The sequence below is a fragment of the Halopolyspora algeriensis genome, assembly GCF_003337235.1.
Taxonomy (GTDB): Bacteria; Actinomycetota; Actinomycetes; order Mycobacteriales; family Pseudonocardiaceae; genus Haloactinomyces; species Haloactinomyces algeriensis.
Map to the genome: position 1 here is coordinate 1 of NZ_QPJC01000017.1, position 57,216 is coordinate 57,216.

The following is a 57,216-nucleotide window of genomic DNA, read 5'->3' on the forward strand; positions in this document are numbered from 1 at the left end:
CCGCCACACTGGCAATCCCCTCATCGGCGCAGGCCCGCACCACCCGCACCGCAATCTCACCGCGATTCGCCACCAACACCTTGCGCAATCGCGCATGGGCGGTCGAGTCTTGCTCGGGCACCCCGTACCTCCTGTTACGACACCGGGAATCGATGCAAAGTCTAAGTGTTCGTCGCCATATTGTGGCCAGTTGCCGCCCGGTGAAGTGTGACCGTACGCCGCTGTGGCCGATGAGCGCGAAAAGCCTCGCCGCAGGCTTTCCACCTGTGGTGGGTGCGTCAGCTCGTGGTGTGCGATTCCCACAGTGAGAGGACACTCACATCCACCTGCCGGAGCAGTTCGCGGGTCAGGGGCAGGCTGATGCCGAGCACGCTGGACGGGTCGCCGTCCACCCCGTCGACGAACCACCCGCCGAAACCGTCCAGTGTGAAACCGCCCGCCACCTTCAGTGGTTCGCCGGTGGCGATGTAGGCATCGAGCTCTGCGTCGGTCGGTTCGGCGAATCGCACGGTGGTCGACAGGTGATCGCGGGTACGGGCTTCGACCCTCCCGTCGCGCAGTCGCACGACCGCGTGGCCGGTGAGCAGTTCGCCCGTACCGCCCGCCATCCGTTTCCAGCGCTGCGTCGCCACCTCGGCGGTAGCGGGCTTGCCCGCGACCTCCGGCCCGTGTTCCCCCGCGGTCGACAGCATCGAGTCGCAGCCGACGATCACCGCATCCGGTACCTCGTCCGCGACGGCCGGGACCACGGCTTCGGCCTTGCTCTCGGCGAGAGCGGTCACGATTTCGCTCGGGGTGGGATCGGTCAGTGCCGCTGCCACGGCGTCCTCGTCGATGCCGGAAACTCGTACGAGCGGTTCGATTCCGGCGGAGCGCAGGACGGACAGGCGGGCCGGTGAGGCGGAAGCGAGAACGAAACGCACCCTCGTGACTGTAGTCGTTGCCCCGGGCGGGCAAGAGCACGTACCTGCCGGATCCGGATGGTGAACGGCTCGGCCGTCATACTGGATCGGTGCGACTCTTCGTTCGGCCGGTGGAGGGCACCGCGAGTGCGGAACACGTGTTGCGGCGCCTCGGGGATCGTGCGCGTCGCCGCGGGCTGCCGCCTCCTGCCGCGTTGACCGGAGACTGGTTCGGCGGCAGTGCTGTGCTGGCTCCCTCGGTGCGGGTCGCCGGCGTCGATGCGGCGAAGGCGTTCGCGACTCTCGACGATCAACCGCAGATGTCCGCCCGGCAGGCATCCGCCCCGGCGGGTGCCGTCGGCGGTGGCTGGATCGGCTACCTGGGATACGGGTTGACCGATCCGGGGCGCTTTCCCACGGGGAGCAGCCTGCCGCAGGCCGCCTGGGGCTGGGTCGATCGCGTGCTGCGTCGTGATCCGGACGGACAGTGGTGGTTCGAGGCGATCGGTACCGCGGAACCGTCCCGGGAGCTGCTGGACGAGCTCGGCGCATTGGTGTCTGCCGCCCCGTCCCCGCAGGAGCCGGCGTGGTCGGCCGGGCCGGTAGCGGGACCGGAATCCGGGCAGCATCGCAAGGCTGTGCGCGGCTGTATCGACGAGATCGCAGCCGGTGAGATCTTCCAGGCCAACATCTGCAGCCGGTTCTCCCTGCCGTTCGACGGGGACCCTCTGGAGCTGTTCGCGGTGGGCAGTGCGCGGTTCGGTCCCGCGCGGGCCGCCTACGTGGCGAACGAGCGGGGTGCGGTGGCCTCGCTGTCGCCCGAGCTGTTCCTGTCCCGGCACGGCCACGTGGTTCGCAGCAGCCCGATCAAGGGAACGACGCCCCGGCGCGGCCCCGAGGATGACGACAACGCGCAACTCCTGCGGGAATCCACCAAGGACGTGGCGGAGAACGTCATGATCGTCGACATGGCCCGCAATGATCTGGGCCGGATCGCCGAGACCGGCCGTGTCACCACGCCCCGCCTGCTGGAAGTGCAACCGCACCCGGGGGTGTGGCACCTGGTGTCCGAGGTGCGGGCCGAAGTCGCCGAACGCGTGCCGAACTCGGTGCTGCTGGACGCCACGTTCCCACCGGCCTCGGTGACGGGAGCCCCGAAGGTACGCGCCTTGGAGGTCATCGCCGGTCTCGAATCCGAGCCGCGCGAGGTCTACTGCGGCGCTGTCGGAATGGCGTCACCGGTGGCCGGTGTCGAACTCAACGTGGCCATCCGGACGCTGGAGTACACCCGGGGAACCGTGCGTTTCGGCGTCGGAGGGGGGATCACCGCGGATTCCGACCCGGAGCGGGAATGGCAGGAGTGCCTGACCAAGGCCGCCCCGCTGTTGTCGCTGCTCGACGCGCGGTGAACGCATCGCCGGTGACCGGCGGCGCATTCGCCGCGGCCGTTTCTCATCCCGGCAGCGTGGAGGCGCGCCAAGCGTTGGGGCCGGGGTGCAGCGGGCGCCTGCCGCCGGGATGACGCAGGGCCGCGGAGCGGTCGGCCCACATGGACAGGCGCTGCGGCCGTGGTGTGGTGGCCGCGGCGGCGTTGGCTGCGGCGGCACCGGTCAGTGCGGCGGTGAGCGCGGCGATCTCGGCCTCGTCGGGATCGCCGCGCACGATGCGCAGCACCGGCCGTTGCGGCTCGTCGTGGGGGGTGTTCTCGTCACTCATGGATGCCTTCTCGCACTCACGATTCTGCCGCGGGGATTTGCTACAGCGGGATGTTGCCGTGCTTCTTGGCGGGCAGGCTGTCCCGTTTGTTGCGCAGCATGCGCAAGCTGCGGGCCAGGTGGCCGCGGGTGTGCGACGGGGGGATGACCGAGTCGACATAGCCGCGTTCGGCGGCGACGTAGGGATTGGCCAGGGTGTCCTCGTACTCCTGCTGCAGCTCGGCCCGCAGGGCCTCGACGTCCTCGCCCTTCTCGGCGGCCTCGGTCAGTTGCTTCCGGTAGAGGATGTTGGCCGCACCCTGGGCGCCCATCACCGCGATCTGCGCGGTGGGCCAGGCCAGGTTGATGTCGGCGCCGAGGTGCTTGGATCCCATCACGTCGTAGGCCCCGCCGTAGGCCTTGCGGGTGATGACCGTGGCCAACGGCACGGTGGCCTCGGCGTAGGCGTACAGCAGTTTGGCCCCGCGGCGGATGATGCCGTTCCACTCCTGGTCGGTGCCGGGCAGGAAACCGGGCACGTCGACGAAGGTCACCACCGGGATGTTGAACGCATCGCAGGTGCGCACGAATCGAGCGGCTTTCTCGCTGGCGTCGATGTCGAGCGTGCCTGCCAGCTGGGTGGGCTGGTTGGCCACGATACCGACACTGTGTCCCTCGATGCGGCCGTAGCCGACCACGATGTTGCCCGCGAACCGGGCCGAGACCTCGCAGAACTCGCCGTCGTCGAGGACGCGGGTGAGCACCTCGTGCATGTCGTACGGCTGGTTCGGCGAGTCCGGGATCAGCGTGTCCAGCTCGGCGTCGGCGTCGGTGACCGACTCGGCGACCGTGCCCTCCTCGGAGGCGGCCTCGAAAACGGGCGGCTCCGAGAGGTTGTTCGGCGGCAGGAACGACAGCAGTTCCTGCACGTAGGAGATCGCATCGTCCTCGTCGGTGGCCAGGTAGTGCGCATTGCCCGAGGTGGCGTTGTGCGTGGTGGCCCCGCCCAGCTCCTCGAAGGTGACGTCCTCGCCGGTGACGGTCTTGATCACGTCGGGGCCGGTGATGAACATGTGCGAGGTCTCGTCGACCATGACGGTGAAGTCCGTGATCGCCGGGGAGTAGACCGCCCCGCCCGCGCACGGGCCCATGATCAGCGAAATCTGCGGGATCACTCCCGAGGCGTGGGTGTTGCGCTTGAAGATCTCGGCGTACAACCCGAGAGCGGCCACACCCTCCTGGATGCGCGCACCTCCGGAGTCGTTGATGCCGATCAGCGGGCACCCCGTCTTCAGAGCCAGGTCCATCACCTTGACGATCTTCTCGCCGAAGACCTCGCCCAGGCTTCCCCCGAACACGGTGAAGTCCTGCGAGAACACGCACACCTGGCGGCCGTCGATCGTGCCGTATCCGGTCACCACACCGTCGCCGTACGGGCGGGAATCCTCCATCCCGAAGTTCGTCGACCGGTGCCGGGCGTGCTCGTCGAGTTCGATGAACGAGCCGGGATCCAGCAACATGTCGATCCGCTCGCGGGCGGTTTTCTTGCCCTTGGCATGCTGCTTTTCCACTGCTCGCTCGGAACCGGCGTGCACGGCCTCGTGGTTGCGCCGGTACAGGTCGGCGAGCTTGCCTGCGGTGGTGTGAATGTCCGGTTCACCGGCGGGCGGCTCACCGATCGGTTCGGTCGCACTGCTCATGCCCGGCAGCCTAGCCAGCGTGGCCGCCATGCACGAAGAGGCGTGCGGTGACACACGTCACTCGCTCGAATGTCTCGTCGGGAGCCAGTCGCTCGGGCCGGGGTCGCCGACCTCACCCACGATGGGTCCAGGTCCGGTGCGGTCCGGCCCACCGAAGCTCGTAGCCTTGGAGCGTGACGACGACGCCGACACCGCTCAACGCCGACAAGCTCCGTGCCCGACTGGTCGACAACGGTCCCTACAGCGCGGTGGATGTCGTGCCCGTGACCGGTTCGACCAACACGGACCTGGTCGCGGAGGCCGCCGGGGGCGCCGCGGACCGGACGGTGCTGATCGCGGAGGAACAGCAGGCGGGCCGGGGGCGGATGCAGCGCTCGTGGGTGTCGCCGCCCTGCTACGGCCTGCACATGAGCATCCTGCTGCGTCCGGTGGTGGCTCGCTCGGCGCTGTCGTGGCTGCCGTTGGTCGCCGGTGTGGCCCTCGCCGAGACGGTCGGCGAGATGACCGATGTCGCCACCGGCCTGAAGTGGCCGAACGACCTCCTGCTCGGCGAGGACCGGCGTAAGGCCGCGGGCATCCTCGCCGAGGGTGTTTCGACCCTCGACGGCATGGCGATCGTGCTCGGTATCGGCGTCAACGTGCACCACGACGTGAAGGACCTGCCCACCGGGGCGGGTGGCCTTCCGGCGACGTCGCTGGCCGCCGAAGGTGCCCACCTCGACCGCGAGGAATTCGCGGCGCGCACGCTGGAGTCACTGGCCGAGGCCGAGCAGTTGTGGCGGGAACACGCGGGCGCCGCCGAGGGCGGTGGGCTGCTCGACCGCTACCGGAGACTGTGCGACACGCTCGAGCGGCAGGTACGGGTGGAGTTCGGAAGCGGTGAACCGCTGTCCGGTACGGCCGCCGATGTCGACACGAGCGGCCGCCTGGTGGTCCGGGCGGCCACGGGTGTCCGGACACCGGTGTCGGCCGGTGATGTGGTGCACCTGCGTCCGACCGCGGAGTGATCCCATCACCGCATCGGTGGTGGGGATTGCTCGGTGGACACGGCGGTGGGGAGGGTACGGCCGGTAACGTGATCGGGTACCCGCTCCGCACCGGCTTCAGGAGGGATCCGGTGGCCTACCCTGATGACCTGCTCGGTGCGGACGAGCACGTGGTCGTGCACCGGCATCCGCACTGGAAGATGCTCGTCGTGCCGGTACTGGTGTTCCTCGGCGTGGTCGGCGGTGGGACCTACTTGGCCGCGTTGGCCATGGGAACGTCCTGGCAGGTTCCCGTCTGGATCACACTGGGGGTCATCGGTGGAAGCGTGATCCTCGGGCTGACTCTGGCCCCACTGCTGCGGTGGAACACCACGCATTTCGTCGTCACCAGCCATCGTCTGATGGTGCGGGAGGGGGTGTTCACCCGCTCCGGAATCGACATCCCGATGTCGCGGATCAACAGCGTGCGCTTTCGACACGGTCTCGTGGACCGCGTACTCGGCAGCGGCACGCTGATCGTCGAGTCCGCTTCGGACGAGCCGCTGGAGTTCGACGACATCCCCGGTGTGGAGCGTGTGCACGCGCTGCTGTACCGCGAGGTCAACGAGGGATCCGAGGAGGATCGACACCGCCGGGATCCGAGACCCCGGTGGGAAGAAGGAGATTGATTACCGAATGGATGCGCGGGAACTGGGTCTTCCGGGTGAGGTGCCCTCGCCCGAGACCGAGGACATGCCGGATGAGGTCACGATCTGGGAGGTGGGTCCCAGGGACGGCTTGCAGAACGAGAGCGAGGTCGTGCCGCCGGCCGTCAAGCTCGAATTCCTGAACCGGCTGGCCGATGCGGGGCTGCCGGTGGTGGAGACCACAAGTTTCGTCCATCCCAAGTGGGTGCCGCAGCTCGCCGACGCCGCGGAGGTTCTCGACGGGCTGAGCCGGGTCGACGGGGTGCGCTACCCCGTGCTGGTGCCGAACGAGCGGGGACTGGACCGCGCACTGGCCTCCGGAGTGCACGACGTCGCGATCTTCGCCTCCGCCACGGAGACGTTCACCCGTCGCAACCTCAACCGCGGTCTGGACGAGCAGTTCGCCATGTTCGATCCCGTCGTGCGGCGTGCGGTGACGGAAGGTCTGAACGTGCGGGGGTACGTGTCGATGGTCTTCGGTGATCCCTGGGAGGGGCCGGTCGCCGTTGACCAGGTCGTCTCGGTGGGCAAGCGGCTCCTCGACATGGGCTGCGGTCAACTTTCCCTCGGCGACACCATCGGCGTGGCCACCCCCGGCCATGTCGAGACGGTGATCCGGGCCTTCGTGGCAGCGGGCGTGCCGCTGCATCGGTTGGCGGTGCATTTCCACGACACCTACGGCCAGGCGCTGAGCAACACCTGTGCCGCACTCCGTCTCGGCGTTTCCACGGTGGATGCCTCGGCGGGCGGTCTGGGCGGGTGTCCGTACGCCGGTTCGGCCACCGGCAACCTCGCCACCGAGGATCTGGTCTGGATGCTGGACGGGCTCGGTATCCGGCACGGGGTCGATCTGCGGGCCCTCGTCGACACCAGCGTGTGGATGGCCGGGCAGCTCGGAAGACCCAGCCCGTCGGCTGTCGTCAAGGCGCTGGCCCGATGACCCCCTCCAGCGGGCGTTCCTTGTACGAGAGCACCCTGCGCGGTGCGGCGTCCCTGCACGGGGTGGCGCTGCACAGGGTGCAGGAGCGGCCGGTGCTGGTGTGGCGTGGTGGCCGGTCCTGGCTGGCGGCGTCGTCGGCGCCCCACGGTGGTGGCATCGGGCAGCGGCGATGGGTTCTCAATGCCACGGTCGGCTCCGGCTACGACCGGAGCGACCCGGCCGAGCACGTGACGGAGATGGCCGGTGAACTCGGCCTGACCGGGAACGGTGTCGGGATGCTCACCGCCGTCGACGTCCGTCACGAGGTGACCTCGATCGACAGCGGTGTGCAGGCGACCGTCACGACCGGTGTCGGGTTCCCGATCTGGGCTGCCGAGGCACCCGTGTCCGCCGACGAGCACACTTCCCAGCCGGGCACGATCAACGCGCTGTGCTGGTCACCGGTGCGTTTGAGCGAAGCGGCCCTGATCAACGCCGTGGCCACCGTGGCCGAGGCGAAGGCGCAGGCGCTGGTGCAGGCGGGTGTCGAAGGTACGGGTACCTGTACCGATGCGACGGTGGTGCTGTGCCCGCTCGATGGTGATGCCGAATCCTACGGTGGCCCCCGTTCCCGTGTCGGCTCGGCACTCGCCCGGACCGCGCACGCGGCGATCACGGCGGGCTTGCGGGTCGACAACCCCCGATACCGGGACTGCGACTGAGGAGGTGCGGTCGTGCCCAAGCGGGACGGGAACCTTCCCTCCGCACAAACCCGGGTGGCTCGGACCGCTGGTGGCGAGCACACGGGGCCGGTTTCGAGTGCGGCGGTTGCGCAGGCCGGAGGATGGTCACCGCCCGGTGCGGGTACCGGCGTGGCCGGCGCGACACCGGGGTCCACCCCACCGCCGGAAGGCGCGGATGTTTCGGGTACGCCCGGTGAGGATGCGGGGTCGGTGACCACCCCGCAAGCCGTGCACCGGGCCCCGGCAGCGCCGTGGGCGTCCGGTGGGGCCGGGGCGCAGGGATTCGCCGCCGGCTCGGTACCGGGATCGACGCAGCAGCCACCGGGGCAGCCGCCCCCGGCTCGGCCCGTCCCGACCGGTGGCCTCCCCTCCGCACCGCCTCCCCGGCCCCCAGGGTCGGTGTATGGCCCACCACCCGCCTCTGCCCGGCCGCCGCAGTCACCGCCTGCGGCGTTCCGTCCCGGTGCACCACCTGCGGCGCCGCCTCGACCGGCACCGGGCGGGCAGCCCGGCACGGCCCGGCGCCCCGGGCGGAAAGGTGAGCGCGATCCCGCCGTCGTCGCTTTCGTGCTGCACCAGTTCCCCCTCGGTTACATGCCGGTCGCGGCGAGCAGGCCGAGCAGGCAGTGGTCCCCTCCCGAGGCCGGCGGCGACCGGGGGGTCCGGGACCATCCCCGGGCGGAGTTGATCGCCGATACCGGTGCCCTCGCACGGGCGCGTGCCGGCGTGGGCGGGGCAGATGCTGCCCGGAGGAACTCGCCTGCAGCGGGGAACCGGCAGGTTCCGGAGGACCTCGTCACCGGCTACGACCCGCTCGGAGAGCTCGGCGAGATCGAATGGGAGCGTACGTACGTCGCCCGAGCCGGCTCGCCCGGCACGGACCGCGAGTACGTGTGGCCTGCCTCGGCGGGCTTGCCGGAAGGGGGTGTGGAGCCCGCAGAGGCGATCGTCCTGGAACCCGGCACCGTCGTGGACCGTCTCGGTGGCGAGGCGGGCCGGATCCTGGCTGCCGCGGGGACCGCTTTCGCCCGCCGGTGCCTGCCTCCCGAGTATCGGAAGCGTGCGTACGGCCGCTATCGCGTGCTGCGGTCGCTACCCGTCTGGCGGACGAGCACGGCGGCGTGGTTCGCTCAGCCCGGTGGCGGAAGCCGGTATCGGGTGACCCACCCGGTTGTCGAGTTGATGGCGATGGGCTACCTCGCCGAGTTGCCGGGTGACGGGGATGCGTGCGGAGACGGCCGTCCGGAAACCTCGACGGTGCGTATCGATGTCGGGCGGGGCGGAGCCGTGGAGCCGGAGCGCGAGCCGAGGGACGTTCCGGTGCATGCGAAGCAGGAGGTGCCGTGAACGTCGATTCCGTGGTCGGATGGCTCGAGACGATGGGGGTGCCTGCGAGCGTGGTTTCGGTGGGCACCGAGTCCGACGATGCCTGGTGCCTGCTGCGTGAGGACACCGATGGCGGGCCCGTGTGGGAGGTGTTCTGGCGCGAACAGGGCAACCGCTACGACTGGGCACGTTTCTCCAGCGAGCAGGTGGCCTGCTTCTACCTGTTCGGCAGGCTCACCTGGACGCAGGCGCTGCGCGGAGTCGTCGGGCCCGTCGATCTCTCGAGCACCCCGCCGAACGGGACACCCGTGCAGTGGTGAGCGACGTCCGGCGGGGACCGCCTGTCACGGCTGCTGTGCGGAAACATCGAGCAACCGCAGCGCGGTGGAGTGCAGATGCCCGTTCGACGACAGGGCGTTGCCGCCGTCGTACCGGGCCCTGCCCGCCAGGTCGGTGAAGGTCCCTCCGGCCTCCTCGACGAGGACCTGCACGGCTGCGACGTCCCACGGGTTGACGACCGGTTCGGCCGCCAGGTCGATCGTGCCCTCGGCCACCAGGCAGTGGTGCCAGAAGTCGCCGAACGCGCGGTTCTCCCAGCACGCGTCGACCAGCCGCAGGTAGGCCTCCCGCGAGTGCTGCCGCACCCACTCGCCGAGGTTCGTCGTCGACACGTAGGCATCCGCGAGATCGCGGACTCCCGACACCGCGATCCGGCCGGGCTCGCCTGCGGCGTGCGCGCTCCAGGCGCCCGAACCGGCGGCGGCCCACCAGCGACGTTGTAGTGCGGGGGCGCTGATCACACCCACTGCGGGTCGGCCGTCCTCGACGAGTGCGATCAGGCTCGCCCACGCCGGTAGGCCACGCAGGAAGTTCTTCGTCCCGTCGATCGGGTCGAGCACCCAGGCACGTCCTTCACCCACGGTGCCCCCGCGTTCCTCACCGGCCACGACGTCGGCCGGGCGTTGCTCGGTGAGGACCTCGCGCACCGCGTCCTCGACGGCGATGTCGGCGTCGGTGACCGGTGTCCGGTCGGGTTTGCGGTGCACGCCCAGGTCTCGAGCACGGAATCGGGCGGAGGTGATCGCATCGGCGCGGTCGGCGAGCCGGAGGGCGAGTTCGAGGTCGTCAGTGGTCGTCACGCCCAGCACTGTAGAGCGACCGCAAGGGAAGCTCGGGCGGCCCCGTGGGCTCTTGCCGACCGGATCGCCGTGCCGGGGCGGGCCGGTCTCTTGGCCGTGTGGCTTTTCGAGCGGACGCGGCGAAGAGCCGGTGTGTGAGCGAGAGCCGGGTGCTGCGGCATCTACGCTGGGATGCGTGAGCGTAGTACTGCTGGCCGAGGACGATCCAGCCATTGCGGTGCCCCTGTCCAGGGCGCTGCAGCGAGAGGGCTACTCGGTGCAGGTACTCGAGGACGGCCCCGCGACGCTGCAGGAAGCCGCGTCGGGCGAAGTGGACCTGCTGGTGCTGGATCTCGGGCTTCCCGGCATGGACGGACTGGAGGTGTGCCGCAGGCTGCGTACGCAGGGCAGGGGTGTCCCGGTGCTCATGCTCACCGCTCGCACCGACGAGGTCGACTTCGTGGTCGGGCTCGACGCCGGTGCCGACGACTACGTCGCCAAGCCGTTCCGGCTGGCCGAACTGCTGGCCCGGATCCGTGCGCTGCTGCGGCGGGGCTCGCCGGAGAACCTGGAAGCCGGCGGGGTGCGGCTGGAGCTCACCGCGCGCCGGGTGCTGGTCGACGAGAACGAGGTGCAGTTGGCCAACAAGGAATTCGAACTCCTGCGGGTGCTGATGCAGCATGCCGGGCAGGTCGTGACTCGGGAGGAGATCCTCTCCAAGGTCTGGCCCGAACCGGCCCGGAAGGGCAGCAAGACACTGGACATGCACATCTCCTGGCTGCGGCGGAAGCTCGGTGACGGCAACGGCCGGACCGATGAGCAGCGCATCGCCACGGTGCGCGGCGTCGGCTTCCGCTTCAACGCCGACTGACGGCGGCTCGCCGACCATGCGCAAACGAGTGTTGCAGGCGACTCTGCTCGCGGTCGCGGTGACGACGCTGGTGCTGGGCCTGCCCCTCGGGTTCAGCGCGTTGAGACTCGTGGCGGACATCACCCGCAGTGATCTGTCGACCCGGGCTCAGCAGATCGCCACCCGGCTGGACGAGCAGGTCGCGGAGGGAAGACCGATCAACCTGGCCGATGTCCGGCTCGTGGTGCCGGAGGACGCGCGGTTGACGGTGCACATACGCGGCAGGAGGCATGTCTACGGCCCCGCTCCGGGGACCGATCCCATTGTGGAGACCGTGTCCATGGTGCAGAGCGGTAGCGTCCGGCTCGCCGCTCCGAGCGGCCCGATGCGAACCCTGCAGTTGCAGGTGGCCGGTGTGGTGCTGCTGCTGGCCGTGCTGTCCACGGGGACGGGGACGTTCGTGGCGATCCTGACGGCGCGCAGACTCGCCGCCCCGCTGCGACATGTCGCGGACCGCGCGAGCAGGCTCGGTGCGGGTGATTTCCGGGCGGATCCGATCCGGCACGGGGTACCCGAGCTCGACCGTGTCGCCGACGCCCTCGACGCATCGGGGGCCGCGCTGTCGCACCTCGTCCAGCGGGAGCGGGAACTCGTCGGGGACGTCTCACACCAGCTCCGCAGCCGCCTCACGGCGCTTCAGCTGCGGCTGGAGGCGCTCGCGGATACCGAGGACGCGGTGACCGCCGAGGAGGCTTCTGCGGCTCTCGAGCAGGCCGAGCGGCTGTCCGGGGTACTGGATGACCTGCTCGCCGCCGCCACAGCGGCACGGGCCAAGGACGCCGAACCGCTCGATGTGTCCGCCGAACTCGGTGCTGTCGCCGAGGAGTGGCGGGAACTGCTGCGGGCCGAGGGGCGCACGTTGCGGTTGCGTGTCGAGGGGGGACTGCTGGCGCGGGCCACACCGGCTCGCCTGCGTGAGGCCATCGGAGTGCTGCTGGACAACGCCCTGCGCCACGGAGAGGGAATGGTCACGCTGGCGGCCCGGCATGGCAGCGGCACGGTTCTCGTGGAGGTCGGTGACAACGGGCCGGGAGTTCCGGAGCAGCTTGTCCCGCACGTCTTCGACCGGGGTTTCTCGGTGGGAGGCTCGACCGGGGTGGGCCTGGCTCTGGCGCGGGCGCTCGTCGAGGCGGATGGTGGCCGCCTGGAGCTGCGTTCGGCACGACCTGCGATGTTCGAGCTTTTCCTGCCCGTGGCGCGCGCGGACGACATTCTCGGTGTGCCGTGGGAGGCCGACTCCACACCCCGCTGAGCGGCCGGTTCGCCCGGCGTCCGGATGCCTCAACCGGCCGGGGTTCTCTCGGTACGGACCGTCCGGGAATCGCCTCGCTGCTGCCGGGCATCGTCGGGAAAGACCCACCGCCGAAACGCCCACCAGCGGAATGCCATGCCGAGTAGGAGGCCGATGATCTGCCCGGAGGTGAAGTCCGCGATCTCCTGCACCAGTCTGCCGGTGTAGGGCGTCTGCAGGTGCAGCACGTAGCGTGAGATCCACAGCGGAGCCGCGTACAGCCCCACGGCGATGCCGCTGACGAGGAAGTACAGCGAGGCCTCGTGGTGGCGCTCCCGCCCGCCGCGTGTCCGGAAGGCCCATTCGCGGTTGAGTATGTAGGACACGATGGTGGCCACGAGCACGGCGAACACCTTGGCGGTGACCGGCTTGGGAACGAGAACGGTCCATTTCAGGGCGTAGAAGATGGCCGTGTCGATGAAGAAGGTGATCGCGCCGACGGCCCCGAACTTGAGCAACTCGCGGTACCTGATCGCCACGTCGTGGTAAGTCTGAGGGATACGCGTGAGCACCGAATCGACGACGGACACACTCCCGATTCTACGGACCGGGCCCGGTGCCCTGTGGTGACCGCGGTCCGTCGGAGGCCTTCTCGTGGCACGGCCATCGCGAAAGCGCACCGTGTACCGGTTAGGCTGTAGGTCTCGTGGACCATCTCACCGGAACCCCAGTCGTCGGCATGATCGGTGGTGGCCAGCTCGCGAGGATGACGCACCAGGCGGGGATCCCGCTCGGGCAGTCCCTCAAGGTGCTGGCCGTATCGAAGGACGACCCCGCAGCGCTCGTGTCCCCGAACGTCGAGATCGGCCACCACAGCGACCTGGCCGCTCTGCGTACGTTCGCCGAGGGCTGTGACGCCGTCACGTTCGATCACGAGCACGTGCCCCCCGAGAACCTGCAGGCGCTGAGTGCGGCCGGGGTGGCCGTCCACCCCGGGCCGGACGCTCTGCTGCATGCCCAGGACAAGCTGGTGATGCGGCGCAAGCTCGCCGACCTGGGCCTGCCGGTACCGCCGTTCACACAGGTCACCGAGGTCGCCGACGTGCTCGAGTTCGGTGCCGAGTACGGCTGGCCGTGCGTGCTCAAGACCGCGCGGGGCGGCTATGACGGCAAGGGTGTGTGGGTGCTGAACACGCCGGAGAGCGCGCAGCGCACGGTCCCCGAGCTGCTCGAAGCGGGCATGCCGTTGATGGTCGAGCAGCGGGTGGCGTTGCGCCGCGAGCTCGCCGCGCTGGTGGCCCGGTCGCCGTTCGGGCAGGGTGCGGCCTGGCCGCTGGTCGAGACCGTGCAGTCGCAGGGCATTTGTGTCGAGGTGCTGGCGCCGGCTCCGGAGGCCTCCGAAGCCGTCACCCAGCAGGCCCAGGACCTCGCGTTGAAGATCGCCGAGGAAATCGGCGTGGTGGGCGTGCTCGCGGTCGAGCTGTTCGAGACCGAACGGGGACTGGTCGTCAACGAGTTGGCCATGCGGCCGCACAATTCCGGGCACTGGACGATCGAGGGGGCCCGGACGTCGCAGTTCGAGCAGCACCTGCGCGCGGTGCTGGACTACCCGTTGGGCAGTACTGGTTTGACTGCTCCTGCCGTGGTCATGGGCAATGTGCTCGGTGCTCCGACCGAGCCCCGGATGGGGATGGATGAGCGGGTGCACCACCTGTTCGCGCGGTTTCCGCACGCCAAGGTCCACCTGTACGGCAAGGCCGAGCGACCCGGGCGCAAGCTCGGCCATGTGACGGTGCTGGGCGAGGAGATGGCCGAGGTCCGGCAGCAGGCGCGGCTGGCGGCGCACTGGCTGGGGCACGCCGAATGGCCCGACGGCTACTCGATCCACTGAGGCCGATGCGGCCTCGGTGAAAAGTTGTTGACGAAAACGATTCCGTTCCGCCGCGGCTCTCTTTGCCGGGCGGAGGGACCGTGCTTTTTCGTGAACGGCAATCACCATATTTCGGTGCTACTCTCCCGGCCATGGCCGATGCTGGTGATCCCGACCCCGAGGAACTGCCGGAACCGGCACGGTCGAGAGTGTCCCCCGAGGCGATCGAGGGATTCAGGGAGCGGTTGACACGAGGCGACGATATCGTCGACCCCGCCACCTGGGCGGGTTCCGTGCCGGAGGCGACAGGAATCTCCCCGCGAGTACGCATCGGCCGTGACAAGTGGTTCAACCTGCTCTGGCTGCTGCCCATCGGTTTCGTTCTCCTGATCACCGCGGTCGCCGTCGCCAAGGGGTTGCGCGACATTCCTGCGGTGCACTCGTTCATGGAGCGGTATCCCGGAACCATCGATGTGCCCGATGCCGAGGAGAGAGCCGGCTTTCCCGCCTGGGTGGGGTGGCAGCACTTCTTCAACCTCTTCATGATGACTTTCATCATCCGATCCGGCGTGCAGATCATGACCGACCATCCTCGGCTCTACTGGACCCGGCACAGCACTCCGGGCAGGGATTGGTTCCGTTTCCAGAAGCCGGTTCCCGAAGATCCGCTGTGGACCGCCAAGCAGGACTCCGTCAGCCTGCCGGGGCAGATCGGGCTACCAGGGATTCGTCACTCCATCGGTCTGGCTCGGTGGTGGCATCTGGGCATCAACACCTTGTGGTTGCTCAACGGCCTGATCTTCTTCGTTCTGATATTCGCCACCGGCCGCTGGCAGCGTCTGGTTCCCACGAGTTGGGAGGTCTTTCCCAACGCCGTGTCGGTGTTGATCCAGTACTTTTCACTGGAGTGGCCGACCGAGAACAGTTGGGCGGCCTACAACAGCCTGCAATTGCTCGCTTATTTCCTCACGGTCTTCGTTGCCGCACCGCTGGCGCTCGTCACCGGTTTGGGCATGTCACCGGCACTGTCCACGCGGTTCAAACGCATCAGCAGCGTGCTCAACATCCAGGTCGCCCGCTCGTTGCACTTTCTCGTCATGACCTGGTTCCTGCTGTTCATCGTGATTCATGTGACCCTGGTTGTCACCACGGAGCTTCTCCGGAACCTCAATCACATGTACGCCGCTCGCAACGATGCATCATGGGTCGGTTTCTGGGTTTTTGCCGCCTCGATGGTCGTCGTCATCGTCGGATGGGTCGCGGCCACCCCGCTGACCTTCCGTCGTCCTCGACTCGTGCAGCGCGTCGGATACGCGTTGATCGGCCCCGCACAGCGATTGTTCGAGCACATCGATTCCAAGCCGGGCCAGTACACCGAAGAGGACATATCTCCCTATTTCTGGCACAACGGGAAGTATCCCGAGTCGGACGAGTACAAGGCCTTGTTCAACAACAACTTCGCGGACTACCGGCTGCGGATCAGTGGTTTGGTGGACAACCCCGTCGATCTCGACATGGGACAACTGCGTGCCCTGCCGCACCACGAGCAGATCACCCAGCACTTCTGCATCCAGGGATGGTCCGGCATCGCCAAATGGGGTGGGGTCTCGATGCGGACCATCATGGATGTGGTCAAACCGCGTCCGGAGGCGAAGTGGGTTGTCTTCTACTCTTTTGCGGAGGGGCCGGACCGGGGGATCTACTACGATGCGCATCCGATTGAACAGATGAGCTATCACCTGACGATGCTGGCCTATGACATGAACGATGCGGCGCTCTCGTTCGGGCACGGCGCACCGTTGCGGCTGCGCAACGAGGTCCAACTCGGCTTCAAACTGGTCAAGTGGATACAGGCGATCGAGTTCGTCGAGGACTTCTCCGAGGTCGGTGGCGGCTACGGTGGATACAACGAGGACCACGAGTTCTTCGGGTACCGTCAATCGATCTGATGCTCCGGCCGTGGCTCGCGAGGGGCACGTACGGCAATGGGAACGGGAAACGCCCGGTCGGTTCCGTTTTCAGGCCCCGTGCTGCTCGCCGCGCAGCGCGGTGAGCGCTTCGGCGCCTCGCTGGAGCAGGTTGGTCAGCCCGGCTTCGGTGGCGACCAGCTCGACGCCGGAGCCCCACCCGCCGAGCTCGAACTCGATCACATCGTGGCACACCGTGTAGTGGATGGGACAGTCGTCGACCTTCACCCACGTGCCCATGCTGACCTCGCCCATGCCTCTGCTCCTTTGCTGTGTTGACCGATCATCGGCACGGGTGCGTTGGTGCTTGTGTACGATCTTGCTCCGATGATCAGTGATGGTGATCACTATGCTTGAATTCAAGCATAGTGAGTTCAAGTGATCAAGGCGCTCGCGACGCTCGTTCGGGTGACTGCGCGAGAATGCGTCCATCGGTTCGAGGAGGCTCATCGGTGATCACGTCGTCGTCCCCGGCCGTCGTGCGGTATTACCTCGCGCTGCGGTTGACTCAGTTGCGTACCGACTGCGGGCTGACCAAACAGCAGGCCGCGCAGAAGATCGGACGCACCGGGCAGACCGTGGCCAACCTCGAAAAGGGTTTCAACGCGCCGACCCAGAGCGATCTCGAGAAGCTGCTGGAGGTCTACGGCGCGGCCGAGCAGTTCCCGGAGCTGCGGGAGTTGCTGCCCGTGGCGAGGAAGCGTGTCCCGAAGCGCTCCGCGCCGATTCCGGAGGATTACGACCTGCGCCTGAACCTCGAAGTGGATATGGCCAGGCTCGACATTCTTGGTGCCTCGCTGATCCCCGGGCTCCTGCAGACGCCCGACTACGCGGCAGCGGTCTTCCGGGCCAATCCGAACTGCTCGGACGAGGAGATCCAGCAGCTTGTGGACGCTCGCATGGAACGCAAGAGCATCTACACGAGAGCGGAGCGGCCGGTCGAGCTGCATGTGGTTCTCGACGAGAGCGTGCTGTATCGCTCTCGCGGGGGTGATGAGGTGATGCGGGGGCAACTCGACTCCCTGTTGGCGGTGGCCCGCACGCCATCCGTCGATCTCCAGGTGCTCCCGCTGGACGCAGGTTCCTACCTCGGAGAAGGAAGCTCGTGGACGATCATGACGTTTCCCGAGCCGCTGCGAGGGCATCCCGGCCTCGTCCACCTCGACCTGTTGGGGGAAGCTCGTTACGTCGACGATCGGGAGATGGTGGAGCTGTACCGGCGGGCGTGGCGCCACGTGCTCGGCGCGGCGGCATCACCGGAGCGTTCGCTGCAGAGGATTCGCGAGGCAAGGAGCAAGTACGGTGATCAGGGCTAAGCAGTTCTCCGGGTGGCGCAAATCAAGCCGCAGTGACCCGGAACGGGACTGCGTGGAGGTCGGTTCGGCCCCCGGCTGGGTCGGGGTGCGGGACAGCAAGTTGGGGGAGGCTTCTCCGGTGCTGGCGTTCACCTCGGCGCAGTGGCGGGCGTTTGTGGCCGGTGGTATGGCACGTCACTGACCGCGCACCCGGGTGCTGTCGGTGCTCGGTGGTTTCCTTCTCGACCGTGAGGTCGAAAGGAGACGGCGGTGGCCGAATCGGCGTTGGAGCGGCTGGCCGCGCGGTTGCGTGGCGTGCTGGTGTCGGTGGAGATTGCTCGGGCGGCCGTGCACAGCGCGGCGGAGTCGGCCGGTGAATCCCGCGACGGTCTTGTTGCGGCGACCTACGGCACGGAGGACGCCGAGCTGGTCGAGGGAATCGGCGGTGCGGCCCAGGTGGTGCTCGATTTGGAGTACGAGATCGATCGGGCCGATGCGGCCCGATCGCTGATCGAGCGGTACCTCGCTTCGTTGGGAGTGGACGGGTCGTCGCCAGGAGTCGAGGACGGTACCGGCGACGGGAGTGTTCCGGCCGCCGGGCGGCCGGAGTTCGGCAGTCCGGAGTGGGTGGCCGAGGTGGGCAGACGCATCGCTCCCGAGGAGGGCACTCACGTCACCACCGGAATCGGCTTCGACGACCACGGCACCGAAGTCGGGCGGATTCGCAGTACTGAGGATCATCTTGCGGAGCAAACGTACACGTTCCTCGCTGATTCAGTGCAGTTCCCCAAGCCACTGGGCTGGCGGGTCGGAGACAAGTTGGCGACTGTCGCTCACACCGAGACCAAGTTCGCGATGTGGATGCGGCAGCACGGCATCAGGAATCTGACAGTGGTCATCAACCACAGAAAGGTGTGCGGCCGGCCTCACGGTTGCCAGGTCGCTGTGCGCACGATCTTGCCGCGTGGCTCCACAATGACAGTGATCTCCAGCATGTCCGGGATACGATGGGAGCTGAAGGGAGTGGCCACACCATGATCCTGAATGCGGTACTCGACGACGGCTTCGAGTATGCCGAAACCCCCGAACAGGCGGATGCGTTGGTCAGGCGAGTCGTGAGTGAGCTGCGGTCCGGAAATCCATGGGTCAACATGGACGCGGGAGACGAGGTCACGTTCGTCCTCGGCGACCGGAAATACACAGATGAGGACCTGTTCGGCAATTGGGATCCGTATGGCGAGCTCCAGGTGACCGCCAATACGCGGACGGGGTTCGGTGCGGTGCGGTGGAATTATCGGTTCATGTCGTGCAGTGCCGAGCCGCCGTGGGATCCTCAGGTCATCGGGGATCCGGGGTTCCCGCGTTGGTATCACCCGCGCTACGTGATCCCGCTGGCTCGGGTGGAGGAATCCGTCCGGGAGTTCTCCCGCACGGGGGGACAGCGCCCGGGTTGTATCGAGTGGGCCGAGGACGGTGGCGACCACGATCGGCTGTATCTGGATGCGGTGCAGTACCGGGCGATGTTCCGGCACGCGGCCTGAGCGCCGCCGGAATGCGTGTCCTTTAGGCTTTCCGGGTGAGTCGGCAAGCGAGTCCCGGGAGGCAGACGGTGGCGGAAGGCGGCACGAACCCGCTGGTCGGTGTGGTCATGGGCAGCGACTCGGACTGGCCGGTGATGCAGGCCGCGGGCGAGGCGCTGTCGGAGTTCGGCGTGCCGTTCGAGGCCGGGGTGTACTCGGCGCACCGCACGCCGCAGCGGATGCTCGACTACGCGCGCGAGGCCGCCGACCGGGGAATCCGGGTCGTCATCGCCGGAGCCGGCGGGGCCGCACACCTGCCGGGCATGGTCGCCTCGGCCACGGTGCTGCCGGTGATCGGTGTGCCCGTCCCGCTGAAGCACCTCGACGGCATGGATTCTCTGCTGTCGATCGTGCAGATGCCCGCCGGTGTGCCGGTCGCCACCGTGTCGGTCGGCGGAGCCCGCAACGCGGGCCTGCTCGCGGTACGGATGCTGGCCGCCGACTCCGGGGAACTGGGTGCCCGCCTGCGCGCGGACATGGCCGGGTTCCAGGACGACCTCGCCGGTCTCGTGCAGGACAAGCACTCCGCGCTGCAGGACAGGATCACCGAGCATTCGCTGCAGGATTGAGGAGCAACGCCGAGTCGTGTTCGTGACGAGTGTCGAGCATCGGCGCGACGCTTACCGCACCCGACCGCTCTCGCCGCCTCAGCCGAGCTGATTGACCAGGACGGCCTCGTCGGCGACCCCGATCGGGCCGTGCCGGTCGAACAGCCGCGCCCGAGCCGTGCCGACGCCCGTGGATTCGGTGTCGCGCTCCATCTCCATGCCCAGCCACTCGCCGTCGAGCTCGCGATGCAGGTAGAGCGTGATGTCGGTGTTGATCCACGGGCCGACGCGCGAGCCCACGGGGCTGGCCGCGCTGATGCAGTCCACCAGGACCGCGGTGTGCACCAGCGGGCTCGGCGGCTCGTCCGGAAGCAGCGGCAGCGGCATCCGCATCCACGCCCTGCTGGGACCCCGGCTGCTCTGATCGGCGATCCAGCGGACCTCCACGACGTCGTGCACACCCCAGCGCAGTCCCAGACCGGCGGGCACCAGCGAGCCGTCCGGCACGCCGTCCGGGCCCGCGAAGGGCGGCGGCTGGACCGGTGCGGTCTCCCCGGTCTCGGAACGGTGCACGGCCTGCGCGACCGCGTGGGCCACCTCGGTGCCGTCCAGGGTGAGGCAGGCCTCGATCACCTGAAGGCGCTTGCCCGAGCGCAGGACCCGATGCGAGACCTCCAGCCCCCGGCGGGGAACCGGCCGCATCAGGTCGACGGTCAGCCGGGCGACCAGCCTGTCCGGGTCGTCGATCGCTTGCTCGATCGCGCGGGCGAGCAATCCGGCGACGGGACCACCGCCGGTCAGCTCTCCCCAGGGGTTACCGGCGGCCTCGGTCGGGACGAACAGGTCACCGTCGGGCAGGAAGAGACTCTGGTACTCCGACACACACCGATGCTACTCGACAGTAATTTCGAGCCGGACATGACTGCTCCCCGGCCGATCGCCGCCTGCCGGGTGATTCAGCCGCCGGTACCCAGCTCCACGGTGGTGCGCTCGTCGGAGCGGCGCTTGTCCAGCGTGCCGGCATCGGGATTGGTGATCTGCACCAGGGATCCCTCGGCCGCCAGCACGGCCAGGAGCCCGTCGATGACTCCCTCCGGCAGATCCCACTCCAGAGTGGACAGGACTCGGGCGTTCTTGTCGATGCCGAGTTCCGCGGCGCGCTGCCGCGCAGCAGCGACCACCTCGTCCACAGCGGATAATTTCAGTGCCGGTGTGCTGCCGGGAATCGGAGCCAGTGGCGTGAAGTCGTCGCCGTGCACCCGGACCTCGGAGGCGTAGTCCACGACACCGTCGGGCAGGTTCGTCGCCGAGGCCCCGAGAGGGTCCAGGCCGACCGCGGCCACCGTGCGTGCGCCTTCACCCGTACCGGGTGCCGAGGCCGGGACGAAGGCGGCTTCGGCCCCCGCGGAATCCTCGGTCACGTGCGCACCGCACCACCAGGCACCGAGCAGGATCCCCGCGGTCTGCCAGTGCGCGGGCAGGGACACCGCCACCGGCGTGCCCGGTTCGACGTCGAGTTCGTCGACCAGCCAGTTCGCCGTTTTCGCGGCCCAGTTGGCCACGGTGGCACGGGAAAGTTCGATGCGGGCTCCGGTGGCCTCGTCGTAGTGCGTGATCAGCGGCTTTGGCGATCCGGTGGTCAACAGCGGCGTGAGCAGTGCTCGGGTGACGCTCATGTCGGCAGGCTAACGCGGACTCCCGCGGCTCCGCGCCGCAGGAGTCCGCAATGCCCCGGATCCACGATCCTGCCCGACTCGCCCGTGTCCGGTGTCACTCCACGCAGGGAACTCCTTCTGCCGTGATCGGCTGCTTGTTCTGATCCTGCTCCGGCTGCTGTGCGGGCCGGGGATGGCTCTGCCGCGCACCGTCCAGCCGCACGGTTCGGTCACCGGCGAACCGCTGCCGCGCGCCGGGGCCGCTGTACTCACCGCTCAGGTAGACGGCCACACTGCCCGACTCCACGCTCTGGCTTTCCTCGGTGGGAAGTCCCCCGAGTGCGCGGGCGGCCAGCTTGGCGGCCTCCTGGCCGCCCGGTGGGTACCGCACGACCGACTGCGACATCTCCGAGTCGGCGTTGGCGCTGACGCCCTTGTCGAATCCCGCGCTGGTGAGGTCGTCGAGCACCCGGCCGGCGAGCCCGCCGATGTCGGAGGCGTTGTAGACGTTGACCGTGGTCCGGGAGCGGACCTTCTCCGCGGCGGCTGCGGCTCGCTGCCTGGCCTTGCGTTCGGCGGGCGGAAGCAGCAGGTTGTCGACGAAGCGCTGGACTTCCTGCCGATCGATCGTGATCGTGCCGGACTGCCCGGTGCGCTCCAGCGGGATGGTCTGGAACCGGATGTTGCCCGCGGCGATGCCCTGCATCTGCCGGGCGAAGCTGACGACATCCCAGTTCTTGTCCAGCACGATGGAGTCCTTGAGCGCCTCCATGAGATCGGACAGCTTCGCCGGATTGCCGAGGACCCCTTTGGACAGCATCTTCTTGGCCAGAGCGGACATGAACACCTGCTGGCGCACGATCCGATCGAGGTCACCGCGGGGAAGCCCGTGGCGCTGGCGTACGAAGGCCAGCGCATCCGCTCCCTGGATGGTCTGGGGTCCCGCCGGGAACACGGCGCCGGAGTACTCGCTGTCGTCGACCGGATCCTTCAGGCAGACCTTGACGCCACCGATGGCCTTGGTGAGCTTGTAGAAGCCGAGCAGGTTGACCTCGGCGTAGTGGTCGATGCTGACCCCGGCAATCTGTTCGATCGTGGTGATGAGGAAGTTCTGCGCGCGCGCGGTGGCCCGCTTCTCGACGGTTTTCGGATCGAGTCCCTGCTGGGTCAGCCTTTCCCTGGCTTCCGTCTTCGCCCGGGCGAAGGCGGAATTGAGTTTGTGCCTGCCGTAGTTCTCCGGCATCTCCACGCGGGCGTCGCGGGGGAAGGACACGGCACTGGCGCGTTCACCGCCGTTGGGAATCCGCACCAGAATCATCGTGTCGGTGAGGTCACCGCCCCCGTCGTCGCTGGCGCGGAGTTTGCTCAGGACCTCGTCGGGGAGCGGGTCGCCCTGGGCGTCGGTGCGGCTGTCGTTGCCGATGAGCAGGATGTCCGTCGCGCCGTCCGGTGCGCTCATGGTGTTGTTGATGGCGACGCTGCCTTGCAGGTCGGAGCTGAGGTCACGCAGGGTTCCCCAGGCGTATCCGGTCGTCACCAGGATGGTGACCGAGACCAGTGCCGCGATCAGCTTGGTGGCGCGGAATTTCCTCCGGGGCGGGCGCTTGCCGCTCGGTCGGCCCCGGTTGCGTTCTCGGGACCCGCCCGGCCGGGGTTGCCGGGCGACATTCGGCCGGGTGGCGTCCGGATCTCCGCTGTGTCCCTGCGGCGAGGCGCCCGGCTCGGGTCCGGGGCGGCCTTGTCGGGAGCCGTGTGCTGCTCGGGAGTCCGGTTCGTTCGGGAGAGGACCCGGCTGTCCGCCCTTGTGCCCGGGCGGAGGCGGTGAACCGGCCTGACGCGCCCCCGGAGGTCGATCGCCGGGCGGAACGGGCCTGCCGGGCTGTCCGGGTGGGCCACCTGGCCGCTGTGGCCGGTTGTCCACGCTGAATCCTCCTTGGGCCGCCTGTGTGGTTGCTGCACCGCCCCGCGGGGCGGGTACGTCCGTACCCCCCGTGCAGAGTAACGACGGTCACCACGGCATGTCGGCGGTGCCACCGTTCCGGCCCACCACCCGGGCCGAAAGCGCTACTCATACGGGTGACGTTCGGCGCATGCAGTGGGTTGCGTAGTCTCGGGGTGCCTGTGCGCGGCGGCGTGTCAGACTGCGGCTGCCCCTGCTGCCGAGGCGGTCATTGTCGAAGGGACGGCACGATGCGGGTTCTGGTCACCGGAGGAGCCGGTTTCATCGGCTCGCACTACGTCCGGCAGCTGCTGGACGGGGCATATCCGGCGTTCGCCGGAGCCGAGGTGACGGTGCTCGACAAACTCACCTACGCCGCCTCCGAGGAGAGCCTGCGGCCGGTTGCCGACCGGCCCGGCCTGCGCTTCGTCCGCGGGGACATCCGTGATCCCGCCCTGGTCGCCGAGGTGATGGACGGGGCCGACATCGTGGTGCATTTCGCGGCCGAATCCCACGTCGATCGCTCCATCGCGGGTGCCTCGGACTTCGTGCTCACCAACGTCGTCGGGACGAACACCTTGCTGAACGCGGCGGTGGCGGCCGGAGTGAGCAAGTTCGTGCACGTGTCCACCGACGAGGTCTACGGCTCCATCGAGGACGGATCCTGGCCGGAGGAGCACCCGCTCGACCCGAACTCGCCGTACTCGGCATCGAAGGCCGGTTCGGATCTGCTGGCCCGCGCCTACCACCGCACGCACGGTCTGCCCGTGTGCGTGACGCGGTGCTCGAACAATTACGGGCCGTACCAGCACCCGGAGAAGATGATCCCGCTGTTCGTCACCAATCTGCTGGACGGCAGGCAGGTTCCGCTGTACGGCGACGGCGGCAACGTCCGCGACTGGTTGCACGTCACCGACCACTGCCGCGGGATTCAACTGGTGGCCGAGTCGGGCAGCCCGGGTGAGGTGTACAACATCGGCGGTGGCACCGAACTGACCAACCGGGAACTGACCGGGAAACTGCTCGAGGCCGTCGGGGCCGACTGGTCGATGGTGTGCCCGGTCCCCGACCGCAAGGGGCACGACCGCCGCTACTCGGTGGACCACGGCAAGATCGCTTCGGAACTGGGGTACGCCCCCGGCGTCGACTTCGGTGAGGGCTTGGCCGAAACCGTGCGGTGGTATCGGGACAACCGGCAGTGGTGGGAACCGCTGAAGGCCTCGACAACCCCGACCCCGCCGGGGCAGGCCTCGACCGCTCGGACCGCGGGAGCTTCGTGATGCCGCGCCTGGCTGTACTGGTGCCCGGCGGCCGAGGACAGCTCGGCCGGGAATTGGCCCGGATCGTCGACGCGGACCGCAACGGCCTGGTGCACGCGCCGGGCTCCACCGAGCTGGACGTGGCCGACCCCGGTGCCGTGACCGACGCGGTCGACTCCTTCGCGGAGGCCGCCCGGGATGCGCGGCTGCAGCCCGTGGTGATCAATGCGGCCGCCTACACGGCAGTGGATGCCGCCGAGTCCGACCGCGACCGTGCCGCCGAGGTCAACACCCGGGGCGCGGCCCACCTCGCCGAGGCGTGCGCCGTCTCCGATGCGCCGCTGGTGCACGTGTCCACCGACTACGTATTCGCCGGTGATGCCCGCGAACCGTACGAACCGGACCATCCCACGGGGCCGTACACGGTGTACGGGCGGACGAAGCTTGACGGTGAGCACGCCGTCCTGGACTCCCGGGCGCGGGCCTGGGTGGTCCGCACCTCGTGGGTGTACGGGGCACAGGGCGGCAATTTCGTGAAGACGATGGCGCGCCTGGAATCCGAACGCGAGACGGTGTCCGTTGTGGATGACCAGATCGGATCGCCGACCTGGGCGGGCGACCTCGCACGCGGCCTGGTCGAACTCGCCGACCGTGCTGCCCGCGAGCAAGGCCCCGGGCGTCGGATACTGCACTGCACCAATTCCGGCCGGACGAGCTGGTTCGAGTTCGCCCGCGCGGTTTTCACCGAGCTCGGTGCCGACCCGGATCGCGTGCACTCCTGCTCCACCGCGGAATTCCCCCGCCCGGCCCCGCGCCCGGCGTTCTCCGTGCTGTCCGAGCGCGCCTGGATCGAGGAGGGCTGCACACCGATGCGGCCGTGGCGGGAAGCGCTTGCGGAGGCCTTCGTCCGGGACGGCGGCGCGCTGCGCGCACGCTGACCATTCCGAGGTGCACGGGCGCGGTTTTTCGGTTTCGCTCTTGGCGCGCCGGGCGGTGTGGTGGGATGTACGCCGTGGCCGAGATCGAGAGCGAGGACGAGCCCCACGGGACCGGGCGTTGTGCCCGTGATGCCGTGCTGCCGGCGGTGGTGGCCGTCGTTGGGCGGTTCCGGAGACGGAACCGACGCTGACTCGCGCGCCGAAAGGTCGGCAGAAGGAACAGGAGGAACGCTCGTGACAACGCCCTCAGCCGATCCGGACGCGATGCTGGCCGGATTCCGGCAGCAGATCGAAGCGAAGATGCAGCAGGCCCAACGGATTCAGGACGCCGCCACCGACGTTCAGGTGTCCTTATCGGACCGGGACGGTTCGGTCACGGTGACGGTGGTACCGCCGGCGACATGGAGCGGATGGTCAAAGCCGACACCGAACCGTGGCACGGACCCGCCATCGACGTGTACAAACTCGTGGCCGCGGGGGAGGCGAAGCTCATCGAGGGAGCTTCGGCCGCGGCGAGCGCGGTGGGCGCGGTGGGCGCGGCGGTCTCGGGCGCGGGCATCGCGGTGCAGGTTGTGCGCACGACCGTGCGTGATCTGATCGCCGAGGCGATGTCCGACCTCGTCCAGTGGCTCACCCGCTCGGCGATCGCGGCCGGGGTGACCCTGGGGCTGGCGACACCCCTGCTGGTGGCGGATGTGATCCGGATCGTGGCGAAGTGGTCCAACCGGGTGGCCGAGTGGCTGGAAAAGATCGTGCGGTCCATTCAGAACCTCGCCGAGATCGTCAAGAAGATCAAGCCCGCGCTGGACAAGGTCACCAGCACCATGGAACCGGTGCAGAACGCCGGGAAGAAGGTGCAGCGTGGCATCGGACGTACGGGACTCGACGACTTGTCCACAGGCCAACAGGTCGTTCGTAATACGGCCGCCCTCGGCAGCACCTACGACGAGCAGGCCTATTGGAAGCACACCACTGGCCAGGAGCACTAGAACACGTTGCTCTTGTGGTGTTCCTCGGGGGCATCGTCCTTCGAGAAAGTGAAGAGGGGCCATGCGCATCGTTCGAGATATTTTCCTGGTCGTTGTGGGCATCGTGTTGTTTCTGTCCAACATATTCCTTGTCTTTCCTTTCTTCGGGATGAGCACGCTCGGTTCCGAGGTCACGGCGCGCGGTGTCGCCGTCGCGAAGCAGTGTCGCTTCTCGGGGCCGGTCACGGAAACCAGGTCGCCGGAACGGGAATTCATGACCGGCTGGTGGTGGATCTGTGATGCGCGGGTGCGCTGGGACGACGGCCGAGTGGAGATGCGGGAGATCGTGTACTCGCAGCTCACCGATGCCGATATCGGTCGCGAAGTCGAGGTGGTCGCGCGGGAGGAGATCGCCTCGCGTGCCGGTGCGACTCGTTCCGTGGTCTATCGGGCCGATTTCGAGCCGAAGCCGGTCTGGGCCGGTGTGGCGATGGTGGTCGTGAGCGTGGTGGGCCTCTTCGTCGGTTTTCCGGGTGCATATCGGCTGGTGCGCCGGATACAGGGGAAAAGTCCGGAATTGCCGAAAACGTAGTGTTCGCTGCGGTCCTACGGTCGGCCACGCGTCGCCCGCGCCGTATGGCACGGCAGAATGACACCGTGACCGACTCGCGCAGCTACGGCGACGAACTCGCCGTCGTCACCGTGACCTATTCGCCCGGGCGCACCCTGGAGCGGTTCCTGGACACGTTGCCCAAGGCCACCGACCGGCGGGTCCGGGTCGTCCTCGCCGACAACGGGTCCACCGACGGCGCACCCGAACGCGCGGCCGAACGGCCGGATGTCGACCTCGTGCCGATGGGCGCCAACCTCGGCTACGGCGCGGCGGCCAACCGGGGGATGGCCGAACTGGGCGAGGAGTACGGGTGGGTCGTCGTGGTCAACCCGGATGTGGAATGGGGCGCGGGCTGTCTGGACGAGCTGCTGGCCGCCGCCGCGCGCTGGCCCCGCGGAGGTTCCTTCGGGCCGCTCATCAGGGAACCGGACGGCAGCATCTACCCCTCGGCCCGGCTGCGGCCCTCGCTCGGCCGTGGCGCGGGACATGCGCTGCTGTGCAAGGTCTGGCCGTCCAACCCGTTCAGCCGCGCCTACCGGCAGTCGGAAGCGGCTCTCGCCGAGCGCACCGCAGGATGGTTGTCCGGTTCGTGCCTGTTGGTGCGGCGCGAGGCCATGGATTCCGTCACCGGGTTCGATCCCCGGTATTTCATGTACTTCGAGGATGTGGACCTGGGGGATCGTCTGGCTCGTGCGGGGTGGCTCAACGTCTACGTTCCCTCCGCCGAGATCGTGCACATCGGCGGGCATTCGACGTCCCGGGTCTCGGCCCGGATGCTGGCCGAGCATCACCGCAGCGCCTACCGATACCTCGCCGACCGGTACCGGGGCATGGTGTGGACGCCGCTGCGCCTGGTGCTGCGCGCGGCACTGGAGATGCGTGCGCGCATCGCCGTGCGCCTGAGCCATCGCGAGCGGTGAATCCGGCAGTGGGTGGATCTCACCTCGGCGAAGCCGGGTACTGCCGTGCTGTCGGTGAATCCGAGGGGGCGGGTTCCCGGGAGGTGCCTTGAGACCCGTACGGGTTCGGTGGCGCGTTCTCGTACCCGGGCGACTGCGGGGACTGTGCCTGCGGCGACTCGGTCCAACCGTGCTGAAGCTGCCCGTACCGGGGCGAGTCGTACCGGAGCTCCCCGGATGGGGGCCTGCCGTACCGGGGGAGTTGCCCGTGCTGGGGAGGCGGGTCGTGCGGATGCCCGTGTTCCGACCGCTCGGACATCCCCCGGCCGTGCCGAGCATCGATGTGGGGAGCGCCGTGCTGAACCCGGTCGTGGTCCTCGGAGGGCCATTCGGTGCCCGGCGGCTCGGCACTCGGGGAACCGGTCTGCGGGGACGGTTCCTGCGGCGAGGAGTGAGGCAGGACCACCGTGGAGTCCGGATCGCGGTCGGCCTCGTCGATGAGCTCACGCGGAATGCGTACCGTACTCGACGCATCCATCGGCGAGGTCGCGCTGTCCGGTGTGACGACGAACGCACCACGCGCCCTCGCATGGGCGAGTGTGTCGTCGGCTCGGTTGCGCGGGTCCATGAGATGCCCTCTCAATACTTCGCCGGTCGGCGTGTGTGGCCGCAGCGCGGCATCGGCCTTTCCGGCATGGTCGCCGGGTTCGTGGGCGGCTCCGTACCGGGGCCATCATGGCAGGGGGCCCGGTCCACGATGACGCTGCTCCTGCCAGAGTATTCCTCATGGGTTCACTCGTCAGGGGCTTCGACCGGGGAAGGAGGAGAGACGGAACATGTCGGCTGGTCCGACCGGTCCGGATGAGTCCGCCGCTCTGCACGGGGTAGAGGCCGTGGTGCTCGTGGGGGGACTGGGTACGCGGCTGCGCCCGCTCACGCTCTCGGCGCCGAAGCCGATGTTGCCCACGGCGGGCGTCCCCTTCCTCACCCACCTGCTCTCGCGTATCCGCGCGGCGGGGATCACCCATGTCGTGCTGGGAACCTCCTACCGGTCCGAGGTGTTCGCCGAGCACTTCGGTGACGGCTCGGCACTGGGACTGGAACTGGAGTACGTCGTCGAACAGGAGCCGCTGGACACCGCGGGTGCCATCCGCAACGTGGCCGGCAGGTTGCGCGAACAGGACATCGTGGTGTGCAACGGCGACATCCTCTCCGGCGTGGATCTGCCCGGCCTGGTGCGCACCCACCGGGACCACTCCGCCGACGCGACGCTGCACCTGGTCAAGGTCGACGACCCGCGCCGATTCGGCTGCGTGCCCACCGACTCCGACGGCCGTGTGACGGCGTTCCTGGAGAAGACCGACGATCCGCCGGTCGACCAGATCAACGCGGGCTGCTACGTCTTCCGGCGCCCGGTGATCGAGGCGATCCCCGCGGACCGTCCCGTGTCGGTGGAGCGTGAGACGTTCCCCGGCCTGCTGGACTCCGGCGCCCGGCTGCAGGGACACGTCGACGCCGCGTACTGGCTGGATCTGGGAACACCGGCGGCTTTCGTGCGTGGCTCGGCGGACCTGGTCCGCGGTGTGGTGCCCTCGGAAGCGTTGCCCGCAGGCGGGAGCGAGGCGCTCGTGCTCGACGGGGCGCACGTGGCGCAGGGCGCCGCGGTCACCGCAGGCAGCACCGTGGGGCCGGGCTGCGCGGTCGAGCAGGGTGCCGAGGTCACGGGATCGGTGCTGTTCGCCCACGCCCACGTGGAAGCCGGTGCCGTGGTGGAGCGCAGCGTGATCGGTGCCGGTGCCCGCGTCGGTGCGGGAGCCGTGGTGCGCGGCGGCGTCATCGGTGACGGAGCGGTGGTCGGCGGTGGCTGCGAGCTCCTCGACGGTGCCCGGGTGTGGCCCGGTGTGGAGTTGCCCGCAGGGGGTGTCCGGTTTTCCCATGATTGCTGATCCGCGGCGATGAACGAGCCCGCTGTCCGGACCTGGCGGCCGGAATCCGCTCTCGCCCTGGCCGCCGTGCTGGATCCGCTGCGCCGCGGCACGGGCGATCCGGCGCTGCGGGGCGATGCCTCGGGTGCTTTCTGGCGGGCGGCCACGACGGTGGACGGCCCGGTGACGGTGCGATTGACCGGGCAGGATTCCGGGGTGCGCGCTGCCGCGTGGGGACCCGGCGCTGCTGCCGCGCTGGCGAGCGTGCCCGGCCTGCTCGGGGCCTGTGACGACGACACCGGTTTCGTCGCGAGGCACGATGTCGTCGCGCGGGCACAGCGCGGCGCACGCGGGCTTCGGCTGTGTTCGACGGGCCGGGTGTGGGACGTGCTGATGGCGGCCGTGCTGGAGCAGAAGGTCACCACCCGTGAGGCATGGCGCTCCTGGCGCGAGCTGTGCACACGGTTCGGCACTCCGGCGCCCGGGCCGGCACCCGAGGGGATGCACGTGCCGCCGGATCCTCGGCAGGTCCGTGCCATCCGGGACTGGGAGTGGCACCGCGCCGGGGTCGACGGTGCCCGTCGTCGCACGTTGATCGCCTCCGCGCAGCTTGCCCGGCGGCTGGAGCGCGCCGTCGAACTCGGCGGTACCGAGGGGCGGCGCCTGCTGCAGCACGTGCCGGGAGTCGGGCCGTGGACGGCGGCGGAGGTCGCGCAGCGGGCGTGGGGTGATCCCGACGCGGTCAGCGTCGGCGACTTCCACCTGCCGAAGATCGTGGGTACCGCTCTGGTGGGGCGGCCGCTCGACGACGAGGGCATGCTCGCAGCGCTCGCCCCGTACGCGGGGCATCGCCACCGTGTCGTGCGCTACCTGCTGGCGGCGGGAGTCTCCCGGCCTCGTACCGGGCCTCGGATGCCCGCCCGCGACTACCGCGGGATGTGAGAGGCGGTGCCACCTGCAGAAGATTGCATCTTCTGCAAAATGCAGATACTCTGACTGCATGGCAGTGATGACTATTCGCAATGTGCCGGACGAGGTGCGCGAATTACTCGCTCGTGCTGCGAAGCGGAACGGGCAGTCTCTCCAGAACTACCTGCTGTCGATGCTGGAGCGAGAGGCCCGGTTCTCACGGAATGCCGAACTTGCGGAGATGGAGCCGGTCGGCGGCGGCTTGCTCAGTATGGACGAGATCGTCGAAGCAGTTCGTTCCGCTCGTGGTGAAGCACCGGGATCAGGTGGTCAAGCGGGTGTCGCGTGATCGTCGTCGACACTTCGACTCTCGTTGCTTTCTACTTGGGAGCGAACCACAGCGGCCCCAAAGTGCGGAAGGCACTGGGCTGCGACACCCATTGGGCAGCACCCGTACACCAGCCGGCCGAAATGCTCAATGTGCTCCGCGGGCTGGTGCTCGGGCGCAGGATCAGCAAGGAGGACGCCGCCGGTGTACTCGACAGATGGTCCAGCACCTACATCGAAAAGCTGCCGTTCAGCTCGGCTGTGATAGAGCGTGTTTGGGAGCTGCGAAACAATGTCTCGGCCTACGACGCGGCCTATGTGGCGGTGGCCGAAATGCATGAGCTTGCTCTCGTGACAGGCGACGGTCGCCTGGCAAACGCACCGGGCATCCGGTGCGAGCTGCGGCTGGTTCGGTGATTTCTCCGAATTCACCTTGCCAGCCGTGCCCGGGCGGCGGCCATGAGCGGGCCCAGGTCCGAGCCGTCCGGCAGGGATTCCAGGGGCCACCAGCGCAGGTCCAGTGACTCCTCGCTGCGGACCGGCTGAGCTCCCGCCGGTGCGTGCACGAGGAACCGAACGTCGAAGTGCCGGGTCGGCTTGCCGAGCGAGCACGTGATCGGATGCACGTCCAGGTGTACCGGCACCGGATCCACGATCAGACCCTCCATACCGGACTCCTCGGTGGCTTCCCGCAACGCCGCGCCCGCCAGGGTGGTGTCGGTGGATTCGCAGTGCCCGCCGAGTTGCAGCCATCGCCCCACCCGCGGATGCAGGGTGAGCATCGCGTGTTCACCCGCCGCGTCGACCAGCACGGCCGAGGACGTCACATGCCCGGGCTCGCACGCGCGCAGGCACGCATCCGCCCGCGCGTCGAGCAGCGCCAGGAAGGCATGCCGCAGCGCATCCTGCTGCGGTTCCCGTGGTGTCCATGTGTCGAGAGTGTGCCGGGCATCGGTGTGCGGCCCGCTCACAACTCCACCAGTCCGTCGTCGAGGTCCCGGGGCGGCCGGGGACCGGTGTCCTTCTCGGTCGGATGCCCGGCAGCGACCGCACCCAGCGGTTCCCACGATTCCGGCAGATCCAGTGTCGCGCGCACGACCTCCGGGCAGAACAGCGTGGACGACACCCAGCAGGAGCCGAGTTCCTCGGCGGCCAGCGAGACCAGCAGGCCCTGCACCGCCGCGCCCCCCGCGACGGTGAACATCGACCGTTCCGCGTCGCTGCGACGTTCGTCCGGATACTCGTGCGAGCCGTCCCGCACCAGGAACGGCACGATCACCTCCGGTGCCGCGTACAGCAGGTCCCCGCGCCCGACACGGCGCTGCGCCCGTTCCTCCGACATCCCGTCGGCCCGCAGATCCTCCAGCCACGCCGTGCGCATCGCATCCAGCAGTTTCCTGCGCAACGGCCGGTCACGCAGCCACACGAAGCGCACCGGCCGAGTGTGGTGCGGTGCCGGGGCCGTCAGCGCGGCACCGACCGCGCGGCGCAGAGTCCCGGGATCCACCGGCTCGTCGGTGAAGGACCGCACCGAGCGGCGCATCAGCACCGCCTCGCGGCGTCCCTGCGCCAGTGCCTCGGCCGTACCGAGATGGAAGAGGTCGTCATCGACCGTCCGCACGAGGTCGCGCGCGCAGGACCCGTCGTCCTCGCTCGTGAAGCCCCGGACGACTCCGACCGGAATGCTGCCGAGCTTGCCCTTGACCAGATCGGCCGCACCGGCGATCTCGTCGCCAACGGCGACCTCGGTGACCGCGAGTTCGTTGCCCTGGGCATCGAGATCGCCCGCATAGCGGTGGATCACTTCGAGCCCGCTGGAACCGATCGCGACGTCGGTCTGGCCCATCCGCCAGGCCCGGCCCATCGTGTCGGTCACCATGACCGCCACCTCGACCCCGAGGTGCTGCCGTAGCCCGTCACGCAGGCGCCGGGCCGAGGCATCGGGATCCTCGGGCAGCAGCGCGATCCGGTCCTGGGCGACGTTGGAGGCGTCCACGCCCGAGGCCGCCTGCACGATCCCCAGCTTGTTCTGCGTGATCAGTGTCCGTCCGCGCTGGGCGAGGACGTGCGTGGCCTCCGACAGGACGTACTCGCGGCGCAGCGCGTCGCGTTGTTCCGGATCCAGTGGTGCCCGGATCACCCGGCCTTCCACTTTGGACACCACTTTGCTCGTGACCACCACGATGTCGCCGTCGGCGAGCCAGGGCGCGGCAGCGGCGATCGAGGCGGCGAGATCATCACCGTGCTCGAACTCCGGAAGGCCGGGTACGGCGAACAGGTGCATTCCACTCGTGGCGGCGTGGTCGCTCATCGTGCCCCTTCCGGCGCAGGCAGCCCGGCGATCTCGAAGGCCACGCGGACCATCTCGGCGGTGGCTTCCACATCGGACATCAGCAGCGGTACCTGGCGGACCGCGACACCGGGGACGTCGACGTTGTCGCCGCGATGGACCAACCAGGCATCGAGGATGCCGCCCGTGGCGCGCGCGCCGTAGTGCCTGCCGACCGCCTCGGCCGTGCTCTCCACCCCGATCGCGCTCAGACAGGCATCGGCCATGCCCCGCAACGGGCGCCCGCCGATGATCGGTGACAGCCCGACCACCGGTGCCGTTGCCGCGTGCAGAGCCGTGTCGAAACCCGGTACCGCCAGCAGAGTACCGATGCTGACCACGGGATTGGAGGGGGCGACGAGGACGACGTCGGCCTGTTCCAGCGCCTCGGCCACACCGGGGGCGAGCTGCGCCTCGTCGGCGCCGACCGGCACGATCGTCTGTGCCTTCGGTTCGGCGCGGTGGCGCACCCACCACTCCTGGAAGTGCACCGCGCGGGGACCCTGCCCCTGCGGGTCCTCGATGGCGACGTGGGTCTCCACGCGGTCGTCGGTCACCGGCAGCAGCCGCACCCCCGGGCGCCACCGGTCGCACAACGCCTCGGTGATCGCCGACAGCGGGTAGCCCGCCCGCAGCATCCGCGAACGCACCAGGTGGGTGGCGATGTCGCGGTCACCGAGGCCGAACCAGCTCGGTTCGGCACCGTAGGCGGCCAGTTCGGTCGACACCGACCAGGTCTCCTCGGTACGTCCCCACCCCTTGTCGGAGTCGATGCCGCCGCCCAGGGTGTACATGCACGTGTCCAGGTCCGGGCACACGCGCAGACCGTGCATCCACGCGTCGTCACCGACGTTGACCACAGCCGTGACCTCGTGTGGTGACGGCTGTTCCGGCTCGCCCACCGGGGGCATCCCCAACGCGTGCTTGACGCCCAGCAGGAAGCGCGCCCCGCCGAATCCGCCGACCAATACTGCGACCTTCACATCCGGCATCCTCCCACGGCCGGTGATGGGCACCGTCGCGAACCTCGCCCCGGCTGTGCAGCGGCCCACAGGCGCGGGCGGGTGCCCGGCTTGCGAGCGAAAGCGGCGCACCGGCTCATTGCCAGAAGCGGAACAGGGAGTCCCCGATGAGGGCATGAAGGCGATCGCCGCCGACCAGGTCGAAGAACCAGAAGGCGAACGAGAAGAACGCGACTCCGGCGCCGGGAATGCCGATGATGACGGCGATGATGACCAGGGGAGCCCACGGCCGCGCCTTCTCCCCGAACCGGCGTGCCGGGCCCGACAGCCACGGCTCGATCGCACCGTAGCCGTCCAGGCCCGGAATCGGCAGGATGTTCAGCACGAATCCGATGACCTGGAGAAAGGCCAGGTACGACAGTCCGGCGGCGAGGCCGATCGGCATGCTGAACGTGGCGACGGCGGCGGTCAGCCCCACCCCGAGAAGCAGGTTCATCAGCGGCCCCGCCAGCGACACCGTCGACTCGATCCGCCGCCCCCGCAGCGCGGAGTGATTGATCCACACCGCGCCGCCCGGCAGCGGGATTCCGCCGATGGCCACGAACAGCAGCGGCAGGACGATGCTCAGGACCGGGTCGGTGTAGCGCCGCGGGTCCAGGGTCAGATAGCCCTTCGCGCGGACCTCGCGGTCGCCACCGCGAAACGCCGTGATCGCGTGACCGAATTCGTGCAGGCACAGCGAACTCGCCCACCCGCCGAGCACGATCAGCACGACGCCCGCGATGCGCGCGACGGAGTTGTCCAGGGTCGCCAGGAAACCGCCCGCGACGGTCGTGCCGAGCAGGGCCAGGAAAATCGGGCTGACTCGCATTGCGGTGTTGTTCACCCCACCAGTCTCCCTGCGTCGTTCAGCAGGCAGGGAAACGCATCAGGTGGTATCCCTAGATCAAGGATCATGCAGGCGCAGCGGACGGAGTACCCATGCTCGTCGAGGGAGTCTCTCCGTCCGCTGAACGGACCAGGGGCGTGCGCTCCATGGCGGAGTGGCGCTGTCCCCCTACGGACTGTTTTTGCTTGACCGCAAGGAGCTACACGGGTGTAATCACGACGGTGTCATTCTTCGCTGAAACGGCTGGCGTGTGAGGGAGCACGCAGCGATCAGCTTGCTGGCTGGCAAGCCGTGTGGTGAATCGGCCGGGTATTGGGAGCCCCTGCCGGTGAACTCATCGGCAGGGGCTCACCGGGAATTCGCGAGTGGGTCCGGCGGCGGAGAGGAGTCGGTCTCCGCCGAATGTGAGATCGATAGGAGTGCTGATCGAGTGAGTCCCGAATGCCCTGGGGAGGGTTCGCGGGACCGGGATCGATCGGGGGAGGAACACACATGCTGCATACAGGGGAAGGCCTTCTCATGGAGCGGGGGGAGTCGCACGGAACCGAATCGAATGTCCTTGCCGAACTGTTCGAGATGGGGGAGGAAGAACAGGAATGGCAGGAGCGCGCCCTGTGCGCTCAGACGGATCCGGAGGCGTTCTTTCCGGAAAAAGGGGGGTCCACTCGGGAGGCCAAGCGCATCTGTGCCGGGTGCGAGGTCCGCTCCGAATGCCTGGAGTACGCGCTCGAGCACGATGAGCGGTTCGGGATCTGGGGCGGCCTCTCCGAGCGGGAACGCCGCAGGCTCAAGCGCCGCGCCGGGTAGGGAGCCGCCCGCGCTCCTGTTCCACCGAAACAGGATCACCCGACAGGGGGAAACCTCCCATCGCCGGTCCACTACCGTTTCGCGGTAGTGGAACCACGGCGGTGGGAGGATATTGTGGCCGCTTCCATGCCGCACCTGAGTACCGCGCCGGTGCTGGCCATTCTCGTGTGTCACGACGGCGAGGAGTGGCTGTCCGAGGTGCTCGACGCAGTGCGGCGGCTCACCGTCCGTCCCCGGCACCTGCTGGCCGTGGACAACGGGTCGAGCGACGGCAGCCCCGACCTGTTGGCACGGGCGGCCCGCGGCGGCACGGGTGATCCGGATGGCGAGGAGGCCCTCCTCGACGGTGTCCTCACCCTGCCGGGCGATACCGGTTTCGGTGCTGCGGTGGCGGCGGCGGTCGAGCACGCCACCGGGCGATGGGGAGACCCGGGAGAGTGGCTGTGGCTGCTGCACGACGACTCGGCTCCCGAGCCGGACTGCCTGGAAACTCTGCTGCATGTGGCCGACGCGGACTCCGGTGCGGCGATGCTCGGACCGCTCGGCCTGGACTGGCAGGATCCCCGGCTGGTCGTCGACGCAGGCCTGTCGATGGACGCCTCGGGGCACCAGCAGACCGGGATAGGGCCCTCGGAAACGGATCCGGCTCTGGATACCGGGGAGCCACCGGAGGAGAGTTCGGGACCGACCTCCCCGCTCCAGGTCTCCGAGACCCTGGCGCTCTCGACGGCTTGTGCCTTGATCCGGCGGTCGGTCTTTCAGCGTCTGGACGGGTTCGACGAGGCGCTCCCCCTGGTGGGCGAGGACATCGACCTGGGGTGGCGGATCAACGCGGACGGTCATCTCGTACTGCGCGTACCGGAGGCGCGCATGCGCCATGCGGGTGCGTTGCGGCGAGGTACCCGCTCGGTGTCCGCGCTCCCGGCGCGGGGAGCGCGGACCGTTCCCGCGGCACAGCGTGTCCACGGTGTCCGTACGTTCCTGGTCAACAGTGCGCCCGTACCGTTCGTGCTCGGTGCCGTGCGGCTGTTCCTGCTCGCACTGGCTCGGGCGGCCGGATTCACCGTGCTGCGCCGGATCCCCGAGGCGGCTGCCGAGGTCGTCACCGGGTGGGGGCTGCTCACGGGCCGGCTCGGTCTGTGGCGGGCACGGGCGGATCGGCGGCGGATGACCCCGCGGCCCCAGCGTGTGCACGGTCTGCTGACCAGTCGCCTGACCCGCCTGCGCAACGGTGTGCGCGCAGGTTTTGCGCGGGTGATGCGGGACCGTGTGCGGCGGGATGTGGTGCTGGGACGGACGCCTGCGGCGGAAAGGCTGCCCGCACCGTCCTCCCGCCCCCTTGCCCGTCGCTCCGGACCCGAAGCGCTTCCGGCCGGGGCGCCAGGAGCCCCGAGCGGGCGCAGGCGCGGGGTGGCCGGGCTGCGCAGGCTGAGCGGCTCGATCGCCGTTCCCGTCGCGGCCGTGGCCACGTCCGAGGAGCCACGGGTCCCTCCGGAACCGCGCCCGTCGCCGGTTCCGCGCGGTGATCATGATCACCACGGTGGAGCGGAGAGCGGGCTGCTGCTCATCCCGGTCGATCGGTCGCGGGTGCTGCGGGAACTTCTGCTGGCTCCACCGGTGCTGCTGGTGGCGCTGCTGGTGGGTGTCGCCGTGCTCGTCCACGGTCCGCTTGCGGAATTCGCGCGGTTCGGCACCGACCTGCACGGCGGGCGACTGTTCGCGGTATCCGACCTCGCGACGACGTGGTCCGACTACCTCGCCGCCTGGCATCCGCACCACGGCGGGACGGGCTCGCCCGCGCCTGTTTCACTCCTGGTGCTCGCTGTGCTGGGCACGGTCTTCGCCCCGGTCGGAGGGCCCGCGGCGGTGGTCGCCGCGCTGCTGCTCCTGGACATCCCGTTGTCCGGGATCTCGGCCTACACGGCGACTCGTGCGCTGCCGGTGCCCCGGCTGGGGCGCGCGGTTGCCGCAGCGGCCTATGCCCTGCTGCCCGCGGCGACGATGTCGGCCGCACAGGGGCGGCTCGGCGTCGTCGTGGCGCACATTCTCATCCCGGTGCTGCTGAGTGGTATCGCCTTCGTGGTGGGGCTGTCCGGACGTACCGGCGGCACGGCGAAGCCGGGCCACTGGCTGGGTACGGCATGCCTGACCGCACTGGGAATGACCGTGCTCGCAGCTTTCACCCCGCTGATGCACCTCGTGCTCGTCGCGCTGGCGTTGCTCGGTTTCGTGCTCGTGCCGAGTCCGGCACAGCCCGCCTCGCCGGACAGGGCACCGCGCAACACCGCGCGCCGTATGGCCGGACTCGGCGCGATCGTGCTGCTGCCGGTCGCGTGCTTGCTGCCGTGGCCGATGGTGCTCCTCGAGAACCCGCAGATCCTGGTGCACGGTCTGGGGGCGCGGATGGTCGAGGAGCCCGCCGGGGTTTCCCTGGCTGCGTTGAGTCCCGGCGGTTCCGTCACGAGCTGGAGTGCCGGTGTTCTCGTCGTCGCGGCGATCGCCGCGCTCGTGATGGCGCCCTGCCGCGCCGTACTGCCGGGAATCGTCGTGGCGCTGACGGGATGGGCGGTGGCGGTGGTCGTCGGCACGGTCCCGGTGACACCGATCTGGGGTGGGCCGAGCACGGTCGGTTGGACGGGCGCCCCACTGGTGCTGGTGGCTTCCGGCTTGGTGTGGATCGTTCTCGCGGCGGTCCACGGGGGGCGGCGACCTGTGCGATTGCCGGTTTCCGGCCCGGCCCGGCCCGCGGTCGCCGCGGCGGTGGTGGCCGCACTGCTGACCGTGGCCTCGGGTGCGGTGCTGGCGGGCAGTGCCGGCCCGTTGCGGGTGCAGCGGGCGAAAGCGGCTCCCGCGCCGGTGGCCGAGCCGGCCGAGCCCGGTTTCCTGCTCTCCCTGTCCCCGGGGCCACAACCCGCCCGGCTTCTCGAGGGGGCACAGCCCCGCTTCGGCACGGACGCCGTGGTGCCCGTTGACACGGCGGTGGACTGGCTCCACCGGATCGATGCGGAGCTGCTGTCCGGGCAGCGATCCCGCGTGCGGGAGGCACTGGCTGCGGCAGCCGCGCGCGGCGTGGACGTCCTCGCGGTGCCGGACACCGCGACCGCGGCGAGGCTGCACGGGGTGGCCGGGGACCTGGTGGAGAGCAGCGGTGTACTCGCCGACGGCCGTCCCGTGCTGGGCCTTCTGATACCCGCCAACCCGGTCGAACTGCTGGGGCCCGCGCTGGCCAGGCAGGCGCGCCAGGGCGTGACTCCCTCTCCCGAATCGTGGCCGGTGGCGGTCGAGGCGACCCTGCCACACGTGGCGGTCCGCGTCTCCGAGGGTGCTGCCGGGAGGCTGCTGGTGCTGGGGGCGGAGAACGAGGCCGGCTGGCGGGCTCGTGTCGACGGTCGGGAGGTCGCGCTGGCCACGGCGTGGGGGCATCAGGTGGCCGTCCCGCTGCCCGCCCGAGCCAGTCGGGTGCAGGTGACCTTCACGGAGATGCCGAGGACCACTCTGCTTGCCGTGCAGGCCGCCGCGGTCCTGTTCACCCTGATCGCAGCCCTGCCACAGCGGCGGCGCTCCCGGCGCGCGGGAGCTGCCGGTCCGCCGACCGCCCCGCACGAACCCGCTCAGCGTCCCTCGATGACACCGGGGTCCAGTCCCAGGTAGGCGGCGACCTGCTCGACCAGGACGTCGTGCAGCAGATGCGCCATGTCCGTACCGCTGCGTGCCCGGACCTCCAGCGGATGGCGGTAGAGCACGATGCGGGCACGGGTCGGCAGGCCCTGCCGATCCACCCCCGCGGGCACCAATCGCGCCAGCGGCACGTTCGCGTCGACGACGACGTCGTCGTCCCACACCACCGTCTCCGGAGAGGTCATGGTGATCTCGGGAACCTCGTCCACGGCGACGTCCAGTTCCGTCAGTTCGGTGTGCCAGCGCTGTTCGATCGGTTCGAAAGCATCCACCACCAGTGCGTCGAAGCGCTCCGAGCGGCTCCGGGCCGCGGGCACGGAGGACGGGTACAGCGGTCCTCGCAGGCCACGGCCTCGCCGATCGCGCCGAACCCGAACTCGACGGCGAGATTCACGTGCGACTACCACGCGCCGAGAGTACGCCTTCGAAACTCCGCTGTGTTGAGCCGTTCGAACCCGTTTCCGCGTGCCTGCGGCGTGCCTCGTGACAAGGGCGCTATCGTGCCGGGTGTGCTGACCGCCAGGCGTTGCTCGAGAACCGGGTGTGCCAACCCGGCGGTGGCGACTCTGACGTATGCCTATTCGGATTCCACCGCGGTCGTCGGGCCACTGGCGACCCATGCCGAGCCACACAGCTACGACCTCTGTGAGCAGCACGCTCTCCGGCTGACCGTGCCCAAGGGTTGGGAGGTCGTCCGGCACGAAGGGGAGTTCACCCCGCCGGAACCCTCGGCCGACGATCTGACGGCCCTGGCCGAGGCCGTCCGCGAGGCAGGAAGGCCCGGCGGACAGGACGTGCCGACCGGCGGAAACGGGCGCCGTGGTCACCTGCGTGTTCTGCCCGATCCGCTGGACGAGTAAGGGAGTGCCCGGAACGGCTCGTGCGCCGATCGCTGCCCGCCGGCCGGTGCGGTCGAGCAGGCGGTCGTGCCGGTTCGCGCGATCCCCGAGACGGCCCGGTACCGCGGGTTTTCGCGCTCGTGGGGGCACCGATGGATTGTGGTAGGGCGATCTGCCACCACTGTTGCCGCGATGCCCGGTAGGCTCACGGAAGGCATCGTGAAGCCGGATTTTCGTGGAGAGTGCAGCGTGCGTGACCTGTCGGGGATCGTCAAGGCATACGACATCCGCGGGATGGTGGGTGACGAACTCGATGCCGACGTCGCCCGCGACGTCGGTGCCGCATTCACCAGGCTTGTTGGTGGCCCAGCCGTGGTCATCGGCTATGACATGCGGGAGTCCTCCCCGGAGCTGGCGGCCGCGTTCGCCGAAGGTGTGACCGGTCAGGGCATCGACGTCGTGCACATCGGACTGGCCAGCACCGACATGCTCTACTTCGCTTCCGGGCACCTGGAGCTTCCCGGGGCCATGTTCACCGCCAGCCACAATCCGCCGGAGTACAACGGCATCAAGCTGTGCCGCTCCGGTGCCGCACCGGTCGGGCAGGACAGCGGACTGTCCGAGATCCAGGAGCTCGTTTCCCACGGGGTTCCGGAGTTCCTCGGTGCGCAGGGTTCGGTCACCGAACGCGACATGCTCGGGTCCTACGCCGCCTTCCTGCGGGAACTGGTGGAGCTCGAGGGGATTCGCCCGCTGACCGTCGTGGTCGATGCGGGCAACGGCATGGGCGGGCACACCGTTCCGTCGGTTCTCGAGGGGCTGCCGGTGGAGGTCGTGCCGCTGTATTTCGAGCTGGACGGCACCTTCCCGAACCACGTGGCGAACCCGCTGGATCCGGCCAACCTCGTCGACCTGCAGGCGAAGGTCCGCGAGCTCGGCGCCGACGCCGGGCTCGCGTTCGACGGGGACGCCGACCGCTGCTTCGTCGTCGACGGGAACGGTGATCCGGTCTCGCCGAGCGCCATCACGGCGCTGGTGGCTTCCCGCGAGCTGGCCAGGGAACCGGGTGCGTCGATCATTCACAACCTCATCACCTCGAAAGCAGTGCCCGAAATCGTCGCCGAGCAGGGCGGTAAGCCCGTGCGCACGCGCGTCGGCCACTCGTTCATCAAGCAGACGATGGCCGAGACCGGAGCGATCTTCGGTGGGGAACACTCGGCGCACTACTACTTCCGCGACTTCTGGCGTGCCGATTCGGGGATGCTCGCCGCACTGCACGTTCTCGCCGCGCTCGGGGGGCAGGACGGCACGCTGGCGGAGCTGATGGCGAGTTACTCCCGGTACGTGGCTTCCGGAGAGATCAATTCGACGGTGCGGGACCAGGGTGAGCGGATGCGCGCAGCCGCCGAGGCGTTCCGTCACCGGAACGGAGCTCGTATCGACGAGCTCGACGGGCTTACCGTGGAGCTCGCGGATGGTTCCTGGTTCAACCTGCGCCCGTCCAACACCGAGCCACTGCTCCGGCTGAACGTGGAAGCCGGGGACACTGCCACCATGGCAGCACTGCGGGACGAAGTGCTCGCGGTGCTGCGGGACTGATCGGTCCCGTACCGGGTGGTCGGGCCGCCGGGCCCGTGCGGCCACCATGCCGGATGCGGTACCACGGTCCGGGCGATACGGGCGGGTACGAGGGCTGCGGTGACATTGTCGGTGGGAACCGCACAATCACACGGGCATTGATTTCGGGAGGAACCGTGAGTGTGGAGTGGGAGCCCCGGCTGCTGGACATCCTGGCTTGTCCCTGCCCGCAGCATGCGCCGTTGCAGCCCGGCCTGGCGGATGATCCCGGTGCCGAGTACCTGACCTGTACCTCGTGCGGGCGTGGCTTCCCGGTCCGCGACGGCATCCCCGTGTTGTTGCTGGACGAGGCGGTCGGCGGGCCACCGGCGGACGCCGCTGCCGGCAGTCCCGAAGAGAGGTAGCGTTCATGCTCGACGACAGCCTCTTCGAGGATTCCGCGAGGTTGGCCGAGATCGACACCGATGGTCTGCTGCGTTCCGCCGCTCTCGCGGGCGCTCAGGTGCGCTCTGCGGCGGAGACGGCGGCCGAGGTGGATCTGAGCGACCTCGCCGATGCCCGTCCGCGCGCGCTCGTCCTGGTGGCCCGGGCCGGTGTCGGCCCCGGCGCATGCGACATGCTGGCGGCGTTGCTCGCCCCGACGTGTCCCGTGCCGGTGGTGCGTGCCGACTCCGTGCCGTCCTGGGCGGGACCACTGGATGTGGTGTTCGCGCATACCGGCGACGCCGGTGACTCCCTCCTTGCCGAGTCGCTGGAGCGAGCCGCTCGCCAGGGCGCGAACGTGGTTCTGTCCGCCCCTGCGGACGGCCCCGTGGCGGCATCGGTGGCGGGCCGGGCGAAGGTGCTTCCGCCGAAGGTTCCCGTGCCTGGCGCACTGTCGGTGGCGCATGTGTTCACCGCCGGGCTCTGCGTCGCGCGGGAGCTGGGTTTCGTGCAGGCCGACACCGACGTGCTCGCCGACGAGGTGGACCGGCAGTCGGCGCTGTCACATCCGAGCCAGGAGATCTCGACGAACCCCGCGAAGTCCCTGGCGCTGCGTGTGGCCGATCACCAGCCGCTGCTGTGGGGTCTGAATGCGGTGTCCACCGCCGTCGCCGGACACGCCGCCTTTGCGCTCGGTTGCCACGCTGGTGTGCCCTGCGATGTTGCCGGCTATGCGCAGGCTGCCTGCCGATACGCGCTGCACCGTGCCGGTGCCTCGACCGGAACGGAAGCGGATCTGTTCGCCGATCCGGAAGACGGTCCGGCGGCGCATCTGCGGGTCTTTTTGATCAGCACGCGCTACGGAGACGAGGCCAGGGTCCAGGAACGGGCTGCGGTCGCCGCATTGCCGGGAGCGGATGTGCTCGCTCCGGTGGACACGGCTCCCGAGGACTCCGTGGTGCGGTCGATGATGCTGGCGAGCCGGTTCGACCTGGCTGCCGTCTACCTCGGCCTGGCCGCGGGAACGCTGGACGGTCCCGGCCGGGCGTCCCCGCCGACGTACTCGAGCCGATGACGCGCCTTTTGTCGCCGGGAAGTGTCTCTCGGGCAGGATCGGGGATCTCCCCGAGGCCATCGGCTCCGCACATCGATGGACCGATCCGGACACTGTGCCGATGAACACCGAACAGGCGGCGAGGAGAGGAAGCGAGAACGACAGTGGAGTTACTGCGTAACGCAGTGCGTCCCTACGCATGGGGATCGCGCACCGCGATCGCGGACTTGCTCGGCCGCCCCGCTCCCGCACCGCACCCCGAGGCCGAGCTGTGGATGGGAGCGCACCCGGGGGACCCGTCCCGGCTGCTGCGCTCCGACGGATCGGAAGTGTCCCTGCTGCAGATGCTGCATTCCGACCCGACGCACCAGCTCGGCACGGCCTGCACCGGCCGGTGGGGTGCGCGCCTGCCCTTCCTGCTCAAGGTGCTCGCGGTGGACGAGCCGTTGAGCCTGCAGGCCCATCCTTCCGCCAAGCAGGCGGCTGCGGGTTTCGCCGAGGAGGAGGCTTCGGGGATTCCGCGCAATGCGCCGCACCGCAACTATCCCGACCCCACGGCGAAGCCGGAGCTGATCTGCGCCCTGACCGAGTTCCACGCCCTGGCGGGTTTCCGGGATGCCCACCGCACGGTGCGGCTGCTGCGGGAGCTCGACGTGCCCAGCCTGCGTTCGCACACCGGCTTGCTCGCCGCCCAACCCGACGAGGACGGCCTGCGGGCGCTGTTCACCACGTGGATCACCCTGCCCGAGCACTATCTGCGGGAAGTGATGCCCGAGCTGCTCGAGGCGTGTGAGGCGCACCTGCGCGCCCGGGGCGAGTTCGCGATGGAGTGCCGCACGGTGCTCGAGCTCGGTGCGGACTATCCGGACGACGCCGGGGTGCTGGCGAGCTTGCTGCTGAACAGGATCGTGCTGCAGCCCGGCGAAGCGATCTTTCTGCCCGCCGGGAATCTGCATGCTTACCTGCACGGCACCGGCGTGGAAATTCTGGCCAATTCCGACAATATTCTGCGGTGCGGGCTCACACCGAAGCACGTGGATGTTGCCGAGCTGCTGCGCGTCCTGGACTTCGACTGCGGCGATATGCGGGTGCTGACCGGTCAGCAGCGGGACGCGAACCTGACCGTGTATCGCACTCCCGCCGAGGAATTCGAACTGTCGAGAGTGCACTGGTCGCCGCAGGCACCCGGGGGTGTGCGGCTGGATTCGAGCGGACCGCAGATCCTGCTGTGCACTCAGGGGCGCATCCGTTTGTCGGCCCAATCGAGTGTCAACGGATCGCACCGGCCCGAGAGTCCCGTCGGTGGCTCGGTCCCCGAGGGGAGGGCTTCCCCCGCCCACGGCTCGGGGGTCGGTACGTGTCGGGAGCTGGAGCTGGCCCGGGGAGAATCGGTGTGGCTGGCCGCCTCCGATCCGGCTGTGATCGCCCGACCCGTGGACATCACAGCGGATGGCGCGGCCCAGATTTTCCGTGCCGCCCCCGGTGCGGTGTGAATGGTGTGAATCATGGGGACTCGGTGTTAGCCGATTGTGTCCTTCGGCATGATCCACCGAGGGCTCGGTTTCCATTATCGTGCTGATCCACCAACGGCGGGAACAAGGAGGCGATGGTGCCGGGGACCGGGATATGGCGGACCAAGTCGGTCGAACAATCGATCATGGACACCGACGAGCCCGATACCAGGCTACGCAAGAATCTGGGCACGTGGGACCTGATCGTTTTCGGTGTTTCGGTGGTGATCGGGGCCGGGATCTTCACCATCGCCGCCCAGGTGGCCGGCGACGTGTCGGGGCCTGCGGTGACCCTGGCCTTCGTCATCGCCGCGATCACCTGCGCACTCGCCGCGCTGTGCTATGCCGAGTTCGCCTCGACGGTGCCCGTGGCGGGCAGTGCCTACACCTACTCCTACGCCACCTTCGGTGAGTTCCTGGCGTGGATCATCGGCTGGGACCTCATCCTGGAGTTCTCCATCGCCGCGGCGGCCGTGGCCAAGGGCTGGTCGGTGTACCTGCAGGAAGTGCTGTCCATTCTCGGTCTCGGCTTGCCGACCTCGCTGCCGCTGGGGCCGTTGCAGTTCGACTGGGGAGCGATACTGCTGGTGGGGACGCTGGTCGCCCTCCTGGTGACCGGTACCAAGTTGTCGGCACGGGTCAGCCTCGTCATCACCTCGATCAAGGTTGCCGTCGTGCTGTTCATCATCGTGGCCGGCATCGCCTACATCAGTCCGGGCAACTACACGCCGTTCATTCCTCCCGCGCAGCCGTCCTCCGAGGGCGGTTCCGGGCTCGAGCAGACCCTGTTCTCGCTGATGCTCGGCGGCGAGACCAGCACGTTCGGCGTTTTCGGCCTGCTGGCCGGTGCCTCGCTCGTGTTCTTCGCGTTCATCGGGTTCGACGTCGTGGCCACCACCGCAGAGGAAACCCGCGATCCGCAGCACAACGCACCGCGCGGCATTCTCGGCTCGGTGGCCATCGTGACCGTGCTCTACGTGGCCGTGGCTCTGGTGGTCACCGGAATGGTCCACTACACCGAGCTGAGCACGGGGCCGGACGGGGAGAGCGCGACACTGGCGACCGCATTCGACCTCAACGGCGTGAACTGGGCCGCCACTCTTGTTTCGGTGGGTGCGCTGATCGGTCTGACGACCGTGGTCATGGTTCTGCTGCTCGGGCAGACCCGCGTGCTGTTCGCGATGGCCCGGGACGGTCTGCTCCCGCGGCGGCTGGCCAAGACGGGCGAACGGGGAACTCCGGTACGGATCACCCTGCTGGTCGGCGTCGTGGTGATGGTGGCAGCCGGTTTCTTCGAGTTCAGCAGGCTGGCCGAGATGGTCAACGTGGGCACGCTGTTCGCGTTCACACTGGTGGCGCTGGGCGTCCTCGTGTTGCGCCGGACCAGGCCGGACCTGCCGCGCGGGTTCCGTGCGCCGCTGGTCCCGCTGGTGCCGATCCTGGCGATCGTCGCCTGCCTGTGGCTGATGATCAACCTGACGGTTCTGACCTGGGTCCGCTTCGTCGTCTGGATGATCGCCGGAGTGGTGATCTACTTCCTGTACAGCCGCAACCACTCGGTGCTCGGGCGGCGCCTGGCCGGTGAGATCTCCGATGGAGGAGCGGTGGGCCGGAGGAAGTAATCGTGCTGCCGATGTGCCCGGGCTTCCCGGTCTCAGTGCTCGGTGGGGCGCAGTGCCGTGGTCCGTTCCCAGGGAGGTGTCTTCCCGCGCGGTTCGGTGATCTCCGGTGGCTCCTCGAGCACCTCGGTGGTCCGGGGGCAGGACTGTTCCGGCGGGTCCGGTGCGCCCGCGGGGGCGGGATGGTCGGTGGCTTCGCCGATCCGGGCCGTCTCCTCCGTCGGTCCGGACGCCACCGTCGCCCTGTCCGCGGTCGCCTCGGCGGGTTCTGCGTCGGTACCGTGTGCGTACGGCGCTGCCGGATCGACTTCGCCGAGCGGGGGCGTGGCCGTGGTCGCCGGAGTGCACAGCGGCAGGTTGGCGCCCCGTACCGGGATCTCCAGCTCCGCGGCCATCGCGATGGCTCGGTCCCACTCCGGGTCGCCGCTGTACTCGGCGTGCTGCAGCACTCCCGGCACCCAGCGGCGGATTCCGAACGGGCCACGCTGCGGATCCGGCATCCAGTGGTCTCCGCCCAGTACCAGTGCACCGGTGGGACCGCGTGTGGCGGCGGGCAGCGGCCCCTGGGTGCCGTCCGGACGGAAGCCGACTCCGAGAAGTTTCCCGTCGTGGACCTGCCGGTTCCAGGTGCTCACCGCTCCGCCGAGGGGATCGGTGCCCCGGCACAGGCAGTGCCAGCGACCGTCCAGGGCGCCCGCGAGTTCTCGTTGCGCGCCGTGCGAGATGGACCCCGGAAACGCGCGTGCGTAGGCCCACTGCAATTGTGATCCCGCGGTGACCAGGCCGACGCGTTCCCGGTCCGCCTCGGGCAGGGAGTCCATCAGACGTGCGGCAGCCACTGCCGCCAGCAGGCTGCCCTGGCTGTGGCCGACGAGGACCACCCGGGTGTCGGGATCGGCGAGATGCTCGGTGACGCGCTGCACCAGTTCGGGGATGATCTTGACCGCGTAGCAGGGAGGCACCACGGGATGGGCCTCGCGTGGCCAGAACAGCGTCAGGTCGCACAGCACACCGAGCCGACGAGCGACTTGCGGCCGTTTCACGGCCAGGTACACGGTCCGCAGGGCCGTGAGGGCGAGTGCGGCAAGCGCTCCCACACCGAGTCCGAGCAGCCAACGAGACCACCCCGGGTAGGGCGCTGCGGCCCAGCGCAGTACGAGCGACACGCCGGTTCCGGTTGCCAGCACGGCGGCGGCGAACAGCAGCAGGTGGTGGCCGTAGCGACGCTGCCATTCCGCCCATTGCCAGGCGCCCGCGGCCCGCTGCTGATCCTGTGGCCGGCCGGCGTGCAACAAGGCGATCTCGGGGGAGACCCCGCTTTCCGCTCGGGTCTCCCGCCACCATGTGAACCACAGGTACGGCGCGGTGACGAGTGCGGCGAGCACGGTCAGGGCGGTGGCGACTCCCCAGAACAGCGCCACGCTGTCATAGGCATGCGGCAGTTCCAGTCCGGGAGTGCCGAGCGCCTGGCGCAGGCTCAGCGCGAGTCCGGCCCCGAAGCCGGCGCCGATCAGGCAGGCGGTCAGCAGGATCGGTGCGGCCATCCAGCCTCCCGCCCACGGGCGCAGATGCCGCGGCAGGTGGGCCCACGCCGGTCGTGCCGACCTCGCGGCGGGAATCAACAGCAGCCCCAGCGCCGTGCAGGTGAGCAGCAGGCCCGCGACGAGAGCATCGATCACGGGGCCCGATCCGGGAAGCGGGCCGTTCATCGGCGGAGGAACCAATGCCGTGACCAGGACCAGGGCAGCGGCTGTTGCCATCAGGAGGCGGCGGGGGAGACGCCCCAGCGCCGCACGCAGCGCGCGGCCGCCACGCGACCCCGCTCCGGTGGGATCGTCCAGGGCAACGGCGCCGAGGAGGCACAGTGCGAGCAGGAGGCTTGCGGCAAGCCGACGCGGGTCGGAAGGGGCCGCGAACGGCCCGCCGAGTGCAAGCACGACCATGGTGGACAGAGCTGCCACGGTGTGCAGCATGCGCAGAGCCGGGGTGTCCGGGTCGGTCACCACATTGGCGCCGGGCAGCAGGGGTGCTCGGGCCGAGTGGTGCGGCCCTTCCGTGCGTGGTGCCCGGACATGCCAGGACATCGTGGACAGCCACTGCATCGCCAGTACGACCAGCGATACGGTGAGCAGGGCGAACACCGAGCGCGCCGTCTCCGCCTGCCGGATGACATCGGGTACGGCGTGACCCAGGCAGCCGGAACCGGCGCGCAGGCACTGCGCGGCCAGCAGGTCGGCAACGAGCACGGTCAGCTGCGCGGTGAACAGCATCGTCAGCAGCAACGCCGCCAGGCGCATCAGCGCACGCAGCACTGGAGCCAGTGTCCTGCCGAGCGCGCTGTCCGACCGTGCCTGCGGCAGCATCCAATGAGCCATGTTGGCGAGAGCGAAGGGGAAGAGCAGCGCCCAGGTGGCCTTCGTTCCTCCCGAGGTCATCTCGCCCCACACGTAACCTTCGACAGTACGGGGCACGCTGCGCTCCCCGGCCGTGAGCATCGGTCCGGGCACCGGACGCAGCAGTCGGTCGGCGGGCCGTACGATCCGGCCGACACCGTCACCGGCGACATCCACGGACGCGACCGAATCGGTCAGGTCCTCGGGTGTGGTGCCGAGAATTCCGTGCACCCGCAGCTCGACCACGCGGGTATCGGGCCCGGGTACCTGCACTGTGCCTCCTGGTCCGCGCCCCGGCCGTCGAAGCCCGGGGCGAGATCGCCGTACTGCCGATCATGATTGTCCACCGTGAATCGGCGTGGTGCGACTCCTTACGCGAAGATTGTCCCCGTTTTCGGATGCCGGGCATGCGAGTGCCGGTGGGAGCGAGCCGGGAGCGGGCGCCGAGCGCGGTGGCGGCTCGACTAGGGTCGGCGACGTGGGTCGGCTGATCGTGATCGAGGGACTGGATGGCGCGGGCAAGCGCACGCTCGCCGACGGGCTTGCCGCCGAACTCGATCGCCGCGATCGTTCCGTGGTCCGTGCGGCGTTTCCGCGCTACGGCACCGACGTGCACGCCGACCTCGTCGCCGAGGCGCTCCGCGGTGCCCATGGCGATCTCGCCGACTCCGTCCACGGTATGGCGGTGCTCTACGCGCTGGACCGCCACGGGGCGGCCGGGACGGTGCGTGAGGATCTGCAGCAGCACGACGTCGTGCTGCTCGACCGCTACGTTGCCTCCAACGCCGCCTACGGTGCCGCCCGGCTTCGGCAGGGCGCCGACGGCGACTTCGTCTCCTGGGTGTCCGAGCTGGAGCTCGAGCGTTTCGCCCTGCCCCGTCCCGACCTGCAGATCCTGCTGCAGGTGCCGACGGCACTGGCGGCGGGACGCGCCGAGCAGCGGGAGCGCTCGGACGCGGAGCGCCGCCGCGACCGGTTCGAAACCGACTCGCCTCTCCAGCAACGTTGCGCCGAGGTCTACACCGAGCTTGCCGAAGCCGGTTGGTGGTCGCCGTGGCGCGTGGTGGACGGTGCCGCGCGGGTGGACTTCGCCGAGCTGGCCGATGTGAGCCTCGGGGAACTTACGCGCGAGTAATGCCCCGTTCGGCGGTACCGTGCGCCGTGCCGTACGTACTGACTCGGCGACCTGCAGTAATGGTCACCGGGTGGTGTATGGGCACTGGGTGAAAAGTGCAACCATATGGGACATGAAGGCACGTGTGCTCGTGGTCGACGACGATCCGGCCCTGGCGGAAATGCTGACCATCGTGCTCCGCGGCGAGGGCTTCGAGACCGCCGTCGTCAGCGATGGCACCAAGGCGATGCCTGCCCTGCGCGAACTCAAGCCCGACCTGGTGCTGCTCGATCTGATGCTGCCCGGCATGAACGGCATCGATGTGTGCAAGGCCATCCGTGCGGAGTCGATGGTGCCGGTCGTGATGCTGACCGCCAAGAGCGACACCGTGGACGTCGTGCTCGGTCTCGAATCCGGAGCCGATGACTACATCGTCAAGCCGTTCAAACCCAAGGAGCTGGTCGCCCGGCTGCGAGTGCGGTTGCGTCGCACCGAGGCCGAACCGGCCGAGGTGCTCTCGATCGGGGATCTCACCATCGACGTTCCCGGGCACGAGGTCACTCGTGACGGGACACCGATCGCCCTCACGCCGCTGGAGTTCGACCTGCTGGTGGCCCTGGCCCGCAAGCCTCGCCAGGTGTTCACGCGTGAGGTGCTGCTGGAGCAGGTCTGGGGGTATCGGCATGCTGCCGACACGCGGTTGGTGAACGTGCACGTGCAGCGGCTCCGTTCGAAGATCGAGCAGGATCCCGAACGTCCCGAGGTGGTCCTGACCGTTCGGGGTGTCGGTTACAAGGCCGGGCCGCCGTGATCCCGCCCCGTGCGCGTGGTGGTTCGAAAAGTCCGTGGGGACGATGAGGTGAGTATCCGGGTGTTTCGTGGCCGCATGCTGCGGCAGAGGCTCACCCGTGCCCGCGAGGAGGTCCGGCACCGCTGGCACCGTTTCGAGTCGGTGTGGCGGCGCTCCATGCAGTTGCGGGTCGTGGTGAGCACTCTCGCACTGTCCTCGAGCGTGGTCTTCGTGCTCGGCATGGTGCTGCAGACCCAAATCACCAACCGGCTGTTGCAGACCAAGGAGAGGGCGGCGATCGTGCAGGTCGACTCGAGCCTGCCGACCCTGGAGCGGGAACTGACCGCGGTCGACCCGAACTCCGAGGATGTCACCGAGCAGCTCGAGGGCGCCCTGAACCGTCTGACCACCTCGGTATCGGCGCAGACCGACACGGAGTCGGTGGCCGGGGCCTTCGACCCCGTGCTGGTGGACGGGCATGCCGCGACCCCTCGGCACTTGCAACCGTCGGCAGGTCCGGTCGACGACGTTCCGATCGAGCTGCGCAGATTCGTCGAACGCGGCCGGTTCGCCACCCAGATCACCACCGTGGAGCGCGAGAACAAGTGGGTGACGATGCTGGCCGTCGGGAGCCCGGTGGGTACCGCCACCCGCCCCTTGCAGGTGTACTTCCTGTTCCCGCTGAGCGCGGAGCAGCGCACCCTCGATGTCGTGCAGAGCACCCTGCTGGTGAGCGGTCTCGTGCTTCTCGCTCTCCTGGGCGCCATCACGAACCTGGTCACCAGGCAGATCGTGCGCCCGGTGCGGCGTGCCGCGAGGACCGCGGAGCGGCTCGCCGATGGCAACCTGGACGAGCGAATGCGGGTGATCGGGGAAGACGATGTTGCCCGGTTGGGCGATTCGTTCAACGAAATGGCCGACAGCCTCAAGCACCAGATTCAGCAGCTCGAGGAGTTCGGCCAGCTGCAGCGCCGGTTCACCTCCGATGTCTCGCACGAGTTGCGCACCCCGTTGACAACGGTGCGGATGGCCGCCGACGTGCTGCATGCCTCCCGGGAGGAGTTCCCACCGGGTCTGGCGCGGTCGGCGGAGCTTCTCGTCAACGAGCTCGACCAGTTCGAGGCCTTGCTGACCGATCTGCTGGAGATCTCCCGGTTGGACGCCGGAGTCGCCGAGTTGGCCACTGAACCACTGGACATCCCGACGGTGGTGCGCCGGGCTGTCGAGTCGGTGCGCCCGATCGCCGAGACCAGCGAAGTCGAACTGCGTACCGACCTTCCGGCAGAGGAGATCAGCATCGTCGCCGACGCGCGGAGAGTCGAGCGCATCGTGCGCAACCTCGTGGCGAACGCGATCGACCATGCCGAAGGCGGTCCTGTCTAGGTCGTGTTCGGCGCTGACGACGGCGCCGTCGCGGTCACGGTGCGCGATTACGGCGTGGGCCTGCGACCCGGTGAGGCGGAACTGGTGTTCACGCGGTTCTGGCGAGCCGATCCCTCCCGTAATCGCAAGACCGGCGGCACCGGCCTCGGGTTGTCGATCAGCTCCGAGGACGCCCGCCTGCACGGCGGACGGCTGGATGCCTGGGGCGAGCCGGGGCAGGGCTCCTGCTTCCGGCTCACCTTGCCGCGTCGTGTCGGTGACGAGCTCGAGGGCAGCCCGCTGCCGCTGCCCGGCGTCCGCAGTGTTGCCGCTCCCGACGCGATCGCCGCTCCCGACGCGCTGCTGGCCGCTCCGGTCGACACCGCGCAGGAGATCCCTCTTCCGGAGGGCGAGGCCCCGGAGGGCGAGGATGCTGCCGAGGCACCCGAGCGCGGCTCGGCCGGGCTCTCGGAGAGTGGAGCGCGGGAGGAAACGACATGAGACCGAGCTCCCGGCTCGCACAGCTGATCGCGCTCCTGGTGGCCGTGCTGATCCCGCTCACCGGCTGTGCCTCGATCCCGAGGCACTCCGATCCGGAGGTCGTCAAGCGGGTCGACGAGGATTCCGGCAGCAGCAATGCCGCCTCACTGCCCGACGACCTCAGCCCGCTGGCGCTGGTACGCAACTTCGTCAACGCCGCCGCACCCGCCAACGACTATGCGGCGGTCCGGATGCATCTCACCGAAGCCGCACGGCAGTCCTGGCAGGCTCCTTCCGAACTGCTGATCGTCGAGGACGTGAACACCGTTCCCCTTCCGGAACCCTCCGGCACCCCGCAGGGGGTGCGGAAGGTGAGCCTGCGGGTGAACAAGGTGGGACGGTTGAAGGCCGACCGGTCGTTCGTGCCGAAACGGGGCGCCTACGAGGCCGAGTTCCGAGTCGAGCGGCAGGCGAACGGCCAGTGGCGGATCGCGAACCCACCACCCGAGCTCCTGGTCAGTCGCAGCTCCTTCACCAAGAGCTACACGCCCGCGCCGATCTACTTCCTCGATCACGAGCGTAACGGTGTGGTGCCCGACCTGCGCTACGTGGTGAGCCAGCCGGCCAGCACTCTGCCCACCCGCATCATCGACCTGCTGCTGGCGGGACCGTCGAAGAACTTCCGCGGCGCGATGGGGACGGCACTTCCCCCGAACGTGGACACCAAGACGAACGTCAGCGAAGCCGGTGACGGAGCGCTGGTGGTCAACTTCAGCGACCTGGGGGGCGTGAGCGAGCAGGCCAAACAGTTGATCGCGGCGCAGGTGGTGCTGTCCCTGCAGGGAGTCAGCAACGCGCGGGTCCGGCTGCAGGAAGAGGGCACATGGCTGCTGCCCGAGCAGGGGGCGCTGCGGCCGCCCGACGTCGTCTCCTACAAGGCGAACAACAGCGTGCGTTCCGATGTGATGCCACTGGCCGTGGTGAACGAGCGACTTCTCGAGCTCGACAGGACGGCGGACGCGGTTCCCGGTCCCGCCGGTTCCGGGCAGTACGAGGTGATCACGGCCGGACGTTCGATGGACGGTACGAAGCTGGCCACGGTGGTGCGTACTCCCGATGGCGGGGTTGGGATGCGGATCGGGCCCTACGGCGAGGCACTCGCCGGGGTCGATGTGTCCGGTAGCTTCATGAGCAGGCCGACGTGGCGTACCGAGTCGGAGGTGTGGACCGTTGTCGACGGGCGCAGGGTCGTGCGCATGGTCGACAACGGCAACGGTGGCTGGACGGTCAGCACCGTCGGTACCGAGCAGTTCTCCGGCGACGAGCCCATCACGGACCTGCGTCTGTCCCGGGACGGCACGCGGGTCGCCGCGGTGGTCGGAGGGCGGATCATGGTCGCAGGCGTGCTCGACCGCGGCAGCAAGACCACGCTGAGCACGCCCACCGTGCTCAGCGGTGGGCTCCAGGATGCGACGGTCACGGGCATCGGGTGGGTGAGCAGCGATTCCCTCGTGGCTATCACCGACAGTAGCTCGATGCCGGTTGTCGAGGTCACGGTCAACGGGCTCAAGTGGGACCCTTACGCTTCGGCGAACCTGGTCCAGCCGGTCAGGGCCGTGACCGTGGGGCCCGACCAGAAGGTGGTTGTGGCCGATCGCAGCGGGTTGTGGCAGGTCGGCGGTCAGGACGACCTGTGGCAGCTGGTTCCCGCTCCGATCGGTGGTGGGTCGATCCCGTTCTACCCGGGATGACGCAGGCAGTGGCGTGGCCGCCTGCGGAGGGATACGGGCGGGGCAGCACTGCGGTGGCGTGCCGGAGTGGAGTGCCGGTGGCCCGGCCGGCCGCACCGGGAAGGGCCGGGTGCTTGCCGACACGCGCGGAACAGGTAGCGATGTGCGTGCTCCGGTGGGCCGGTCGCGCGCATGCTCGAGCGCATGGATGACGGGATCGGACGTTGGCAGGTTGTCCGGGACGCTGTTGCGGGACTTGCCGATCTGTTGCTGCCGGTGCGTTGCGCCGGATGCGGCTCTGCAGGCACCGGATGGTGTACGTCGTGCCACGGGCAGCTCTGCGGGTTGCTGCGAGTGGAGCGGCCATTGTTCGGACCGGCCCTGCCCGTTCGTGCCCTCGGGCGCTATCGGGATGCGGCCCGGCGTGCCGTGCTCGCCTACAAGGAATCGGGTCGCCGGGACCTGGCGGTTCCGTTCGGCCGTTGTATGGCCACGGCTGCAGGCATCATGATCCCGGAGAGCGGCAACGGGCACAGGCGTGCGGAGACCTGCTGGCTGGTTCCGGCGCCGTCCCGGGCATCGGCATCGCGGCAGCGCGGAGGCGCGCACATGGCACGTGTCGGCCGCAGAACGGTTTCGGCGCTCGTCGAGGCCGGGCAAGCGGCGGCGCTGGCCGACTGCCTCGCACTGGGGCGAGGCACCCGGGATTCGGTCGGGCTCGGGCCCGCTGAGCGGGTGCGGAACCTGTCCGGCCGAGTGCTGCTCCGAACCGGTCGGCTTCCACCTCCGTACGCACCGGTCGTGCTGATCGATGACGTCATCACCACGGGGGCGACGGCCGTGAGCTGCGTGCGGGCACTGGAGTCCGCAGGAGTGCAGGTATCGGCCGTTCTCGCCCTGACCGCCACGGCTTCCTAAAGGTGCGGTTCCGACAAGGGGTTGCGGCGCTGCGGTGGCCGAGGCCCGTGCTTGCCCCTGCGGTGTGTTGCCTGCTCACAGCGAGTCGAAAGTCGCTGGGACAGGTTGGGAACTTGTGGCTTACACCATTCGTTACCGGGGTAGGAGCAGAACAAGCGCAGGGGCAAGTCCTCCGCGGAGGCTCGTCGGGGCCCCTACGACGATGGAGGGGGTTACGCAGAGTATTCACCTGGTATCGCCCGACTCGGGGGCTGTCATGAATCCGCCGAGCGGACTAACGTCCTTGTCGTTCGGGCGTATCCGGCTGCTGAAAGGAGTGCAATCCAGGTCCTCGGTGCCGGGCACGAGCCGATGATGAGCATTCTCTCCGGCGCCGCCGTGACCGATTCTCGCGGAAGCACGCTTAGCAACGGAGGTCGTGAATGGACATCGTCGTCAAGGGTCGCAATGTCGAGGTGCCCACCCACTACCGGGAGCATGTCGGTGACAAACTGACCCGGCTCGAGCGGTACGACAGGAAGAGCATGCGGGCCGACGTGGAACTGTTCCACGAGCGCAACCCACGTCAGGCCAAGAATTGCCAGCGAGTCGAGATCACCTTGAAGTGCCGGGGGCCGGCCGTCCGTGCCGAAGCCAGTGCCGCCGACTTCTACTCCGCTCTGGATGCAGCCACGAACAAACTGGAAACTCGCCTCAGTCGGATGCACGATCGCAGGAAGGTGCACCACGGGCGGCACACTCCGAGGTCCGTGGCAGAGGCGACGGCGGCGATGGCGGACCGCCCGGTAGCGATGGCCGGCGCCGAATCGGGTCCCGCGGGGGAGTCGAACACGCGAACGGCTCTACTCGAAGAATCCCGGGAAGGGGTGAGCGAGCGCACCGAACGTGACGTCGAGGTGCCCGACCCACGCTGGCGCGGCGGCGAGAACGAACCGGGACGCATCGTACGGGAAAAAGAACACACGGCCGCTCCGATGACCGTTGACCAGGCTCTTTACGAGATGGAACTGGTCGGGCACGACTTTTACCTCTTCTCCGATGCGGACAGCGGCAAGCCCAGTGTCGTGTACCGCCGGAAAGGATTCGATTACGGAGTGATCAGGCTGGCAGCCTGAACGGCGCCAGGAAAAACTGCGCCAACAGTGACTCGGACAGCTGTCCCCCGCGTACCGTGGTGCGCGGGGGACAGCATCGTCAGCCGGTGTGCGGCCGGAGGCGGTGGTGTTCCCGACGCGCTTGCTCGGAACGGACCGGGTGAGTGCACATCCGGTTCCGGCCTCCCGGTCGTGCCGGACGCTGGTGCCCCCGGGTGCGGCGTTCGAGTGAACGGTCGAGTCGGAAGCGGGTTCTAATAAGATGGCGAAAAGCGTCCGTGACGGGCGCGTCACGATCAGCTAGTGAGGTCGACCGGATGGTCCTGTCCCGACTGCTCCGCGCCGGCGAGGGCAAGATGCTCAAGCGTCTGCGTGCCATCGCGGCGCACATCAACAAGCTCGAAGACGACACGGTCGCGTTGTCCGACGCCGAGCTGCGGGCCAAGACCGACGAGTTCAAGCGCAGGCACGGAGACGGCGAGTCCCTCGACGATCTTCTGCCGGAGGCATTCGCCGTTGCTCGGGAAGGTGCCAGGCGCACGCTCGGCCAGCGCCACTTCGACGTGCAGCTCATGGGTGGCGCGGCACTGCACCTCGGCCAGATCGCCGAGATGAAGACCGGTGAGGGCAAGACCTTGACCTGTGTGCTGCCCGGTTACCTCAACGCGATCGCGGACAAGGGCGTGCACGTCATCACGGTCAACGATTACCTCGCCAAGCGCGATGCCGAATGGATGGG

General features: G+C 69.0%; 55 protein-coding genes and 2 pseudogenes (1 of these 57 only partly in view). 40 read left to right on the top strand and 17 right to left on the bottom strand.

Features of this window, described 5'->3' with window-relative positions:
* Together DFQ14_RS19685 and DFQ14_RS19690 are read right to left on the bottom strand one after the other, a co-directional pair.
* A partial coding sequence (locus DFQ14_RS19685; protein ID WP_420810200.1) for a biotin carboxylase N-terminal domain-containing protein occupies positions 1 to 88 on the bottom strand: 88 nt, incomplete at its 3' end.
* Between the two features lie 190 nt (positions 89 to 278).
* On the bottom strand, positions 279 to 923 hold the full coding sequence (locus tag DFQ14_RS19690) for a Maf family protein (RefSeq protein ID WP_114454825.1): 645 nt from the start codon (positions 921 to 923) through the stop codon (positions 279 to 281).
* Between the two features lie 89 nt (positions 924 to 1,012).
* On the opposite strand from DFQ14_RS19690, the gene DFQ14_RS19695 reads away from it, so the two are divergent.
* A complete protein-coding gene (locus DFQ14_RS19695; protein ID WP_114454826.1) occupies positions 1,013 to 2,311 on the top strand; it encodes an aminodeoxychorismate synthase component I in 1,299 nt (432 codons plus the stop codon).
* A 43-nt stretch (positions 2,312 to 2,354) separates the two neighbouring features.
* On the opposite strand, the gene DFQ14_RS19700 is transcribed toward DFQ14_RS19695, so the two are convergent.
* Positions 2,355 to 2,618 (bottom strand): acyl-CoA carboxylase epsilon subunit, encoded by a 264-nt coding sequence (locus DFQ14_RS19700; RefSeq protein WP_114454827.1) that lies wholly within the window; start codon positions 2,616 to 2,618, stop codon positions 2,355 to 2,357.
* A 40-nt stretch (positions 2,619 to 2,658) separates the two neighbouring features.
* Positions 2,659 to 4,296, bottom strand: a complete 1,638-nt coding sequence (locus DFQ14_RS19705) for an acyl-CoA carboxylase subunit beta (RefSeq protein WP_114454868.1) — start codon at positions 4,294 to 4,296, stop codon at positions 2,659 to 2,661.
* Between the two features lie 173 nt (positions 4,297 to 4,469).
* Between DFQ14_RS19705 and DFQ14_RS19710 the strand changes: the two genes are divergently transcribed.
* The 6 genes from DFQ14_RS19710 (at position 4,470) to DFQ14_RS19735 (ending at position 9,276) form a co-directional block, all read left to right on the top strand.
* Positions 4,470 to 5,303, top strand: coding sequence for a biotin--[acetyl-CoA-carboxylase] ligase (locus DFQ14_RS19710; protein ID WP_114454828.1), 834 nt, complete (start codon positions 4,470 to 4,472; stop codon positions 5,301 to 5,303).
* A 110-nt stretch (positions 5,304 to 5,413) separates the two neighbouring features.
* On the top strand, positions 5,414 to 5,950 hold the full coding sequence (locus tag DFQ14_RS19715) for a PH domain-containing protein (RefSeq protein WP_114454869.1): 537 nt from the start codon (positions 5,414 to 5,416) through the stop codon (positions 5,948 to 5,950).
* Between the two features lie 7 nt (positions 5,951 to 5,957).
* Positions 5,958 to 6,908, top strand: coding sequence for a hydroxymethylglutaryl-CoA lyase (locus tag DFQ14_RS19720; RefSeq protein WP_114454829.1), 951 nt, complete (start codon positions 5,958 to 5,960; stop codon positions 6,906 to 6,908).
* The gene (locus tag DFQ14_RS19725; protein WP_114454830.1) at positions 6,905 to 7,609 is read left to right on the top strand and encodes an adenosylcobinamide amidohydrolase; all 705 of its coding nucleotides are present in this window, start codon (positions 6,905 to 6,907) and stop codon (positions 7,607 to 7,609) included. The genes DFQ14_RS19720 and DFQ14_RS19725 overlap by 4 nt, the downstream gene beginning before the upstream one ends.
* A 588-nt stretch (positions 7,610 to 8,197) precedes the next feature.
* Positions 8,198 to 8,977: a TNT domain-containing protein gene (locus DFQ14_RS19730; RefSeq protein ID WP_114454831.1), complete on the top strand. Its 780-nt coding sequence runs from the start codon at positions 8,198 to 8,200 to the stop codon at positions 8,975 to 8,977.
* A complete protein-coding gene (locus DFQ14_RS19735) occupies positions 8,974 to 9,276 on the top strand; it encodes a hypothetical protein (RefSeq protein ID WP_114454832.1) in 303 nt (100 codons plus the stop codon). Before DFQ14_RS19730 ends, DFQ14_RS19735 begins: the two co-directional genes overlap by 4 nt.
* 24 nt (positions 9,277 to 9,300) lie before the next feature.
* On the opposite strand, the gene hisN is transcribed toward DFQ14_RS19735, so the two are convergent.
* Positions 9,301 to 10,095, bottom strand: a complete 795-nt coding sequence (gene hisN, locus DFQ14_RS19740) for a histidinol-phosphatase (RefSeq protein ID WP_246195785.1) — start codon at positions 10,093 to 10,095, stop codon at positions 9,301 to 9,303.
* 175 nt (positions 10,096 to 10,270) lie between these two features.
* On the opposite strand from hisN, the gene DFQ14_RS19745 reads away from it, so the two are divergent.
* Positions 10,271 to 10,945: a response regulator transcription factor gene (locus DFQ14_RS19745; RefSeq protein WP_114454834.1), complete on the top strand. Its 675-nt coding sequence runs from the start codon at positions 10,271 to 10,273 to the stop codon at positions 10,943 to 10,945.
* A gap of 16 nt (positions 10,946 to 10,961) precedes the next feature.
* Positions 10,962 to 12,236: an ATP-binding protein gene (locus DFQ14_RS19750; protein WP_114454835.1), complete on the top strand. Its 1,275-nt coding sequence runs from the start codon at positions 10,962 to 10,964 to the stop codon at positions 12,234 to 12,236.
* 29 nt (positions 12,237 to 12,265) lie between these two features.
* On the opposite strand, the gene DFQ14_RS19755 is transcribed toward DFQ14_RS19750, so the two are convergent.
* Entirely contained in the window at positions 12,266 to 12,805 is a 540-nt protein-coding gene (locus tag DFQ14_RS19755; protein WP_114454836.1) for a GtrA family protein, read from the bottom strand.
* Positions 12,806 to 12,921: 116 nt separating this feature from the next.
* On the opposite strand from DFQ14_RS19755, the gene DFQ14_RS19760 reads away from it, so the two are divergent.
* Together DFQ14_RS19760 and DFQ14_RS19765 are read left to right on the top strand one after the other, a co-directional pair.
* Positions 12,922 to 14,106 carry a 5-(carboxyamino)imidazole ribonucleotide synthase gene (locus DFQ14_RS19760; protein ID WP_114454837.1) on the top strand — a complete coding sequence of 395 codons (1,185 nt, stop codon included), beginning with the start codon at positions 12,922 to 12,924 and terminating at the stop codon, positions 14,104 to 14,106.
* 131 nt (positions 14,107 to 14,237) lie between these two features.
* Positions 14,238 to 16,034, top strand: coding sequence for a molybdopterin-dependent oxidoreductase (locus DFQ14_RS19765; RefSeq protein WP_114454838.1), 1,797 nt, complete (start codon positions 14,238 to 14,240; stop codon positions 16,032 to 16,034).
* Positions 16,035 to 16,103: 69 nt separating this feature from the next.
* On the opposite strand, the gene DFQ14_RS19770 is transcribed toward DFQ14_RS19765, so the two are convergent.
* Positions 16,104 to 16,307 carry a hypothetical protein gene (locus tag DFQ14_RS19770; RefSeq protein ID WP_246195784.1) on the bottom strand — a complete coding sequence of 68 codons (204 nt, stop codon included), beginning with the start codon at positions 16,305 to 16,307 and terminating at the stop codon, positions 16,104 to 16,106.
* Between the two features lie 197 nt (positions 16,308 to 16,504).
* Here DFQ14_RS19770 and DFQ14_RS19775 point away from each other — a divergent pair, with 197 nt between their 5' ends.
* From DFQ14_RS19775 to purE, 5 genes are all read left to right on the top strand, one after another.
* Positions 16,505 to 17,368 carry a helix-turn-helix domain-containing protein gene (locus DFQ14_RS19775; RefSeq protein WP_158546729.1) on the top strand — a complete coding sequence of 288 codons (864 nt, stop codon included), beginning with the start codon at positions 16,505 to 16,507 and terminating at the stop codon, positions 17,366 to 17,368.
* On the top strand, positions 17,355 to 17,549 hold the full coding sequence (locus DFQ14_RS19780; protein WP_114454840.1) for a DUF397 domain-containing protein: 195 nt from the start codon (positions 17,355 to 17,357) through the stop codon (positions 17,547 to 17,549). Before DFQ14_RS19775 ends, DFQ14_RS19780 begins: the two co-directional genes overlap by 14 nt.
* A 68-nt stretch (positions 17,550 to 17,617) precedes the next feature.
* Positions 17,618 to 18,385 (top strand): DddA-like double-stranded DNA deaminase toxin, encoded by a 768-nt coding sequence (locus DFQ14_RS19785; protein WP_114454841.1) that lies wholly within the window; start codon positions 17,618 to 17,620, stop codon positions 18,383 to 18,385.
* On the top strand, positions 18,382 to 18,888 hold the full coding sequence (locus DFQ14_RS19790; RefSeq protein WP_158546730.1) for an Imm1 family immunity protein: 507 nt from the start codon (positions 18,382 to 18,384) through the stop codon (positions 18,886 to 18,888). Before DFQ14_RS19785 ends, DFQ14_RS19790 begins: the two co-directional genes overlap by 4 nt.
* A gap of 107 nt (positions 18,889 to 18,995) precedes the next feature.
* The gene (gene purE, locus DFQ14_RS19795) at positions 18,996 to 19,496 is read left to right on the top strand and encodes a 5-(carboxyamino)imidazole ribonucleotide mutase (protein ID WP_114454871.1); all 501 of its coding nucleotides are present in this window, start codon (positions 18,996 to 18,998) and stop codon (positions 19,494 to 19,496) included.
* Between the two features lie 78 nt (positions 19,497 to 19,574).
* Here purE and DFQ14_RS19800 read toward each other — a convergent pair whose 3' ends face one another.
* The 3 genes from DFQ14_RS19800 to DFQ14_RS19810 form a co-directional block, all read right to left on the bottom strand.
* Positions 19,575 to 20,357, bottom strand: coding sequence for a thioesterase family protein (locus tag DFQ14_RS19800; RefSeq protein ID WP_114454843.1), 783 nt, complete (start codon positions 20,355 to 20,357; stop codon positions 19,575 to 19,577).
* Between the two features lie 74 nt (positions 20,358 to 20,431).
* Entirely contained in the window at positions 20,432 to 21,151 is a 720-nt protein-coding gene (locus DFQ14_RS19805; RefSeq protein ID WP_114454844.1) for a TIGR03089 family protein, read from the bottom strand.
* A gap of 94 nt (positions 21,152 to 21,245) precedes the next feature.
* Entirely contained in the window at positions 21,246 to 22,667 is a 1,422-nt protein-coding gene (locus DFQ14_RS19810; protein WP_246195783.1) for an LCP family protein, read from the bottom strand.
* A 653-nt stretch (positions 22,668 to 23,320) separates the two neighbouring features.
* On the opposite strand from DFQ14_RS19810, the gene rfbB reads away from it, so the two are divergent.
* The 5 genes from rfbB (at position 23,321) to DFQ14_RS19835 (ending at position 27,767) form a co-directional block, all read left to right on the top strand.
* On the top strand, positions 23,321 to 24,349 hold the full coding sequence (gene rfbB, locus DFQ14_RS19815) for a dTDP-glucose 4,6-dehydratase (protein WP_114454845.1): 1,029 nt from the start codon (positions 23,321 to 23,323) through the stop codon (positions 24,347 to 24,349).
* On the top strand, positions 24,349 to 25,266 hold the full coding sequence (gene rfbD, locus DFQ14_RS19820; RefSeq protein WP_114454873.1) for a dTDP-4-dehydrorhamnose reductase: 918 nt from the start codon (positions 24,349 to 24,351) through the stop codon (positions 25,264 to 25,266). The genes rfbB and rfbD overlap by 1 nt, the downstream gene beginning before the upstream one ends.
* A gap of 401 nt (positions 25,267 to 25,667) precedes the next feature.
* Positions 25,668 to 26,255: a hypothetical protein gene (locus DFQ14_RS19825; RefSeq protein WP_114454846.1), complete on the top strand. Its 588-nt coding sequence runs from the start codon at positions 25,668 to 25,670 to the stop codon at positions 26,253 to 26,255.
* Between the two features lie 61 nt (positions 26,256 to 26,316).
* Positions 26,317 to 26,826, top strand: coding sequence for a DUF6346 domain-containing protein (locus DFQ14_RS19830; RefSeq protein ID WP_114454847.1), 510 nt, complete (start codon positions 26,317 to 26,319; stop codon positions 26,824 to 26,826).
* Between the two features lie 65 nt (positions 26,827 to 26,891).
* A complete protein-coding gene (locus tag DFQ14_RS19835; protein ID WP_246195782.1) occupies positions 26,892 to 27,767 on the top strand; it encodes a glycosyltransferase family 2 protein in 876 nt (291 codons plus the stop codon).
* Between the two features lie 19 nt (positions 27,768 to 27,786).
* Here DFQ14_RS19835 and DFQ14_RS19840 read toward each other — a convergent pair whose 3' ends face one another.
* The gene (locus DFQ14_RS19840; protein ID WP_114454848.1) at positions 27,787 to 28,374 is read right to left on the bottom strand and encodes a hypothetical protein; all 588 of its coding nucleotides are present in this window, start codon (positions 28,372 to 28,374) and stop codon (positions 27,787 to 27,789) included.
* 208 nt (positions 28,375 to 28,582) lie between these two features.
* Between DFQ14_RS19840 and manB the strand changes: the two genes are divergently transcribed.
* Genes manB through DFQ14_RS19860 form a run of 4 tightly spaced genes read left to right on the top strand, consistent with a single transcriptional unit; the run spans position 28,583 to position 31,324 of the window.
* Entirely contained in the window at positions 28,583 to 29,692 is a 1,110-nt protein-coding gene (gene manB / locus DFQ14_RS19845) for a mannose-1-phosphate guanylyltransferase (protein WP_114454849.1), read from the top strand.
* A gap of 9 nt (positions 29,693 to 29,701) precedes the next feature.
* Positions 29,702 to 30,613: a DNA-3-methyladenine glycosylase family protein gene (locus DFQ14_RS19850; protein ID WP_179951626.1), complete on the top strand. Its 912-nt coding sequence runs from the start codon at positions 29,702 to 29,704 to the stop codon at positions 30,611 to 30,613.
* 58 nt (positions 30,614 to 30,671) lie between these two features.
* The gene (locus tag DFQ14_RS19855; RefSeq protein ID WP_114454850.1) at positions 30,672 to 30,929 is read left to right on the top strand and encodes a FitA-like ribbon-helix-helix domain-containing protein; all 258 of its coding nucleotides are present in this window, start codon (positions 30,672 to 30,674) and stop codon (positions 30,927 to 30,929) included.
* Positions 30,926 to 31,324, top strand: a complete 399-nt coding sequence (locus DFQ14_RS19860; RefSeq protein ID WP_114454851.1) for a type II toxin-antitoxin system VapC family toxin — start codon at positions 30,926 to 30,928, stop codon at positions 31,322 to 31,324. Before DFQ14_RS19855 ends, DFQ14_RS19860 begins: the two co-directional genes overlap by 4 nt.
* An 11-nt stretch (positions 31,325 to 31,335) precedes the next feature.
* Here DFQ14_RS19860 and DFQ14_RS19865 read toward each other — a convergent pair whose 3' ends face one another.
* From DFQ14_RS19865 to DFQ14_RS19880, 4 genes are all read right to left on the bottom strand, one after another.
* On the bottom strand, positions 31,336 to 31,878 hold the full coding sequence (locus DFQ14_RS19865; protein WP_114454852.1) for an NUDIX hydrolase: 543 nt from the start codon (positions 31,876 to 31,878) through the stop codon (positions 31,336 to 31,338).
* The gene (locus DFQ14_RS19870; RefSeq protein WP_114454853.1) at positions 31,875 to 33,218 is read right to left on the bottom strand and encodes a coenzyme F420-0:L-glutamate ligase; all 1,344 of its coding nucleotides are present in this window, start codon (positions 33,216 to 33,218) and stop codon (positions 31,875 to 31,877) included. Before DFQ14_RS19870 ends, DFQ14_RS19865 begins: the two co-directional genes overlap by 4 nt.
* On the bottom strand, positions 33,215 to 34,219 hold the full coding sequence (cofD, locus tag DFQ14_RS19875; RefSeq protein ID WP_114454854.1) for a 2-phospho-L-lactate transferase: 1,005 nt from the start codon (positions 34,217 to 34,219) through the stop codon (positions 33,215 to 33,217). The genes DFQ14_RS19870 and cofD overlap by 4 nt, the downstream gene beginning before the upstream one ends.
* A gap of 115 nt (positions 34,220 to 34,334) precedes the next feature.
* Positions 34,335 to 35,084 (bottom strand): site-2 protease family protein, encoded by a 750-nt coding sequence (locus DFQ14_RS19880; protein ID WP_114454855.1) that lies wholly within the window; start codon positions 35,082 to 35,084, stop codon positions 34,335 to 34,337.
* A gap of 579 nt (positions 35,085 to 35,663) precedes the next feature.
* Between DFQ14_RS19880 and DFQ14_RS19885 the strand changes: the two genes are divergently transcribed.
* Both DFQ14_RS19885 and DFQ14_RS19890 read left to right on the top strand, forming a co-directional pair.
* Positions 35,664 to 35,894, top strand: coding sequence for a WhiB family transcriptional regulator (locus DFQ14_RS19885; RefSeq protein WP_170206393.1), 231 nt, complete (start codon positions 35,664 to 35,666; stop codon positions 35,892 to 35,894).
* 114 nt (positions 35,895 to 36,008) lie between these two features.
* Positions 36,009 to 39,545 (top strand): glycosyltransferase family 2 protein, encoded by a 3,537-nt coding sequence (locus tag DFQ14_RS19890; RefSeq protein WP_257233771.1) that lies wholly within the window; start codon positions 36,009 to 36,011, stop codon positions 39,543 to 39,545.
* Here DFQ14_RS19890 and DFQ14_RS19895 read toward each other — a convergent pair.
* Positions 39,506 to 39,979: a metallopeptidase family protein gene (locus tag DFQ14_RS19895; RefSeq protein WP_114454857.1), complete on the bottom strand. Its 474-nt coding sequence runs from the start codon at positions 39,977 to 39,979 to the stop codon at positions 39,506 to 39,508. The genes DFQ14_RS19890 and DFQ14_RS19895 overlap by 40 nt on opposite strands.
* 102 nt (positions 39,980 to 40,081) lie before the next feature.
* On the opposite strand from DFQ14_RS19895, the gene DFQ14_RS19900 reads away from it, so the two are divergent.
* From DFQ14_RS19900 to DFQ14_RS19925, 6 genes are all read left to right on the top strand, one after another.
* Complete coding sequence (locus tag DFQ14_RS19900) at positions 40,082 to 40,432, top strand: DUF3499 domain-containing protein (RefSeq protein ID WP_114454858.1); 351 nt, start codon at positions 40,082 to 40,084, stop codon at positions 40,430 to 40,432.
* A gap of 228 nt (positions 40,433 to 40,660) precedes the next feature.
* Positions 40,661 to 42,010, top strand: a complete 1,350-nt coding sequence (locus tag DFQ14_RS19905) for a phosphomannomutase/phosphoglucomutase (RefSeq protein ID WP_114454877.1) — start codon at positions 40,661 to 40,663, stop codon at positions 42,008 to 42,010.
* Positions 42,011 to 42,165: 155 nt separating this feature from the next.
* Positions 42,166 to 42,393, top strand: a complete 228-nt coding sequence (locus tag DFQ14_RS19910; RefSeq protein WP_246195780.1) for a Trm112 family protein — start codon at positions 42,166 to 42,168, stop codon at positions 42,391 to 42,393.
* Positions 42,394 to 42,398: 5 nt separating this feature from the next.
* A complete protein-coding gene (locus DFQ14_RS19915) occupies positions 42,399 to 43,487 on the top strand; it encodes an SIS domain-containing protein (protein ID WP_114454860.1) in 1,089 nt (362 codons plus the stop codon).
* 143 nt (positions 43,488 to 43,630) lie between these two features.
* On the top strand, positions 43,631 to 44,959 hold the full coding sequence (manA, locus tag DFQ14_RS19920) for a mannose-6-phosphate isomerase, class I (protein ID WP_114454861.1): 1,329 nt from the start codon (positions 43,631 to 43,633) through the stop codon (positions 44,957 to 44,959).
* A gap of 116 nt (positions 44,960 to 45,075) precedes the next feature.
* Positions 45,076 to 46,599, top strand: a complete 1,524-nt coding sequence (locus tag DFQ14_RS19925; protein WP_170206392.1) for an amino acid permease — start codon at positions 45,076 to 45,078, stop codon at positions 46,597 to 46,599.
* A 32-nt stretch (positions 46,600 to 46,631) separates the two neighbouring features.
* Here DFQ14_RS19925 and DFQ14_RS19930 read toward each other — a convergent pair whose 3' ends face one another.
* Entirely contained in the window at positions 46,632 to 49,262 is a 2,631-nt protein-coding gene (locus DFQ14_RS19930; RefSeq protein WP_114454862.1) for a hypothetical protein, read from the bottom strand.
* 205 nt (positions 49,263 to 49,467) lie between these two features.
* Here DFQ14_RS19930 and DFQ14_RS19935 point away from each other — a divergent pair, with 205 nt between their 5' ends.
* The 7 genes and pseudogenes from DFQ14_RS19935 to secA all read left to right on the top strand — a co-directional run.
* A complete protein-coding gene (locus tag DFQ14_RS19935; protein WP_114454863.1) occupies positions 49,468 to 50,124 on the top strand; it encodes a dTMP kinase in 657 nt (218 codons plus the stop codon).
* A 112-nt stretch (positions 50,125 to 50,236) separates the two neighbouring features.
* Positions 50,237 to 50,914, top strand: a complete 678-nt coding sequence (gene mtrA / locus DFQ14_RS19940) for an MtrAB system response regulator MtrA (protein WP_114454864.1) — start codon at positions 50,237 to 50,239, stop codon at positions 50,912 to 50,914.
* A gap of 75 nt (positions 50,915 to 50,989) precedes the next feature.
* A pseudogene (gene mtrB / locus DFQ14_RS19945) lies at positions 50,990 to 52,756 on the top strand (MtrAB system histidine kinase MtrB).
* Entirely contained in the window at positions 52,753 to 54,486 is a 1,734-nt protein-coding gene (locus DFQ14_RS19950) for an LpqB family beta-propeller domain-containing protein (protein ID WP_179951627.1), read from the top strand. The pseudogene mtrB and the gene DFQ14_RS19950 overlap by 4 nt, the downstream one beginning before the upstream one ends.
* Before the next feature lie 183 nt (positions 54,487 to 54,669).
* Positions 54,670 to 55,383 (top strand): ComF family protein, encoded by a 714-nt coding sequence (locus DFQ14_RS19955; protein WP_114454880.1) that lies wholly within the window; start codon positions 54,670 to 54,672, stop codon positions 55,381 to 55,383.
* Between the two features lie 422 nt (positions 55,384 to 55,805).
* Positions 55,806 to 56,498, top strand: coding sequence for a ribosome hibernation-promoting factor, HPF/YfiA family (gene hpf / locus DFQ14_RS19960; protein WP_114454865.1), 693 nt, complete (start codon positions 55,806 to 55,808; stop codon positions 56,496 to 56,498).
* Positions 56,499 to 56,794: 296 nt separating this feature from the next.
* Positions 56,795 to 57,216 (top strand): annotated as a pseudogene (gene secA, locus DFQ14_RS19965) (preprotein translocase subunit SecA); its annotated part runs 2,123 nt beyond the window's last position; the annotation flags it as partial.

Coding starts and splice junctions, on each gene's coding strand:
- DFQ14_RS19700 (WP_114454827.1), bottom strand. CDS start 2,618: ATGAGTGACGAGAACACCCCCCACGACGAGCCGCAACGGCCGGTGCTG.
- DFQ14_RS19705 (WP_114454868.1), bottom strand. CDS start 4,296: ATGAGCAGTGCGACCGAACCGATCGGTGAGCCGCCCGCCGGTGAACCG.
- DFQ14_RS19720 (WP_114454829.1), top strand. CDS start 5,958: ATGGATGCGCGGGAACTGGGTCTTCCGGGTGAGGTGCCCTCGCCCGAG.
- DFQ14_RS19725 (WP_114454830.1), top strand. CDS start 6,905: ATGACCCCCTCCAGCGGGCGTTCCTTGTACGAGAGCACCCTGCGCGGT.
- DFQ14_RS19750 (WP_114454835.1), top strand. CDS start 10,962: ATGCGCAAACGAGTGTTGCAGGCGACTCTGCTCGCGGTCGCGGTGACG.
- DFQ14_RS19765 (WP_114454838.1), top strand. CDS start 14,238: ATGGCCGATGCTGGTGATCCCGACCCCGAGGAACTGCCGGAACCGGCA.
- DFQ14_RS19770 (WP_246195784.1), bottom strand. CDS start 16,307: ATGGGCGAGGTCAGCATGGGCACGTGGGTGAAGGTCGACGACTGTCCC.
- DFQ14_RS19790 (WP_158546730.1), top strand. CDS start 18,382: ATGATCCTGAATGCGGTACTCGACGACGGCTTCGAGTATGCCGAAACC.
- purE (WP_114454871.1), top strand. CDS start 18,996: ATGGGCAGCGACTCGGACTGGCCGGTGATGCAGGCCGCGGGCGAGGCG.
- DFQ14_RS19805 (WP_114454844.1), bottom strand. CDS start 21,151: ATGAGCGTCACCCGAGCACTGCTCACGCCGCTGTTGACCACCGGATCG.
- rfbB (WP_114454845.1), top strand. CDS start 23,321: ATGCGGGTTCTGGTCACCGGAGGAGCCGGTTTCATCGGCTCGCACTAC.
- rfbD (WP_114454873.1), top strand. CDS start 24,349: ATGCCGCGCCTGGCTGTACTGGTGCCCGGCGGCCGAGGACAGCTCGGC.
- DFQ14_RS19825 (WP_114454846.1), top strand. CDS start 25,668: ATGGAGCGGATGGTCAAAGCCGACACCGAACCGTGGCACGGACCCGCC.
- DFQ14_RS19830 (WP_114454847.1), top strand. CDS start 26,317: ATGCGCATCGTTCGAGATATTTTCCTGGTCGTTGTGGGCATCGTGTTG.
- DFQ14_RS19840 (WP_114454848.1), bottom strand. CDS start 28,374: ATGGACCCGCGCAACCGAGCCGACGACACACTCGCCCATGCGAGGGCG.
- manB (WP_114454849.1), top strand. CDS start 28,583: ATGTCGGCTGGTCCGACCGGTCCGGATGAGTCCGCCGCTCTGCACGGG.
- DFQ14_RS19850 (WP_179951626.1), top strand. CDS start 29,702: ATGAACGAGCCCGCTGTCCGGACCTGGCGGCCGGAATCCGCTCTCGCC.
- DFQ14_RS19855 (WP_114454850.1), top strand. CDS start 30,672: ATGGCAGTGATGACTATTCGCAATGTGCCGGACGAGGTGCGCGAATTA.
- DFQ14_RS19870 (WP_114454853.1), bottom strand. CDS start 33,218: ATGAGCGACCACGCCGCCACGAGTGGAATGCACCTGTTCGCCGTACCC.
- DFQ14_RS19885 (WP_170206393.1), top strand. CDS start 35,664: ATGGGGGAGGAAGAACAGGAATGGCAGGAGCGCGCCCTGTGCGCTCAG.
- DFQ14_RS19915 (WP_114454860.1), top strand. CDS start 42,399: ATGCTCGACGACAGCCTCTTCGAGGATTCCGCGAGGTTGGCCGAGATC.
- mtrA (WP_114454864.1), top strand. CDS start 50,237: ATGAAGGCACGTGTGCTCGTGGTCGACGACGATCCGGCCCTGGCGGAA.
- DFQ14_RS19950 (WP_179951627.1), top strand. CDS start 52,753: ATGAGACCGAGCTCCCGGCTCGCACAGCTGATCGCGCTCCTGGTGGCC.
- DFQ14_RS19955 (WP_114454880.1), top strand. CDS start 54,670: ATGGATGACGGGATCGGACGTTGGCAGGTTGTCCGGGACGCTGTTGCG.
- hpf (WP_114454865.1), top strand. CDS start 55,806: ATGGACATCGTCGTCAAGGGTCGCAATGTCGAGGTGCCCACCCACTAC.